Source organism: Edaphobacter sp. HDX4 (genome assembly GCF_036877565.1).
Lineage (GTDB): Bacteria > Acidobacteriota > Terriglobia > Terriglobales > Acidobacteriaceae > Edaphobacter.
In genome coordinates this window covers 1-57,252 of sequence record NZ_JAEDXW010000020.1, presented here as the reverse complement: position 1 = coordinate 57,252, position 57,252 = coordinate 1, and the positions used below count along the sequence as shown (strand labels likewise).

55 protein-coding genes (1 of these 55 only partly in view) are annotated in these 57,252 nt (G+C 60.6%); 17 read left to right on the top strand and 38 right to left on the bottom strand.

Annotated features, from left to right (window positions below; genetic code table 11):
• Positions 1–783 carry the 3' portion of a chromosomal replication initiator protein DnaA gene (dnaA, locus tag JAO29_RS17725; protein WP_334269590.1) on the top strand. The gene continues 654 nt to the left of window position 1, outside the view, so 783 of the gene's 1,437 nt are visible here — the last part of the coding sequence; the start codon falls outside the window, past its left edge; it ends in the stop codon at positions 781–783.
• Between the two features lie 75 nt (positions 784–858).
• Here dnaA and JAO29_RS17720 read toward each other — a convergent pair whose 3' ends face one another.
• Positions 859–2,139 (bottom strand): histidine-type phosphatase, encoded by a 1,281-nt coding sequence (locus JAO29_RS17720; RefSeq protein ID WP_334269589.1) that lies wholly within the window; start codon positions 2,137–2,139, stop codon positions 859–861.
• Positions 2,140–2,221: 82 nt separating this feature from the next.
• On the bottom strand, positions 2,222–4,783 hold the full coding sequence (locus tag JAO29_RS17715) for an endonuclease MutS2 (protein ID WP_334269588.1): 2,562 nt from the start codon (positions 4,781–4,783) through the stop codon (positions 2,222–2,224).
• A gap of 77 nt (positions 4,784–4,860) precedes the next feature.
• On the opposite strand from JAO29_RS17715, the gene JAO29_RS17710 reads away from it, so the two are divergent.
• The 3 genes from JAO29_RS17710 to hemB all read left to right on the top strand — a co-directional run bounded on the left by JAO29_RS17710 (position 4,861) and on the right by hemB (position 7,270).
• Complete coding sequence (locus tag JAO29_RS17710; RefSeq protein WP_334269587.1) at positions 4,861–5,412, top strand: zinc ribbon domain-containing protein; 552 nt, start codon at positions 4,861–4,863, stop codon at positions 5,410–5,412.
• Positions 5,413–5,537: 125 nt separating this feature from the next.
• Positions 5,538–6,167 (top strand): PEP-CTERM sorting domain-containing protein, encoded by a 630-nt coding sequence (locus tag JAO29_RS17705; RefSeq protein ID WP_334269586.1) that lies wholly within the window; start codon positions 5,538–5,540, stop codon positions 6,165–6,167.
• A gap of 113 nt (positions 6,168–6,280) precedes the next feature.
• Positions 6,281–7,270, top strand: coding sequence for a porphobilinogen synthase (gene hemB / locus JAO29_RS17700; RefSeq protein WP_334269585.1), 990 nt, complete (start codon positions 6,281–6,283; stop codon positions 7,268–7,270).
• Here the strand turns inward: hemB and JAO29_RS17695 are convergent.
• Positions 7,224–7,961, bottom strand: coding sequence for an aspartate/glutamate racemase family protein (locus tag JAO29_RS17695; protein ID WP_334269584.1), 738 nt, complete (start codon positions 7,959–7,961; stop codon positions 7,224–7,226). The two genes, hemB and JAO29_RS17695, sit on opposite strands and share 47 nt — an antisense overlap.
• Positions 7,962–7,983: 22 nt before the next feature.
• Between JAO29_RS17695 and JAO29_RS17690 the strand changes: the two genes are divergently transcribed.
• The gene (locus JAO29_RS17690; protein WP_334269583.1) at positions 7,984–8,871 is read left to right on the top strand and encodes a 2-dehydropantoate 2-reductase; all 888 of its coding nucleotides are present in this window, start codon (positions 7,984–7,986) and stop codon (positions 8,869–8,871) included.
• A 3-nt stretch (positions 8,872–8,874) separates the two neighbouring features.
• On the opposite strand, the gene JAO29_RS17685 is transcribed toward JAO29_RS17690, so the two are convergent.
• Positions 8,875–9,849, bottom strand: a complete 975-nt coding sequence (locus JAO29_RS17685; protein ID WP_334269582.1) for a nucleoside hydrolase — start codon at positions 9,847–9,849, stop codon at positions 8,875–8,877.
• Between the two features lie 368 nt (positions 9,850–10,217).
• Between JAO29_RS17685 and lpdA the strand changes: the two genes are divergently transcribed.
• The 3 genes from lpdA (at position 10,218) to sucB (ending at position 14,689) form a co-directional block, all read left to right on the top strand.
• A complete protein-coding gene (lpdA, locus tag JAO29_RS17680) occupies positions 10,218–11,639 on the top strand; it encodes a dihydrolipoyl dehydrogenase (RefSeq protein ID WP_334269581.1) in 1,422 nt (473 codons plus the stop codon).
• Between the two features lie 362 nt (positions 11,640–12,001).
• Positions 12,002–12,766, top strand: coding sequence for a lipoyl(octanoyl) transferase LipB (lipB, locus tag JAO29_RS17675; protein ID WP_334269627.1), 765 nt, complete (start codon positions 12,002–12,004; stop codon positions 12,764–12,766).
• Between the two features lie 267 nt (positions 12,767–13,033).
• Positions 13,034–14,689, top strand: coding sequence for a 2-oxoglutarate dehydrogenase, E2 component, dihydrolipoamide succinyltransferase (gene sucB / locus JAO29_RS17670; protein ID WP_334269580.1), 1,656 nt, complete (start codon positions 13,034–13,036; stop codon positions 14,687–14,689).
• 97 nt (positions 14,690–14,786) lie between these two features.
• Here the strand turns inward: sucB and JAO29_RS17665 are convergent, their stop codons facing one another.
• The gene (locus tag JAO29_RS17665; protein ID WP_334269579.1) at positions 14,787–15,101 is read right to left on the bottom strand and encodes a carboxymuconolactone decarboxylase family protein; all 315 of its coding nucleotides are present in this window, start codon (positions 15,099–15,101) and stop codon (positions 14,787–14,789) included.
• Between the two features lie 358 nt (positions 15,102–15,459).
• Between JAO29_RS17665 and ruvX the strand changes: the two genes are divergently transcribed.
• Positions 15,460–15,912, top strand: a complete 453-nt coding sequence (ruvX, locus tag JAO29_RS17660; protein ID WP_334269578.1) for a Holliday junction resolvase RuvX — start codon at positions 15,460–15,462, stop codon at positions 15,910–15,912.
• A 101-nt stretch (positions 15,913–16,013) separates the two neighbouring features.
• A complete protein-coding gene (locus JAO29_RS17655; RefSeq protein WP_334269577.1) occupies positions 16,014–16,589 on the top strand; it encodes an elongation factor P in 576 nt (191 codons plus the stop codon).
• A 4-nt stretch (positions 16,590–16,593) separates the two neighbouring features.
• Here JAO29_RS17655 and JAO29_RS17650 read toward each other — a convergent pair whose 3' ends face one another.
• From JAO29_RS17650 to JAO29_RS17605, 10 genes are all read right to left on the bottom strand, one after another.
• Positions 16,594–16,872 carry a DUF2164 domain-containing protein gene (locus JAO29_RS17650; RefSeq protein ID WP_334269576.1) on the bottom strand — a complete coding sequence of 93 codons (279 nt, stop codon included), beginning with the start codon at positions 16,870–16,872 and terminating at the stop codon, positions 16,594–16,596.
• A 27-nt stretch (positions 16,873–16,899) separates the two neighbouring features.
• Complete coding sequence (locus JAO29_RS17645) at positions 16,900–17,748, bottom strand: hypothetical protein (protein WP_334269575.1); 849 nt, start codon at positions 17,746–17,748, stop codon at positions 16,900–16,902.
• 9 nt (positions 17,749–17,757) lie between these two features.
• Positions 17,758–17,970 carry a hypothetical protein gene (locus tag JAO29_RS17640; protein ID WP_334269574.1) on the bottom strand — a complete coding sequence of 71 codons (213 nt, stop codon included), beginning with the start codon at positions 17,968–17,970 and terminating at the stop codon, positions 17,758–17,760.
• A gap of 307 nt (positions 17,971–18,277) precedes the next feature.
• Positions 18,278–19,456, bottom strand: a complete 1,179-nt coding sequence (purK, locus tag JAO29_RS17635) for a 5-(carboxyamino)imidazole ribonucleotide synthase (RefSeq protein WP_334269573.1) — start codon at positions 19,454–19,456, stop codon at positions 18,278–18,280.
• Positions 19,453–19,959, bottom strand: coding sequence for a 5-(carboxyamino)imidazole ribonucleotide mutase (gene purE, locus JAO29_RS17630; RefSeq protein WP_334269572.1), 507 nt, complete (start codon positions 19,957–19,959; stop codon positions 19,453–19,455). Before purE ends, purK begins: the two co-directional genes overlap by 4 nt.
• Positions 19,960–20,024: 65 nt before the next feature.
• Positions 20,025–21,416, bottom strand: a complete 1,392-nt coding sequence (locus tag JAO29_RS17625) for a DNA polymerase domain-containing protein (RefSeq protein WP_334269571.1) — start codon at positions 21,414–21,416, stop codon at positions 20,025–20,027.
• Between the two features lie 59 nt (positions 21,417–21,475).
• Complete coding sequence (locus tag JAO29_RS17620) at positions 21,476–22,981, bottom strand: multicopper oxidase family protein (RefSeq protein ID WP_334269570.1); 1,506 nt, start codon at positions 22,979–22,981, stop codon at positions 21,476–21,478.
• 181 nt (positions 22,982–23,162) lie between these two features.
• Positions 23,163–24,782 carry a phospholipase C gene (locus JAO29_RS17615; protein ID WP_334269569.1) on the bottom strand — a complete coding sequence of 540 codons (1,620 nt, stop codon included), beginning with the start codon at positions 24,780–24,782 and terminating at the stop codon, positions 23,163–23,165.
• A 255-nt stretch (positions 24,783–25,037) separates the two neighbouring features.
• On the bottom strand, positions 25,038–27,002 hold the full coding sequence (locus tag JAO29_RS17610; RefSeq protein WP_334269568.1) for a C1 family peptidase: 1,965 nt from the start codon (positions 27,000–27,002) through the stop codon (positions 25,038–25,040).
• Between the two features lie 140 nt (positions 27,003–27,142).
• Positions 27,143–28,900, bottom strand: a complete 1,758-nt coding sequence (locus JAO29_RS17605; RefSeq protein ID WP_334269567.1) for a M20/M25/M40 family metallo-hydrolase — start codon at positions 28,898–28,900, stop codon at positions 27,143–27,145.
• Between the two features lie 142 nt (positions 28,901–29,042).
• On the opposite strand from JAO29_RS17605, the gene JAO29_RS17600 reads away from it, so the two are divergent.
• A complete protein-coding gene (locus JAO29_RS17600; protein WP_334269566.1) occupies positions 29,043–29,243 on the top strand; it encodes a hypothetical protein in 201 nt (66 codons plus the stop codon).
• 139 nt (positions 29,244–29,382) lie between these two features.
• A complete protein-coding gene (locus JAO29_RS17595; protein WP_334269565.1) occupies positions 29,383–29,601 on the top strand; it encodes a lipocalin family protein in 219 nt (72 codons plus the stop codon).
• A 67-nt stretch (positions 29,602–29,668) separates the two neighbouring features.
• Here JAO29_RS17595 and JAO29_RS17590 read toward each other — a convergent pair whose 3' ends face one another.
• Positions 29,669–29,986: a hypothetical protein gene (locus JAO29_RS17590; protein WP_334269564.1), complete on the bottom strand. Its 318-nt coding sequence runs from the start codon at positions 29,984–29,986 to the stop codon at positions 29,669–29,671.
• Positions 29,987–30,005: 19 nt separating this feature from the next.
• Here JAO29_RS17590 and JAO29_RS17585 point away from each other — a divergent pair, with 19 nt between their 5' ends.
• Positions 30,006–30,767 carry a hypothetical protein gene (locus JAO29_RS17585; RefSeq protein WP_334269563.1) on the top strand — a complete coding sequence of 254 codons (762 nt, stop codon included), beginning with the start codon at positions 30,006–30,008 and terminating at the stop codon, positions 30,765–30,767.
• 56 nt (positions 30,768–30,823) lie between these two features.
• Positions 30,824–31,261, top strand: a complete 438-nt coding sequence (locus JAO29_RS17580) for a thioredoxin family protein (protein WP_334269562.1) — start codon at positions 30,824–30,826, stop codon at positions 31,259–31,261.
• A gap of 13 nt (positions 31,262–31,274) precedes the next feature.
• Here the strand turns inward: JAO29_RS17580 and JAO29_RS17575 are convergent, their stop codons facing one another.
• On the bottom strand, positions 31,275–32,801 hold the full coding sequence (locus JAO29_RS17575) for a S1 family peptidase (RefSeq protein ID WP_334269561.1): 1,527 nt from the start codon (positions 32,799–32,801) through the stop codon (positions 31,275–31,277).
• Complete coding sequence (locus JAO29_RS17570) at positions 32,719–33,327, bottom strand: hypothetical protein (protein ID WP_334269560.1); 609 nt, start codon at positions 33,325–33,327, stop codon at positions 32,719–32,721. Before JAO29_RS17570 ends, JAO29_RS17575 begins: the two co-directional genes overlap by 83 nt.
• Before the next feature lie 160 nt (positions 33,328–33,487).
• Here JAO29_RS17570 and JAO29_RS17565 point away from each other — a divergent pair, with 160 nt between their 5' ends.
• The gene (locus JAO29_RS17565) at positions 33,488–34,075 is read left to right on the top strand and encodes a hypothetical protein (protein ID WP_334269559.1); all 588 of its coding nucleotides are present in this window, start codon (positions 33,488–33,490) and stop codon (positions 34,073–34,075) included.
• 56 nt (positions 34,076–34,131) lie between these two features.
• Here the strand turns inward: JAO29_RS17565 and JAO29_RS17560 are convergent, their stop codons facing one another.
• The 19 genes from JAO29_RS17560 to JAO29_RS17470 form a co-directional block, all read right to left on the bottom strand.
• Positions 34,132–34,770 (bottom strand): PEP-CTERM sorting domain-containing protein, encoded by a 639-nt coding sequence (locus tag JAO29_RS17560; protein WP_334269558.1) that lies wholly within the window; start codon positions 34,768–34,770, stop codon positions 34,132–34,134.
• Positions 34,771–35,037: 267 nt separating this feature from the next.
• Positions 35,038–35,808 (bottom strand): endonuclease III domain-containing protein, encoded by a 771-nt coding sequence (locus JAO29_RS17555; RefSeq protein ID WP_334269557.1) that lies wholly within the window; start codon positions 35,806–35,808, stop codon positions 35,038–35,040.
• A 98-nt stretch (positions 35,809–35,906) separates the two neighbouring features.
• Entirely contained in the window at positions 35,907–36,164 is a 258-nt protein-coding gene (locus JAO29_RS17550; RefSeq protein WP_334269556.1) for a hypothetical protein, read from the bottom strand.
• 27 nt (positions 36,165–36,191) lie between these two features.
• Complete coding sequence (locus tag JAO29_RS17545) at positions 36,192–36,410, bottom strand: hypothetical protein (RefSeq protein WP_334269555.1); 219 nt, start codon at positions 36,408–36,410, stop codon at positions 36,192–36,194.
• 21 nt (positions 36,411–36,431) lie between these two features.
• Positions 36,432–38,768, bottom strand: a complete 2,337-nt coding sequence (locus JAO29_RS17540; RefSeq protein ID WP_334269554.1) for a hypothetical protein — start codon at positions 38,766–38,768, stop codon at positions 36,432–36,434.
• Entirely contained in the window at positions 38,765–40,006 is a 1,242-nt protein-coding gene (locus JAO29_RS17535) for a phage portal protein (protein WP_334269553.1), read from the bottom strand. Before JAO29_RS17535 ends, JAO29_RS17540 begins: the two co-directional genes overlap by 4 nt.
• Positions 40,007–40,113: 107 nt before the next feature.
• Positions 40,114–40,974: a DUF3037 domain-containing protein gene (locus tag JAO29_RS17530; RefSeq protein WP_334269552.1), complete on the bottom strand. Its 861-nt coding sequence runs from the start codon at positions 40,972–40,974 to the stop codon at positions 40,114–40,116.
• Positions 40,975–41,004: 30 nt separating this feature from the next.
• Positions 41,005–41,871 (bottom strand): HipA family kinase, encoded by an 867-nt coding sequence (locus tag JAO29_RS17525; RefSeq protein ID WP_334269551.1) that lies wholly within the window; start codon positions 41,869–41,871, stop codon positions 41,005–41,007.
• Positions 41,872–41,949: 78 nt separating this feature from the next.
• Positions 41,950–43,347 carry a terminase gene (locus JAO29_RS17520; protein ID WP_334269550.1) on the bottom strand — a complete coding sequence of 466 codons (1,398 nt, stop codon included), beginning with the start codon at positions 43,345–43,347 and terminating at the stop codon, positions 41,950–41,952.
• 156 nt (positions 43,348–43,503) lie between these two features.
• A complete protein-coding gene (locus JAO29_RS17515) occupies positions 43,504–48,096 on the bottom strand; it encodes an SGNH/GDSL hydrolase family protein (RefSeq protein ID WP_334269549.1) in 4,593 nt (1,530 codons plus the stop codon).
• A gap of 61 nt (positions 48,097–48,157) precedes the next feature.
• A complete protein-coding gene (locus tag JAO29_RS17510; protein WP_334269548.1) occupies positions 48,158–49,120 on the bottom strand; it encodes a hypothetical protein in 963 nt (320 codons plus the stop codon).
• The gene (locus tag JAO29_RS17505) at positions 49,117–49,614 is read right to left on the bottom strand and encodes a hypothetical protein (RefSeq protein WP_334269547.1); all 498 of its coding nucleotides are present in this window, start codon (positions 49,612–49,614) and stop codon (positions 49,117–49,119) included. Before JAO29_RS17505 ends, JAO29_RS17510 begins: the two co-directional genes overlap by 4 nt.
• Positions 49,615–49,658: 44 nt before the next feature.
• A complete protein-coding gene (locus tag JAO29_RS17500) occupies positions 49,659–50,081 on the bottom strand; it encodes a hypothetical protein (protein WP_334269546.1) in 423 nt (140 codons plus the stop codon).
• A gap of 4 nt (positions 50,082–50,085) precedes the next feature.
• Positions 50,086–50,715 carry a hypothetical protein gene (locus tag JAO29_RS17495; RefSeq protein WP_334269545.1) on the bottom strand — a complete coding sequence of 210 codons (630 nt, stop codon included), beginning with the start codon at positions 50,713–50,715 and terminating at the stop codon, positions 50,086–50,088.
• A gap of 100 nt (positions 50,716–50,815) precedes the next feature.
• Positions 50,816–51,790: a hypothetical protein gene (locus tag JAO29_RS17490; RefSeq protein ID WP_334269544.1), complete on the bottom strand. Its 975-nt coding sequence runs from the start codon at positions 51,788–51,790 to the stop codon at positions 50,816–50,818.
• Between the two features lie 79 nt (positions 51,791–51,869).
• Positions 51,870–52,280, bottom strand: coding sequence for a hypothetical protein (locus JAO29_RS17485; RefSeq protein WP_334269543.1), 411 nt, complete (start codon positions 52,278–52,280; stop codon positions 51,870–51,872).
• A gap of 33 nt (positions 52,281–52,313) precedes the next feature.
• Positions 52,314–52,694 (bottom strand): hypothetical protein, encoded by a 381-nt coding sequence (locus JAO29_RS17480; RefSeq protein ID WP_334269542.1) that lies wholly within the window; start codon positions 52,692–52,694, stop codon positions 52,314–52,316.
• A gap of 40 nt (positions 52,695–52,734) precedes the next feature.
• Positions 52,735–53,337, bottom strand: coding sequence for a hypothetical protein (locus JAO29_RS17475; RefSeq protein ID WP_334269541.1), 603 nt, complete (start codon positions 53,335–53,337; stop codon positions 52,735–52,737).
• A gap of 169 nt (positions 53,338–53,506) precedes the next feature.
• Positions 53,507–54,007 (bottom strand): hypothetical protein, encoded by a 501-nt coding sequence (locus JAO29_RS17470; RefSeq protein ID WP_334269540.1) that lies wholly within the window; start codon positions 54,005–54,007, stop codon positions 53,507–53,509.
• 659 nt (positions 54,008–54,666) lie between these two features.
• Between JAO29_RS17470 and JAO29_RS17465 the strand changes: the two genes are divergently transcribed.
• Positions 54,667–55,386: a helix-turn-helix domain-containing protein gene (locus JAO29_RS17465; RefSeq protein ID WP_334269539.1), complete on the top strand. Its 720-nt coding sequence runs from the start codon at positions 54,667–54,669 to the stop codon at positions 55,384–55,386.
• A gap of 36 nt (positions 55,387–55,422) precedes the next feature.
• A complete protein-coding gene (locus JAO29_RS17460; protein WP_334269538.1) occupies positions 55,423–56,652 on the top strand; it encodes an alpha/beta hydrolase family protein in 1,230 nt (409 codons plus the stop codon).
• An 8-nt stretch (positions 56,653–56,660) separates the two neighbouring features.
• Here JAO29_RS17460 and JAO29_RS17455 read toward each other — a convergent pair.
• The coding region (locus JAO29_RS17455) for a Maf family protein (RefSeq protein WP_334269537.1) at positions 56,661–57,252 on the bottom strand (592 nt) is incomplete at its 5' end.

Sequence of the window (57,252 nt, the reverse complement as noted above, 5' to 3'; positions counted from 1 at the left end):
ACCAACGAGATGATCGACTGCGTGCGGTACCAGAAGATGACAAGCTTCCGGGACAAGTTCCGCAATGTCGATGTGCTGCTGATCGATGACATTCAGTTTCTCGCCGGCAAGGAGCGCACCCAGGAGGAGTTCTTTCATACCTTCAATGCGCTGCACGAGTCGATGAAGCAGATCGTTATCGCGAGCGACCGGCCGCCGAAGGAGCTTGCCGACTTTGAAGATCGTCTGCGCTCCCGCTTCGAGTGGGGCCTGATCGCAGATATTCAGCCGCCGGATCTCGAGACGAAGGTCGCGATTTTGCAGAAGAAGGCGGAGAGCGAACAGACGTCGCTGCCTACGGATGTAGCACTTTTTATCGCTTCGAATGTGCGCACAAACGTACGTGAGCTTGAGGGCGCGCTGGTTCGGCTGATTGCGTGGTGCTCCATGCATGGGGTGGAGATCACGCTTGCTGTGGCCCAGACCTGCCTCAAACAGTTCATCGACACGCAGGTTCGCAAGATCACGATTGAGACGATTCAGCGCACGGTGGCTGAGAACTTCGGCATGCGCGTCGCGGAGTTGAAGCAGAAGAACAACTCGCGCCAGATCGTCGTGCCGCGACAGATTGCAATGTATCTCGCCAAGCAACTGACGGAAGCATCACTTCCCGAGATCGGTCGACAGTTCGGAGGCAAGCACCACACTACCGTGATGCACTCCATTGCGAAGATCGATGAGCAGCGGAGAACCGACAAGGATCTGAACCGCACCATCAACAAGATGATGGAGACGTTCAGCTAGAGCCTCTGCAATGCAGCCAGTCAGCAGAAAGGGCCGATTCGTTCGGCCCTTTTCTCATGGTGCTCTGCGAAGCAGTCACCTCTGCGCAGCATCCACCACTCTGGCAAAGCCACCCAAGCTGCACGCATACTCCGGTCCTGGTCCGCTGCATCCCGGCACATAGACAGGCGCGATCGATGGTTTCTCAATTCCGGTCAATGAAGTGAGATGACGGATCTGATCGAGAGTCTGGGCCACGAAGATTGTGCGGACCGTACATGAATCCGGACCGTCGGTTGGTGAACTCCCTGCCGCGCAGTGCAACTCAAACACAAGTGCTGATCCCGGCGGCGTCGCATTGATTGTCTCGTCACTCACTATCCAGTCCATGCGCAGCAGCCCTCCCAGCCACGTCAGGTTCGCATCGTGCGCGGAGAGATAGGTAAAGCTTGCCGGCACCCCAGCGGCGGTTCCGCTGGCGGTCCTTTGAGGATGCGAGGCGGCGTCACTCAAGATCTTGCTGATCTTCTTCGCCAATGGCCCTGCTGCCTGCTGCGCGTAGTAGGGAGTGCGCAGGATGAAATCGTGATAGCGCGTATTCATCTCCATCAGATCGTCGAGCCTGGCGCGATCAACGCGCCCCCAGCCCACCTGATTCATCGGCTTGCCTTCGGTGTATTCGAGAAGGAAGTTCTCCGCGAAGTCCGCCCCCAGCGCGACTGCGTTCTCTTTGCTCACATCGCGCGGAACGAGAGCACCGGTCTCCGAGCCCTTCGCCTGCATCATGCCCTGTGCTTCTCCGCCCGGCTGCAGCATCATCGCGCGGAAGTCAGGCACACCCTTGCAGTCAGCGCAATGCGTAAGCACGTCGTGCATCTCGGCAAGCGGTCTTGCAAACGCATGCGTAAACCACTCCGGCTCAGCGGCCATGCGTCCTTTGATCGCATCCGCAAGTTTTGCCTTGTCGATTGAGGGTGGATCAGCCGACAGATCGGCCCGAACCTGCACGTCACAGCCAGGCACCACAGTGGACATAACGACCTTCGCGGAGGCGATTGTGCGTGGCGTGTTTGTCGATTCGACACGGACGCTCTTGCATCCAGCCAACGCACCGTACCTCTGCTTGTAGAACTCACCCATACGTTTGAGAGCGTCGATCCCATGAGGAGTCAGCATTCCGGGCGGCGTCGGCCAGTCGGGCCAGGGTTGCGCGTTGAAGACGCCAGAGCGGGTCTCACTCTCGATCGGCGTTCTCACGCCGTGTCGCGCAACAATGACAACGGCCCGCAGTTCCTCATTGGAGGAAGAGGCACTTTGTGCGAGCGAGCAGACACTCGCGAGCAGGAGAGGGATCAACAGGTGATATCTGAAGTGCATGTACGAGCTCCTGGCTGGAGTGTCGGGCGATTACCTTTTGTGAGCGGGTACGCGGTCCGTCTTGCGGCGGGGCCAATATACGCTACTGTCTCAACTCGACCTCGGTAGCACCCTGTCCACCGTGGCTCTGGGGCGGCTCTGTGATGTTCGCGACGTGCGGATGATTACGCAGATAGTCACGCAGGGTTCGACGCAGAATCCCCATACCCGTTCCATGAACGATGCGGATTCGTGGAAGTCCGGCGAGGAAGGCGCGGTCCACGAAACGCGCTACCTCGTCCTGTGCCTCGTCAGCAGTGCGACCGATCACGTTGATCTCCGAACTGATGTAATCCTGATCTTCCACCGTCGAGACAGTGATGCCACCGCGCCTGCGCGCGGCCTCGAGCGGAGTCACCGTTCTTCCCTTCTCGATCTCTCCGATATCGTCGAGCGATGCTCGCATCTTCATCGACCCCATGCACACCTCGAAGGTCCTCTCGTCGATAACGCGCTCAACGCGTGCCTCGCGGCCCAGCGACTTCAGTTTGACCGTATCCCCTGCCGCGGGGACTCTCGCAGCCGCGGGTGCCACTGCTGTGCTGCTTGCGCTTGTTGCAGTCGCGGTATGGGCCGCCACAGTGGACTGGAACTCAGAGGAGAACTCGCGCCGCGCACGGGCGAGCGCAAGTGCGGAGTCACGCTGGATCCGTTTCGCCGCGGCCTTGTCGCCAATCGTCTTAACTGATTCCCGAAGCTGGACCGCGAAGTTGTCGAGCAGAGCGCTCAGCTTCGCTTCCAGCTCACGCGTACGTGCACGCTGTTCAGCGCGACCCTCCAGTTCCAACTGCATCCTGGCTCGGGCCAGCTCCTGCTCACGCAGCTGCAGGGTTTCGCGCTCTGCCGCCGCCGCTGTCAACTGATCGTGGAGTTGATCCAGAAACGCTGCGATATCGGCAGTCTGTGTGGTCAGTTGCGCACGTGCTGCCGCGACGATTGCAGGATCAAGGCCAAGCCGTGCCGCGATGTTCAGGCCGGCGGAAGCCCCGGGAACTCCCAGGCGCAACTGATAGGTCGGCGTCAGCGTCTCTTGGTCGAAACCGACTGCGGCGTTCAGCACCCCGGCATGGTTTGCGGCGTAGACCTTGAGCGAGGTGAGGTGCGTGGTGATGCAGCACCAGGCCCCTACGTTCAGAAAGTGCCGGGCGACCGCGACGGCAAGCGCTGCTCCTTCTTCCGGATCTGTGGCCGAGCCAAGCTCGTCCAGCAGCACCAGCGATGAGGACGTGGCTTCGCGCGAGATGCGATCGAGGTTCACGACGTGCGCGGAGAAGCTGGAGAGATTGCGCTCGATCGACTGTGCATCTCCTATATCGGCGTAGATGCCGGTAAATAGAGGAAGCCGCGCCTCGACTGCAGGGACCGGCACGCCTGCCTGTGCCATCAGGGTAAGCAGGCCGATGGTCTTGAGCGAGACGGTCTTGCCGCCGGTGTTGGGTCCGCTGATGATCAACTGGCGTGCATCGCTCTTGAGAGCAACCGTCAGAGGCACCGGGGAGGCTGCCTCGCCTCCACTTGCGCGCGTCTCAGCGATCATGCGCAATTCGAGAAGAGGATGGCGTGCAGAGGTAAGGGAGAGAACCGGTTCGAGCGGCGTGGCCTCTAGAGCTTCGATTGCAACGTTGGTGGTGGCCGACGTAAAGGCAGGTCGTACGCAGTTGAGTTCGGCTGCGAAGCGTGCGCGGGCAGCATGCGCCTCCACTTCTGCGAGGATTGCAGCACCGAGCCCGATGGTTCCCGCATTGGCGGCGATAGAGCGAGTCATCGCTACGAGAATGCGATGGATCTCCGATTGTTCCTCGTCGAGCAGCCGTCCCAGTTCGTTGTTCTGCTCGATGGTTTCGAGTGGCTCCACAAAGACGGTCTGGCCAGAAGAGGAGGACCCGTGCACCACACCAGGAACCCGCCGCTTGAACTCCGACCGAACGGGAATGACAAAACGATCGCCTCGGATGGTGATGAGCTCATCGCGAGTGCTGCCGTCCTCGCTCAGCCGCCGGAGCGATCTACGCAGGCTCTCTTCGATGGCGCGATGTTGCCGCTCGATAGCGCGGCGGATGCGGTGAAGCTCAGGAGAAGCGTCATCGCTGAGCGTACCATCGGGTTCGATCTTGCCCCGCAGCTGCCGCAACAGAGGGGTCAAATCGCTGTCGTTGAGCGGCGCGGACAGCTGTGTAATCGCGGGCGCGACTAACCGGAGGGAACCCTGTGCGTTGTCAGGAAAGATGAGATCGGTCCAGACCGCGATCCGATCGATCAGCGTTACCAGAAACAGGATCTCAAGCGGTTCCAGAGCGGAGCCTTCGATGCGGGCCTTCTCAAGCAGATCGGTCGGCTGGAACAGGCCATGGAAGTCGAAGCTGACGCCGGTCGAAAAGAGACCGCGCATCTCCTCCGTGCGTTGCTGCTGGGTGTCGATCCACGCGAGATCGGCCGACGGCTCGAGCGCCAGGAGCCAGGCCCGGCCAAGAGGAGAAAAGGTGCGCGAGGCGATGTGCTCTCGCAGCCGAGGCCACTCGAGCGCCGTTGCGCTCGATTCGGCCAGAGGCGATGGGATCTGCGGGATGAAAGCGGGTGACGACACACTAGTATCGTAATCGCGCACGGAACCTCCCGCCTCGAAGGTACGTAGTAGAGAAGGAGGAAGCCGGACGCAGGTGGCTTCTTCTCTGGAGGTGCGATGTGGTCTGTCAGGCTTGTGGAACCAACGTTGTAGAGGACGGCCGGTTCTGCCCCAGCTGCGGCGCGCCGATGCCAGTCCCGGGGACCTCCGCTTCCATGGGACAGGTTCCTTATCCCCCCTACCCACCTGTACTTGCTCCACCTCGTGTGCAACGGCACCTCCAGACACTCGGTACGCTGTGGTGCGTCTATGGGGCTTATCGTGTGATCTCCGGCCTGATCGGGTTCTTCTTTGTACGCGCCATCACCTGGCGCCACTTCGGTTCCAACTGGCCCCTGGGAGGATGGGGAATACACCATGGGCCTCCATGGCCATGGATGGCGCTGATGCCGGTCCTGCTTACCACCGCGGTTGTGATGGCCGCGCTGGCACTGTTTGCAGGTCTAAGTCTCTTGAATCGGAAGCCGCATGGCCGTCTGCTGGCGATCGTCCTGGGCATTCTTGCGCTGTTTAAGTTTCCGCTGGGCACCGCGCTTGGGATCTACACGTTGTGGGTTCTGGCTCCGACAAGCTCCGCGGTGGAATACGAGGCCGTCGCCGATCGTAGCTAGAGATCTCAAAGGAGAGGCATCGCGGAACCCTCGTCCTTCGTCTAACCGCAGCAGTAGAGCTGGTTGCGGGTATGGGTCATGTTCGGCGGTCCGTCCCGCTGAATCCCCGAATGCGACGAGGGCCTATGCCGAAGACCTCCCCAAGACTCACCGTGCTTCTATTTTTTGCGGCGGCTACGATGGCGCTGCATGCAGACACCTACAACTACGTCATCAGTGCAGGAGCGGCCAATAGCGATCCTGCTTATAACTTCAGAGCTACCGGAACCTTCTCCGGCCCCGTCGACCCATATGACCCGGCCGGCCTCGATATCAACGAGATCACGGGCAGCGCAAACGGCTATGACTTTCTGGGAGTGGTTGCTCCCGGAACCACCAATTCAGACAAGTCGGCGTCACAGTTTGGCTACACCTTCGACAATGTTGTCTACCCGGCAGCCAATGCGGCTCATGTTGATGAGACCGGGTTGCTGCTCTACCTCAGCAGCCCGATGGGTACCAGTCTTGCTCACGTCTACTACACGGGCATCACGGCGCAGAACCCCGCAGGCTATGTCGTCGATGTGATCGACCCCAATGAGCCAGGAGCATCCACTCCCTTCAGTGTGGCGACCTCCCTTGGGGTCAGAAACTTCACGCTGACGAGAGCGGCGGCCTCGCCGGTACCGGAACCTGCCAGCCTGGCGCTGTTAGCTACAGGGATGACCGCCATGGCAGGGGGGCTTGCAGGGCGCAGACGGTTCGGCAAACGCTAGAGCTGAAATCGGGTGAAGGAAACACAGAGCGAGAGGCAGCGAGAGGCACCTCGTTGCCAGGGGCGTCTCTCGCGTCGCGCGAAGAGTGGGCTCCACGGAATAGACTAGAGAGGATGAACTTTCCTGTTACGCGTATGCGCCGTCTTCGCCGCACCGAGGCGATGCGCTCGCTGGTTCGCGAGACGCATCTCCGCCCGGGCGCGCTGATCTATCCGCTGTTTCTATGTCCCGGTGAAGGTATTCGCAAGCCCATCAGCTCCATGCCCAACGTCTTCAACCTGTCGCTGGACGAGGCGGTGAAAGAGGCTGAGCTGTGCGCCAGCCTGGGTATTGGTGGGCTGCTGCTGTTTGGCCTTCCAGCGGAGAAGGATGAGCAGGCGACAGGCGCATGGGCAGACGACGGCATCGTGCAGAAGGCGCTTTGCGAGTTCAAGAAGAATCGCAGCCTCGATTCGCTGGTGATAATGGCAGACGTCTGTCTGTGCGAGTACACCTCGCACGGGCACTGCGGTGTGGTCGCGCGGGATGGCGATCACTATCACGTTGAGAACGATGCCAGCGTCGCCTTACTGGCGAAGACCGCGGCTTCCCTGGCAGCGGCTGGTGCCGACATGGTCGCTCCGAGCGATATGATGGACGGCCGGGTCGCAGCTATGCGCGAAGCGCTGGATGAGAGAGGCCTTCAGGAGACCCCGATCCTGAGCTACGCCTCCAAGTTTGCGAGCGCCTTCTACGGCCCGTTCCGCGAGGCAGCTGACTCAGCCCCGCAGTTCGGTGATCGCAGGAGCTATCAGATGGACGGTGCCAATCTGCGCGAGGCGATGAGAGAGATCGAGCTGGATATCGCTGAAGGGGCAGACATGCTGCTGATGAAGCCCGCAATGCCTTATCTGGACGTCCTTAGCGAAGCGCGCCAGCGATTCGATCTGCCCATGGGGGCTTATCAGGTGTCCGGTGAATATTCGATGCTGCACGCTGCATTCGAGCGTGGCTGGCTTGAGCCTGAGCGGGCCATGATGGAGTCACTGTTGTCCATCCGCCGCGCCGGAGCCGACTTTATCGTGACCTACTTTGCAAAGGATGCAGCGGAGGTACTGGGTTAGGATCCTTCACTGCAAAACGCAGTGCAGCCCTGGCCAGCAGCCGCGTGGAATCGAGGGTGGGCAATGGCGAGTTCTCGTCATTCATGAGGAGAGGAATCTCCGTGCAGCCAAGCACAACGGCATCACAGCCCTCGGCCTTCATGCGTTCGATAACCTGCTGGAAGTACGCGACCGACTCCGGTGTCAGGATGCCGCTGACGAGTTCGTCCATGATGATGCGATTGATAGACTCGCATTCGTCGCTCTCAGGGCGAAGAAACTCGAGAGAGGCTGCAGCGAGTTTGTCCGGATAGACGCTGCTTTCGACCAGCCACCGTGTCCCTGTCAATGCCACCTTCCGGAAGCCGCGGGCTGCGGCCTCCTGCGTCACAATCTCCGCGATATGGAGCCACGGCAGAGGCGACCGCGACTCGATCAACGGCAGTGCCTGATGGATCGTGTTGTCCGGGCAGATAAGAAAGTCAGCGCCGCACTTTGCCAGCTTTGCGGCAGAAGAGAGCATGATGTCGCCCACCCCTTGCCAATCGTCGCGATCGATGCGCTCCACGTATTCGGCAAGGGAATGAGAATGGAGCGATATCTCGGGATGAGCGTGCGCTCCCATCAGGGCCGCAGCTTCGCTGCACAGGGTCCGGTAGCAGAGAGCAGCTCCTTCGGCGGAGCAGGCGACGATGCCGATGTGTTTTGCCATGCCGTGATTCTAAAATGCCATTATGGCTCGAATTGCAATCATCGGTGCAGGCGCAATAGGCGGTGTGGTGGCTTCACTGCTCCAGGAGACCGGCAGGCACGAGCTTGTGCTCTGTGTTCGGCGTCAACTTAGTCAGCTCGTGGTGAAGTATGACGGAGCCGAGCGTCGGATCGAAGCCGTTGTGCAGACGCATCCTGAAGAGGCTAAAGCCGTGGACTGGGTGATGATCGCCACAAAGGCTTACGACGCGGAGACTGCGGCACGCTGGCTCGACCCCCTCTGCGCGAACGGAGCTCCTGTCGCCGTCTTGCAGAATGGCGTGGAGCATCGCGAAAGATTCGCTCCCTACATTGCGAAAGAGATGATTGTTCCCGTCATCGTGGACTGTCCTGCAGAGCGCACGTGCCTCGAGGACGGCAGAGATCGCATCCTGCAGCGCGGCCCCATGAGCCTGCGGGTTCCCGAGTCTATGCTGGGCAGGGAGTTCGTTCAGCTGTTTGCCGGGAGCCGGGCGGATGCGCTGGCGGTGGATGACTGGACGACGGTAGCGTGGAAGAAGTTATGCCACAACGCGGTGGGAGCTCTGCCTGCGCTCCTGCTGAAACCCGCGGGCGTGCTGCGGAACGAGGCTATCGGTCAGGTCGCCCTCGACATGCTCCATGAATGCGTGGCGGTGGGCCGTGCGGAGGGCGCAAATCTGCCCGACTCGTTTGCCGAGGAGGTATTGACGGCGTGCCGCAGGGGGAACCCCGATTCCATCAACTCCCTGCATGCCGACAGGATCGCCGGCAGGCCCATGGAGACAGCGGCACGTAATGGGGCCATCGTTCGCAAAGGGCGCGTCCACGGAATCGCTACTCCGACCAACGCAATGGCTCTGGCCCTGCTGGACGAGCTTGCCAGGAGCTGATTCCTACTGGGTTGGCGACGCGAGACAGATGTTCTTTCCTGTCATCCTCTGCTGCAGCAGCCGTGGCATCAGCAGACCGAAGAAGTCCTGTTCCTGCGGTTCGAGGCAGGCCTCCGCGTTCGCACTTCCCTGCGTCGCGAGCGTTGTTCCTTTCTGATCGACTTCAATGTGAAGTGGCGTCATCCTGCAGGTGCCCGGCGAGATTGTGTAAGCGGCGGCTACAGCGTCGAAGAGGGTGGGTACAGACGCATGTGATCCCCGGCTCCATTCGTCGATGAGGACCTGGAGCGAGTCCGTCATCGGTGTGCTTACGGAGGCGAGTTCGGAGCGTTTAGAGTTGTCAAACTTAAGCTGCGTAGAATCCAGCGGGAGCATGAAGACAGGCACTCCGGATAGAAACAGCTTTTGCGCCGACCTGGGGTCGCGAGCGATGTTGTACTCCGGTTCGGCGGGCGCAGTTGGAGATCCATAGCCGCGATGAATCGAACCGCCCATTAACACCACGCGCTTCAGTTTGCGGAAGCCCGCAGGGTCCTGATCGATGGCCGCGCCCACATTGGTAAGGGGACCAAGAGCAAGCAGCGTAATCTCGCCGGGATGCGCTTTAGCCTGTTCCAGCAGAAAAGCAACTCCATCGCCGTGATGCCGGTCCTTGCCGGCTCTGGCCCATGGCGCCTGGGAGAAGGTGGTTGTGGAGGCGGTAGATATGCCCGTGTGTACCTCTACCTCCTCGCGTCCGGTCTCGCAGAGCAGCCGGTCGAGCATCCGTGCACGCAGAGCTGTGTCTCCCCAAGCCGACGAGATGCCGAGGATCTTCAGCTCGGGGCTGGCCAGCGCGAGATCGATTGCAAACGCATCGTCCACGTCGTCCCCAACATCGGTATCGATGATGACAGATACCGGCGCACGCCTCTGTGCGAGACCGGAGAAGGAGACGAGGATCAGGAGGCTGGCGAGAAGGATCCGGGGGAGCGGCATCGTAGACATTCTATGGGTGGAAGTTAGCCTCTGGTTTTCAAACCTGAATCCCCGTCTTCTCCTTCAAGCGCTGCCGTTTCGCAGACTACGCTTTGTAAGCAGCAGAAGGTCTCCAGACTCGTAAAGTCAGCCGCGTTCGGACTCCAAGGCACAGAGGGCACCGGGATACCCGAAGGCGTCCCTGCCGTCCAGAGACAACTTGCGAACGGACCCTTCGACAGGCCTTGAAGTAGCGAGAGTTTTCACCTTAGGAGCTTTTCCGATCTTTCCTTCTCAAAAGCGCTATCTCTGGGTGCTTTCACGGCGGCTGAATCGGTTGACGATCTACGTAATCTAAAATGTTTGGGTAACGAACAGAGGAGAGAGCTTTGGCAGATACAGTCTTTGACGTGGTGGTTCTTGGCGGCGGACCGGCAGGGTACACCTGTGGCATCCGCGCGGCGCAGTATGGTCTGAAGGTAGCACTGGTAGATGCAAATGACAGACTAGGCGGCACTTGCCTCCTCTGGGGATGCATCCCCACCAAGGCGATGCTCTTTTCAGCGGAGCTGTGGGATCATCTGAAGCACGCCGAGCGCTATGGTATCGACGGAGTCTCCGCGCCCAAGCTGAACTGGAAGAACCTGCTGGCCCGTAAGGATGCAGTGATCGCGCAGCACGTCAAGGGTCTCGACTTCCTGATGAAGAAGAACAAGATCACCACCTTCAAGGGCTTCGGCAAGCTGACCGGCCCCGCGAAGGACGGCGTCCACACCATCGAGGTCAAACTGGCCGACGGCAAAACCGACACCGTGAAGGCGAAGAAGGTTGTCCTGGCCACCGGCTCCGACGCCCGTGTGCTGCCCGGCTATAAGCCCGACGACACTATCCTGACCAACTACGAGATCCTCAAGATCGCTGACGCACCGAAGTCGCTCATTGTCATCGGCTCAGGCGCGGTGGGGGTCGAGTTCGCATCGATCTTCAAGAGCTTCGGAGCCGAGGTGACCGTCCTGGAGGTTCTGCCGCGCGTCGTGCCGGTTGAGGACGAGGACGTCTCCAAGGAGCTGCTTCGCCAGTTCAAGAAGCGCGGCATCGACGTAAATCTCTCGATCAAGGACACCAAGATCGAGAAGACCAAGAGCGGCGTCACCGTCTCCTGGACCGACTCCAGCGGCAAGCCGCAGACCAAGCAGGCAGAGAAGGTCCTGATGGCTGTCGGCCGGGCTCCCCGCACCGAGGGCATCGGCCTCGAGGCGACCAACATCAAGCCCGAGCGTAACTTCGTAATGACCAATGAGTGGATGGAGACAACGGAGCCTGGTGTCTACGCCATCGGCGACATCGTTGGCGGCATGCCGCAGCTGGCCCACACGGGGATGATGGCCGGCATGGTGGTGGCAGCCCGCATCGCCGGCAAGTATGCCAAGCCCATCCATCGCGGTCGCATTCCGGGCTGCACCTACACGGAGCCGCAGATCGGCTCGGTTGGCCTCACCGAGGCCCAGGCTAAGGAGAAGGGCTACAACGTCAAGGTCGGCAAGTTCCCGTTCGTCGGCAACTCCAAGGCGACCATCCTCGATGCGCACGATGGCTTCGTGAAGGTCGTCTCCGACGCGAAGTATGGCGAGATCCTCGGCGTCCATATCATCGGGCCGTACGCGACGGAGATCATCGCCGAAGCCGTCACCGCCATCCAGCTCGAGGCCACGGTCGAAGAGATGATGTTCACCATTCACGCTCATCCAACGGTTGCCGAATCGCTGAGCGATGCGTTCGCGAGCGTTGAGGGTAAAGCCATCAACGTGTAAGTTGGCGTTTGTTGAGATGAGGCGGCCTCGCAAAGGCCGCCCCATCTTTTTAACGTGGCGAGGCTCTTCAGGAATTCAATACTGGCGGCGCGAGATAGCTGTCATCCCCTTTATTCATGCAGCCCGAGTGTCTGCCGGATTAGAACCTGCTGCGTCCACTGCGGAAAAGAGCAGTCAGCAGATCTCACCTCAACTCACCTTATCGTCGGCGACCTGGAATGGAGGTCTTCCAACGTTAATCTCGATCAGCGGTCTTGCGCATTCCAGCAGCTCATAGCAGTACTGGTGCGGCGTTGACAGTCCATAGCTGGCTTGAAACCATGGAATCTGCGAGGCTCCGGCCACATCCTCGTCTTGTGACGATGTACATCCATCTGCTCCAACTCGGGCGCATCTCCTATGGTGAGGGTCTCGCCGTACAGAAGCGCGTTGTCGATGCCCGCAAACAGGGCCTGATTGGCGATACGCTGCTGCTGCTGGAACATCCGCCGGTTCTCACACTGGGGCGCAACTCGGTGCGCGCCAACGTTCTAGCCTCTGATCAACTGCTGACTGCACGCAATATTGAGCTGCACGAGATCAACCGTGGTGGCGATGTCACTTATCACGGACCCGGGCAGCTGGTCGGCTATCCCATCTTCGACCTTCGCGGCGATCTTCCCGGCAAGAAAGGCCCGCACCTTGGCCCCGTCGACTTCATGCGCATGCTGGAGGAGGCGATCATTCGCGTCTGCGGCGACTACGGCATCCCGGCCCAGCGCATTGCGGGGCGTACCGGCGTCTGGACGATGGCTTCGGGAACTGTGCAGGAGAAGAAGATCGCCGCGCTCGGCATTCACGTCTCCCAGGGCGTGACCTCGCATGGCTTTGCCCTCAATGTCACCACTGACCTTCGCGACTTCGACCTGATCGTTCCCTGCGGTATCAGCGACCGCACCGTTACCTCTCTCGAGCTGGAAGCCCAGGAGACCGACGACCCTTCACGCCAGCCCACAATGGCGAACGCCATCAACTCCACCGCGCGAGCCTTCGGCAGGCTGTTCGAGCGCCAGATAGTGGCGGTCGATTCGCTCGATGATCTGCTGGCAGCCACGGCAGATCCGGTCCTCTCCGCGGGCTCGTCCTAAAAGGACCGCGAGCGAGAGGGAGAAAGCCCTTATCTGCGACTTGGGATGGCGAGCCTGATTGTCGCGATGAGCCCGGTATGCCAAGATCCGGACGCCTGCAGCGCTTCGTACCGCCTAAGCCGCTTCGTGAACCGCCCGTTCGCTAAACGCACCGCACTGCGTCAACCCTGTTGAAATCGCCGTATAATCTGACCTGTATGCCCGGCGACTGCCGGGATGGATAGAGTGTCGCTTAAACCTCGTCCGCAACTGCTTAGGGAGAAACGCATGCCGACAGATGTAGTTATGCCGCAGATGGGTGAGTCCATCACCGAGGGCACGATCACCAAGTGGCTTAAGAAGCCCGGCGACACCGTACAGCGCGATGAGCCGCTGTTTGAGATTTCGACGGATAAGGTTGACGCCGAGATCCCCTCGCCCGAGGCCGGCACACTGAAGGAGATCAAGGTCGGCGAAGGCACAACGGTCACCATCAACACCGTGGTCGCCGTGATCGAGAGCGGCGCGGCCGGCTCTGCCCCGGCTCCTGCGAAGGTCGAGACAGCTTCTGCTGCTGCTGCCGACACCGTCACTCCCGCAGCTGAAGCGACACCCGCAGCGACCCAGGGAAACCCTGCAGCGGCCGACTCCGTTGCAGCTCCGAGCGCTGCAGATGCAGGCGGCGGCACGGACGTCCTGATGCCGCAGATGGGTGAGTCCATCACCGAGGGCACCATCACCAAGTGGCTCAAGAAGGTAGGAGACACCGTTCAGCGCGACGAGCCGATCTTCGAGATCTCGACCGACAAGGTCGACGCCGAGATTCCCTCGCCCGCTGCCGGTACTCTGACCGAGATCAAGGTCAACGAAGGCCAGACCGTCACCGTCAACGCGGTTGTCGCCGTCATCGGCGGCGGCGCGGGTAAGGCTGCCGCCGCTCCGGCCAAGGCTGCACCTGCTGCTGCACCGGCTCCTGCCGCAACACCTGCCGCACCCGCTGCTTCGGCTTCTGCCGGGGAGCGCGGACGGTCCTCGCCGCTCGTCCGGAAGATCGCGCAGGAGAACAACGTCGATCTCGCGCAGGTTCCGGGAACGGGATCCGCAGGTCGGATCACCAAGGAAGACATCCTCGGCCACCTCGAGGGAGGAGCCAAGCCCGCAGCCGCTGCTGCACCGGCTCCTGCTGCCGCTGCACCGCCCGCTCCCAGGGCCGCCGCACCTGCAGCCGCACAACCGCAGCCCGGCGAGCTGGTTCCGATGACCAAGATGCGCAGCATCATCGCGCAGCGCATGGTCGAATCCAAGCGCACCTCTCCGCACGTCCACACGGTCTTCAAGGTCGACATGACCCGCATCGTGAAGCTGCGCGAGAAGGAGAAGAACAAGTACGAGCAGCGGAATGGCGTCAAGCTGACCTACATGCCGTTCATCACCCGCGCCGCCGTAGTTGCCCTGCGCAAGCACCCTGTGGTCAACGCGGCTGTTCAGGGCGATGCCATCCTCTACAACAAGAACATCAATGTCGGCATCGCGGTGGCCCTAGAATGGGGTCTGATCGTTCCCGTCATCAAGCAGTGCGAGGAGAAGAACTTCCTTGGCATCGCCCGCTCCATCGTGGATATTGCCGATCGTGCACGAGGCAAGAAGCTTGCTCCAGATGAGATCTCCGGCGGCACCTTTACGCTGACCAACTCGGGCATCTTCGGCGAGCAGTTCGGCACTCCGATCATCAACCAGCCGCAGGTCGCCATCCTCGGCATAGGCGGTCTGAACAAGGAGCCCGAGGTCCTCACCGACAAGGACGGCAACGAGTCCATCGCGATCCGCTCGATCCAGCGCTTCACGCTGGGCTTCGATCACCGCATCGTCGACGGTGCCGACGCCGGTAAGTTCATGACCGACTTCAAGTCGTACCTCGAGAACTGGGCCGAAGACATCGGCTAAGTGTTACGGGAACATCGAAAGCGCGATTGGCGCGCCTTCGATGCAAACTACAGGCGGCGGTTCCTCATGGAGCCGCCGCTTTTGTTTAGCTCGAGTGCTATTCGCTCTGTTCTTTGAACAGATGCGTTGCATGCGTCACCGCGGCCCCGGCGCGCATGGCTGCGGCAACGAGAGCGGTTTCAGCCAGCATCGGCTCGGTTGCACCGGCCTTCACCGCGCCCCTGCGATGAAGTTCAATGCAATAGGGACACTGAGTCGTCAGTGCGACCGCGAGCGCCATCAGCTGCTTGTGCAGCCCATCGATCGAACCTGCTATGAAGGCGGCTTTATCGAACGCCCAGAATGCCTTCATGGCGTCGGGCGCATTCTCATCGAGCTTCTTCAGCAGGGTTAGATTCTTCATGTCAAACATGGATTTGTTCTCCTTAGCGAGCAAAATAGGACCGCGGAGCGCGCCTCTTGTACGGGCCGTGCGATCCCTGATAGCGACTGGTTAGAGTGGGCCAGTCCTATCGAGGTTACACAGAGAAGAGCCCGTCCCAGGAACCATGGGGAAGAAGATGACGCAGAGATAACCACTGCTGGACAATCCCGTGATTACGCGCGGTAACTAGTGTCGCGCCAGCCAGACGATGCCTGCGATCGCCAGACCTGCACCGAGCATCCACGCTCTGGCTCTATTCAGCCGCTCTAACCATAGGGAGTTCATGGCAGCACCTCGCAATCAATATAGTCCTCAATTCTGCTTCCTCGCTGGATAGACTAATTTCATGGCGAAGGGTCGAGTGATGGCGCTGGATGTCGGAAAGGTGCGGGTGGGCGTGGCTCTCTCCGACCCGCTCGGCTACACCGCGCAGCCGCTGCTGACGCTCTGGCGCAAGGGTCGCGGTGATGATCTGCGCAGCCTTCTGCGGCTGATCCGCAAGCATGAGGTCACGGAGATCGTCGTCGGCAATCCTCTTCACATGTCGGGGGATGTCAGCCCATGGGCGGCCAAGGTACAGCAGTTTGCCGAGGAGCTGAGCCAGCGCTCCGGCCTTCCCCTTCACCTGTGGGACGAGCGCCTGAGTTCTGTTGCCGCGCACGAGCTTCTCGACGAGGCTGGACACGACCGCCGCGACCGAAAATCGATCATCGACCAGGTTGCAGCCGTGGTCATTCTGCGTGACTGGATGCAGGACCGGGAACTGCGCCAGCTGCATCAGGATCGCGCCGGAGAGTGATAGACGCTCAGGTCTTTGTCCGATCCATCTCCCACTCCCTATACTTATGAAAGGAATCATCAGGTTGGCGCCTCAGCGTGCAACCTGACGTTGAGGAGTGCATGGCCGCATTAATTGAAGCAATCGACGTAAAACGCAAGACATTGTTCGAACACGAAGACATCCCGTACTACTGCATGGAGGCCGACGTTAGCTCACCCACAGCCCGCGGTGGCCAGACCCTTGTGCGTCTGAAGATGCGCAACCTGCTGACCAACGCCGTGTTCGAGAAGTCATTCAAAGCCGGTGAAAAGTTCAAGGAACCCGACCTTGAGACCGTTGAAGCGACCTACCTCTACGGCGATGCCGATGGTTATCACTTCCTTGACCAGCAGAGCTTCGAAACCCTTACCCTCACCGAAGGCATGGTTGGCAATGCGTTGGACTTTCTCATCGATGGCCTGTTGATCCAGCTCAATAAGTACAACGGCAACCCGATCGGTCTTGAGCTTCCCATCTTTGTGGACCTCACCGTCACTCAGACGGAACCCGGCCTGAGCGGCTCATCCCAAAGCGGCAGCGTTACGAAGGTGGCGACGCTTGAGACTGGCCTTGAGATCCGCGTCCCGTTGTTTATCAAGGAAGGCGAGAAGGTAAAGGTCTCGACGGAGACCCGCGAGTTTGCCGGACGCGCCTGAGCCTCTACTTCTTGCGGGCCCGACGCTTCGCATCCACCTTGGGCCAGTATTGGAACTCTTCGGCCCACAACTCGCCGCTCAGGTCAGACACCCGCACCGCCAACCGTGCCTGCGCATCTGCAATGGCGCGGTTGTAGATGAGCGGCCCGATCTCTTCTACGAAGAAATCGAACAGCAACCCAGCCGGAAGGTCGCCGATCGCCTCGGGCAGGTTCTCTTCGAAGTAGCGTTGCATGGAGGCGATAGCTTCGTTGCGCACTTGTTGCGGTATCTCGATCTTCATCTCGAAGAGGATTCTACGCTGCGTACCTTACTTCTCCTTCAGGCGATCCAGCAGCCGCGTCAGCACCTCGCGCTCCGCATCGGAGGGCTGGAAGTTGAGCGGCTTGCGGCGGATATAGCGCAGATTCAGATTTGCGATATCCGACGCCATCACGATGAAGAGGTTTCCGGGAATGTTGAACCAGAACTCGTCGGTGACGGTCTCGATGTCCTCCGCTTTGGCCTTCTGAAACTCCGCACGCCCGAACCTTCGAGGATTGGCCAGGGTAATGCTCTGCAGTGAGCCGTCGCTGTTCAGCATGCGGTCCTGCACCATGCCCTGGTAGAGACCGCCGGTCCTGGTCAGCACATCGGCCATGATGCGGAACGTTCCCTCCGGCAGCAGCATATCCGAGAACAGCAGGTCCCACTCCGAGATACGCGGCACAATGGTTGCAAGCGACGTCCGCATCCATCGCCTGTGCAGGCGTCGCCAGATGCGGTTGTAGTTCAGCACCACAAACACACGTCCCGCGCTGGCGAGCATGACAATCAGATAGAGCCGCCAGAGGATCGCGTAGTTCATCCAGAAAAAGGTGTAGAGGCTGGTGAAGAACTGCTGATGGTGCGTCTGGAAGAAGTTGTCGCTCTGGAGCGCGGAGAAGACCGTCTCCACATCGCGCTGCGTGCCTGAGCTCCACAAGGCGCCGGTCCCTCTGGCCCACGCGATCGCAATCAGCAGAGGAAACGCTGCACTAATAATGGAACGGGCGACCTCTTCGGCACGGCTCTCCACCCTCGTCTTGCGAAAGACGACCAGGTCCGCGGCCCAGCGTGCAATGAGGTTGGGGCCAAGCAGGTAGACGGCGATGAGGAAGCTGACGAGAAGCGCCAGCACCAGGGTCTCCTAGGCGACGGCTTCGCGAAGGTCAGCGAGGTTCAGCGTGATCTCGCCGAACGAGGTTGGGATGACGGCCGACTCGTGCGCGCGAAGCTGGGCCAGCACCGCGTCCTCATGCCGCTGAATGAAGTTGATGATCTCGGCGCGCAGCCGCTTCTGGCTGGTGCCGATGTTGTCATCGCGCAGCGAAAGCACGTACTCAAGCTCAGAGCTGCTCATATCAAACGCCCTCGAATCCCACTGCACGAAAATCAGTGCAGCTCAAGACGAAGATACCACGCGCTGTGGAAAATGGATCGTAATTGTTGAGGTTCTGAACCAGACTGTATTAGCCGATCGCTTCGAGGTGTCATTCCGACCGGAGCGCAGCGGAGTGGAGGAATCTGCGGTTCCTTCGGTAAGGAACATCATTCGACCAGAAGTTCAGCCCTCCTCTCAAAGTGGGAAAGCGCTGCCAGCAATCGCATCGCTGAAGGGAACGGCGTCAACCGTGCACAAAGGCCGGATAGTCGATTTTGCGGAAGATCTACAGCAGCTCCTGAGCCCGCAGCACAGCCGCCACCGCCTCATCCGGAGTCGCTCCTACGCCGCTCAGATGGCCCATCTTCCGCCCCTTGCGCGGACGGTGCTTCTCATACAGATGCAGCCTCACTCCCGGTACTGCCAGTGCCGCATCGAACTTCGGCTCCCGGGGTGAGCCATCCTCGTTCAGCCAGACATCGCCCAGAAGATTCGCAATCGCGCATGGCTGCACGGTGCTCACATCTCCCAGCGGAAGATCGCACACGGCTCGCACCAGTTGCTCGAACTGACTCGTAACGGAAGCGCGCTCGCTCGCGTGATAACTGTTGTGCGGCCGGGGAGCGAGCTCGTTGACCAGGAGCTCGCCAGCTTTCGTGACGAACATCTCCACCGCAAGAATGCCCTCAAGCTCGAAGGTGTCCGCAATGGTTTCGGCGAGTTGCCGTGCCTCAGTGGCCATGCTGTCGGTCAGGGGTGCGGGCATCACGCTCCACGCAAGTATCTGATTCTCATGATGGTTCCACGCCGCCGGATATACCTTCACCTCACCCGACGGACTGCGGGCCACCAGCACCGAAATCTCCCGCTCCAGCTCAAGGGCCTTCTCGACCACTCCCGGACCCTCGCCCAGCGCCTCCCAGGCTCCGCGCGCCTCTTCTTCAGGATCGGCACCAGACCGGAACCCTACCTTGCCCTGTCCCCGGCCATCGTAGCCGCCGGTCGCGCTCTTGCAGAAGCACCTTCCGCCCAGCTCGCCGATTGCGTCGCGAAGCTCGTCGAGCGAGTTGACGGCGCGGTAGTCCCCGAGCGGGAAGCCATTCTTTCGCAGCCAGTTCTTCTGCTCAATTCTGTCCTGGATGACCGCGAGTATCGCCCGCCCCGGCCGCACGGGAGCATAGTTGGCCGCGGCATCCATGCTCGCCAGTGAGATCTGCTCGATCTCCAGCGTCACCACGTCACATCCACGTGCCAGGTTCGCGGCCTCTCGAGAGTCGTCCCAGTTGGCCTCGATGCACCCGTCTACCACGAACCGCGCCGGGCACGCCGGGTCCGGATCCAGAACCTGGATACGATATCCCATCGCGCGGGCGGCCATTGCGGTCATGCGCCCAAGCTGGCCGCCTCCAAAGATTCCGATGGTTGCACCGGGAAGGATGGGGTTTGCTGATTGTTTCCTGCTCAAGCCTTTACCTCGACATCATCTATCGACTGGCTAAGCACCTCGTCCCGTCGCGCCGCTCGCCATGCAGTCAGTTTGTCGCGCAGTGTGCTGTCCGTCGTCGCCAGAATCTGGGCAGCCAGCAGGCCGGCGTTTGCCGCGCCGGGCGCTCCAATGGCAAGCGTTCCCACGGGAACCCCCTTCGGCATCTGCACGATGCTCAGCAGCGAGTCCATCCCCTGCAGCGATGTCGCCGGGATCGGCACACCAAGCACGGGAACGACCGTCTTGGCCGCGACCATACCTGGAAGGTGCGCTGCTCCACCCGCACCGGCGATGATGACCCGAAGGCCACGCGAGGCGGCAGTCTGTGCATATTCGAAGAGAAGATCGGGAGTGCGGTGCGCCGAGACGACGCGGACTTCGTGCGGAACGCCGAACTCGGCGAGCATCTCGACGGCGCCACGCATCACCGCGTAATCATTGCGGCTTCCCATGATGACTCCAACCAGCGGTGAGGCGTCCATGGCCCGATTATACGGTCTGGATGCAGGGCAGCGGCCTGCCTGGAAGATTGCCCGAGCTCGGCAAGCTACTCTTTTTTTCTACGCGCACGTTTCGGTTTTTCGCCCTGCTCCGACTCATCGGCAGCGTGCGTCTCTCGCCACTTCCGCGTGGGATCGTCGTCAGGGTCAGGAGTCTCCTGCGGTGGCCGCATCTCCTCAGGGACATGCCGCAGGTTCACGCGAACCCGCGTCCATGTAGAAGAGCTTCCCCGCATTGAATCAACCAGCACATCATCCACTGCCAGCAGCCTGGCAGCTTCCTCGTGGCGCGACTTCCAGCGCTCCAGTCCATCCAGCGCCTCCTGCTTCGAGGTCGAATTGGCCACGACGATCAGCGGCATCTTCGACTGCCTTCTCCCCGTCGCGGGAGAGGCGGCCTCCTTCATCGCGACGGCCTTTTTGGCGGAACTCTTCTTCGCGCGTGATGGAGCCACACGCCTTCCCTCGCCTTCCATCTTGCGAAAGTGCGGCGGCCAGGGAGCATCCCCCAGGCCCTCGGCCTCGTCACGGGCGGCGAGCTCCAGCAGGCCCTCCAGCGAACCAGCCTCGCGGTCCATCTCGGCATGCGGATCGCCTTTGCTGGCGAAGCGCTCTGGAACCGTGAAGACCGTAAAATCACCCGGATCGCACTCCAGCACCTCTTCCCACGCAAGCGGCGTCGAGACCCGGGCATCCGGCAGGGGCCGCACGGAATATGCTGCAGCCGTGGTGCGATCCTTTGCGTTCTGGTTGTAGTCCAGAAAGACGCCGTGCCGCTCTTCCTTCCACCACTTGGAGCTGGCCAGCTGCGGTACCCGCCTTTCGACCGCACGCGAAAGGGCAATGGCCGCCCGGCGAACCTCGGTAAAGGTCCAGCACGGCTCGATCCGAACGTTGACGTGCATCCCGCGCGACCCGCTCGTCTTCGGCCAACCTCGCAGGCCGACCTCTTCGAGCATCGCCTTCACTTCCATGGCGACCCGTCGAACATCGTCCCAGCCGACACCCGGTATGGGATCGAGATCGACCCTCAGCTCGTCCGGATGCTCCAGGTCGCCGGTGCGAACAGGATGCGGGTGAAGCTCCATACAGCCAAGATTGACGATCCATGCCAGGCCTGCCGTGTCATCGATGACGATCTCCTCCGCGGTCCGTCCTGAGGGAAACGAGAGTGTGACCGTACGAATCCACTCAGGTCGGTCACCGGGCGCACGCTTCTGGTAGAAAGGCTCAGCCTCCGCCCCATTGACGAAGCGCTTCAGCACGATCGGGCGATCTCGAATCCCCTGCAGGGATCCCGGTGCGACGCTCAGGAAGTAGCGAACCAGATCCAGCTTGGTGACGCGAACCTGTTTGGAAAAGTACAGCTTCGAAGGATGGGTGACCCGCACCTCACGCCCGTCGAGCGAAAGTATCTCGGCTGCCTCGTCTGCGCTCACCCGCCCAGCCTACAACGAAACCGACCTTCCCGGCTCGTCCGGAGGCCTCAATTTCGTCACTATGTAGGAAGAACCTCATAGGGGCGCATCATCTCGTTATCCTCGTGCTCCAGCAGATGGCAGTGCCAGACGTAACGCCCGGCATAGCCTTCGAACGGAACGATGATCCGCGTGACATAACCCTTTTCGCAGCGAATGGTGTCCTTCCACCCCGCCTCCTCCGCGGCCGGTGGAATCGGTCGGCCCGTATAGCGAAGTTCGCCCGTATCCTGAAAATCAAAGACGTCGAAGCGCCTTCGATCGAGCAGCTGGAATCGCACCATGTGCAGGTGAATGGGGTGGGTGTCTTCGGTCAGGTTCACCAGCTCCCATATCTCCGTCGTGCTCAGTGCGGGCTTCTCGGTCACCGGCGCATGCCAGGGAGTCTTGTTCAGCAGCATTCCCATGGACTCCTGCACGTCGTTCATCGTCTCGTCCAGCGTCAGCCGGCGTGTCTGGATCGCGTTGGCTTCGGGAATCCGTTCGACCCGCCGCAGCATCGCCGGAAGCGCACTCTCATCCGTCACGGGAGTCTTGGCAACACGAAACTGCAGGATGTCGAAGCTGTCGCTCCTGAGGACGATCTTCTGGCCAGCATACTGACTGAAATCGAAGACGATATCCGTGCGCTCGGCCGGAGTCAGCAGGACGCGCTTCGTCTTCACTGGCGCCTGCAGGAGACCCTGATCGCCGCCGATGATCTGCATCTCCAGAAGTTCACCCAGTGACAGGCGGAAGAACCTGCTGTTCGATCCATTCATGACGCGGAACCTGTACTTGCGCGGCTCCACATCCAGATACGGCGCAAGAGCACCGTTTACCAGCATCACGTTGCTGTAGACCTCAGGCACCCACGGCTTCTTCTCGTCACCCGAGACCGGATACTCCAGTTGTCCGTCCGCACGCAGGAAACGGTCACAGAGCATCAGCGGGATCTCGTACCTTTCCTTGGGAAGGTTCAGCGCGTCCTCGGCATCGTCGCGGATGACGAACAGCCCCTGCAATCCTGCATAGATATTGAGGCGGTTAATCCCCATTGTGTGGTCGTGATAGAAGAGCAGCGCCGCGTCCTGCCGGTTTGGATAGTGACAGGTGAACGACTTACCCGGCACCACCCAGTCTTCCGGGTAGCCATCGCTTGCTGCCGGCGTTCTTCCGCCGTGCAGGTGGACCACGCATCGCACCTCCGGCTTCTCCGGTTCGGCACCACATAACGTATGGTCGATCGGCAGAAAATGCTTCGCAGGCAAACGATTTGCCCACTCCACCATCAGTCCCTGGCCGCTGCGCGTCTCAAAGATCGGCCCAGGCGACGTTCCGTTGAAGCCCCACATCCTCGTCGGGGGCAGATCGCGGTGTACCTTCTGGTAGATCTCCTCAATCTCTATCCGATAGAACGGAATCTGCCTCGTCGCGTCTTGAGGATCAGGCCGCATGCCGGTGCCCTTCACTAGAGATGGAAGCGGCAGCGGGTCGACCCAGGGGCTCAGCCGTGCAGGATCCAGCGCCTTCGCTGCTGGGGCCATCCCGCTTGCCGTAACTGCTCTCTGTAGCGAGAGCCCAGAGGCAATTGTGCCGGCCCGCCGCAGAAATCTTCTCCGTGAGATCAATGTTTCCTCGCAGACGCGAACAGGGTGCCGCAGCCCCAAAGGACGCAGCACCCGGTTGGTTTACCACCTATTGTTGTTTAGTTATGTTTCGTTTCCGTCAACGCTGTGTTCCGGTATTCTCATCCAGCAGGAAGACGCCGGGTCGCGGACGCCTGAAGTCGAACATGTTTTCCAGTGAGCCCGCTCGGCTGTCAAACGAGCCTTCAATGCGCTGTCCGCCAACCCAGTTGTCTTCAATGAATCGCAGGATCGAACTCTGGTCGGTAAGTGTGTGATCGACGAAGTTCTGCTTGGCGTAGGGCGAAATCACCATCAGCGGCAGCCTGGGACCATAGCCGCAGCGGCCCTGGGCATGTAGCGCCGTCGGGCTGGAGAGAGCTGTCGATCCGTCGCCGCACGAACCCGGGGCCAGCAGGCCATCGGCCTCCGAAGAGGACTGGTTCACGATCGGAGGCATCTGGTGATCGTACCAGCCGTCGGAGTCGTCGTAGGCAATCACGACCGCCGTATGCTCCCAGTCTCGCGACTGTGTTTGCAGGAAGTTGATGACCTGCACGATGAACGCCTGCTCATCCAACGGATCGGAGTAGCCGGCATGACCATCCTGGTATCCCGGTGCCTTCAGGAAGCTCACCGCCGGATAGTTACCCGCTCGAACCGCTGCGTAGAAGTCGCTCATATCGTACTGATGGTTTGCCGGATCGCCCGAATAGCCGACGGCCCGTGGCGACGATGGCCGGGCATGCGTGGGATTTGCCGTCGAAAGATAGTATTGGAAGGGCTGGTGGTGCGGAATGTAATCAGCTTTCTTCGTTTTGGTCACCACGGAGGTCGTGCTGCGGCTGCAGCCGGTTGACCCGTTCGGGTTCACGGCTGTCAGATCGAACCCGCCCTCGAAGAATCCCCAGCTGACGCCCTTGCTGTTCAGCAGGTCGCCGATATTCTGGCCGCCGAAGCGCACTGTGCTCGAACCGGAACACACGTCGCCAATCGGATCCGAATCGCTGATCAGCGTCAGACCGCCGCTTCCGTCAGGAACGACTGAATCGCCGGCACTCTGGCTGTCGGTCACACCGCCCGTCTGGCCCGAGATCAGGTTGATTGCCCCCGGAGTCGAGGGGCCGAAGGTCGTGTCGAAGGAGTTGTCGCTCATCGCGAACTGCTGGGCGTAGTTCCAGAGTGCGGTGACCGTATTGCCGTCGTAGTATCCCATCACCAGGCTGTTGTTCGTGTGGTTCGCCGGCGGGGGCCCGGGGGTGCCGGTGTACTTCGGGAAGCCATCCATCAGGCCACCGTGCATCGCCTGCTGCTCGGGGGTGTAATCGTGGTCCTGGTCAGCCGTCGCCGCCTCCGAACGATCCAGCCGGAACGGATTCGAGGCAGCAGCGCCGTTCAGTGTCTTATTCAGAAAGTTCGGGTTGTTGTACAGCAGTCCGTCCGTGTATCCGTTCGCCTGAGGAGTATCCGCATTGGCCTTGAACTTTGGCTCGCCTTTGGGATTAAGAGCGTAAGGGTAGGTTCCGAAGTAGTGATCGTAGGAGACGTTCTCCTGGAAGATCACAACCAGGTGCTTGATCGGAGTCGCCGTCTCACTGTTGCCGTGAGAAGGCTGCTTGAAGATGGAACTGGGGAGTTGTGTTGCGGATGCGAAACCGGGCCCGAAGATCTGTCCTGCCACCATCAGACTGGCGACAGTGCTCGCAAAAAACTTATGCATGATTTCTCCTTGTCAACTGGGAAGGCCGGCTCGCCGCCCTCGATCAAGGTGTACTCATGCACGGTGAAAGATCTATGACTGCCCGATTAAAAAAGCTCCGCAGCAACAGAGAAGGCTGAACTCGTCTGTCCGAACTGCCGGCGCCATAAAGTTCACGGTCTCGAAGGCCATCGATGGAGAGTATCTCTGCCACGTCCTCTGCGCTCACGATGCAGCCTACCCATCCCATGTCTTGCGCAGCGCTCGATCGAAAACTCAGCTCTTGATCAGCGAAAGAATCTTCTCCCTGGTCGTCGGGTCGTCGTCGAAGCCTCCGTGGGTCGTGCTTCTGGAATATTGCTGGGGAGCCTTGAAGATGCTCACATTGGCTAGTCCCAGCGGAGCGATTACGCTGTTGAAGTAACGCTCCATTCCCAGGATCGGCGTGACCTCGCCCTTCTCGAACGACTGCGAAACCAGGTACAGGAGCGAGCGGCTGTAGTCCAGAATCGGCTTGCAGGTCGGGTCCTTCTGCTCCATCTCGTCAGTCAGCTGAAACTGGTTGTACTGCTTCACCTTTCCGCTTCGAATGGCGGGTACAACCAGGCTCGCGAACACATCGGCCCGGACTGCGGGGGCCATGAAGTTCACGCTCTGGAAGTTCCACTTGAGCCGGTCGACGATGTAGGTGTGAACGATCGCTCCCGCCGAGTGACCGATCAGGTGCAGCTTCACCTTGGAAGGATCCTTGAAGTACGGCGAACTCCGGCTTGCCTCGTACAGCTTCAGGCCGCCAGCGTCGGGCGCGCTCGAGATGGCGTCGGCATTCTGCTTCATCTGCCCCCATGTGGCCGAGCCCGGAACCGTAAGCAGCTTCTCCAGACGAGCGTCCCACCAGCTCTTCACCCGATCGAGAAGGGCACCGGTAGCGCGTGGTTGCTTGGCGACGATATCGGTGTAGATATCCTTCAGGGTCGAGAGAAAATCCGTCTCCCACATCAGAAAGAGGGGGAAGATCTGCCGGTCATACATTGCGGGTATCCACTGGGCCGCGGTCTTTGCGGCATCGCCCTCAGAGGTCAAGCCGCCGTGAGCGTAGATGGCAACGTCGACCGGTTGGCTGTCGCGCAGCCCCCACGTCTCTCTGGCTTTACCCAGCTGCTGGTTCAGCAGCGCGGCGACATCGCTGTCCTGTGTGCGGAAGTCGCCGGTATTGCTGAGCCGCCCATTGTTCTCCATATCGATGATGAAGGGACCAATCTCGCGGTTCCGCAGCGTCTCGTCGCTCGCAAGCTGAACCCGGCCCTGCTTCACCCGCAGTGTGGTCGAGCTTGCAATCTCCGTGTGGAGATCGGTCGTGACGCCCAGCTGTGCAACCCAGCAGTCCATCGCGTTCTCGATCCAGTCCTGATAGGTCAGAACAGCGCGGCCTCCGGTTCCCCAGTGGGTGTCCCAGGAGTTCTGAAGGATGAAGCCCTCTCGCGTATAACCAACGATGGCGAAGGCGTGCGCTCCATCCGCCGGGGTTCTCGCTTTGCGCGGAATCACCCAGTAGTCTTCACCCGTCTTTTCGCGATGCCTCGCAGCCGCCTTGACGTTCAGCCCCTCCATCCAGCCTTCGTGGCACACCGCGCTCGCGTAGAGCACGCCAATCTCGTTCAGCGCAATCTGCATGTCGGTCACGCTTCGGGTGTCGACGCGATAGTAAGCTCCCAGCGGGCGGCGAACCGCGTCCTGCCACCAGTCATCTTCAGGATTGACCGCGGCGGGCGGCATCGCCTCCGCCTCCCATAGCTTCGCGGAGCAGGCACCGTACTTGTACCAGCCCTTCATGGCTCCGCGCAGACTCGATCCTGTGTCCTTGGTGGGATCTCCCGGAAATTCGTCGTATCGCCGCGCCATCGAGTACAGCATGAAGGGCGAGACCGGCTGCGGACTCTTCTCCCGCTTTGCCTTCCACTGCAGGTGGAAGATAACGCTGGCCAACGCAAAGCCCGTGCATGCACTCGTCGTCTGCTGGTTCAGCACCGGGATATCCACCCCAGGGGCAAGCATCTCCGCAGGAATCATCATGACCGACGGCATGTAGGGACGGTCACGCAGATCGATACTGTCGGGGACGACGTTCCTGCGCGGCCAGGATGCCCGCGGATCCGGCTTCTTCGTTGTCTTCTTCGCTGTTGTCTTCTTGGCAGGGGACTTCTTCGCAGTCGACGTTCGTGCAGCCTTCTTCGTAGCCATAGATCACTCCTCGTACAAAGTGAAACAGCGGGGCCCGGCTTCCAGCGTCGCTTCACAATACCGCAGCGATGCAAACTTCAGGCAAACAAAAACGGCGAGAGCATTGCCCTCGCCGTCTGTTCCGGTCTTCGATCCTGCTTTTATTTCGTCTCAGATGCGTTTGGATAGATCCCCGGGATAGGTGCTGTCTTCTGTTGATCGAGTTCGGGATGCGGAAACGGCTTCCGCGGCATCATGGCCTCACGCTCGCTGGTGTTGTAGAGGAAGATCGCTTCCACCACCGCGGCCTGCTCAAGGTCGTCAGCATGGAGCCGATCAAACGTGTCCATGTCCGAGTGATGCGTGCGCGTCTCGTAGTCCATTGGATCCTGGATGAACTGAAAGCCCGGCAGCCCCACGGCGTCGAACGACAGGTGATCAGTGCCTCCGGTGTCTCTATAGCTCAGAGTGGTGACGCCAAGATCCTTCAGCGGAGCGATCCACTGAGCGAAGATCGGTGCAATCGCATAGTTCTCCTGCGTGTAGACACCGCGAACCTTGCCTGTCCCGTTGTCCAGGTTGTAATAGGCGTCCAGCGTCTCCCACTCTTTGGTGGTCGTCAGCTTGCCACGTCGCCGCATAAAGCTCGGTGTTGATGCTGGGTCGGGATGCTCCGGGTCGGCAAAGGTTCCGAAGTGCTGCTTCACGTAACCCTGCGAACCGAAGAGACCCTGTTCTTCTCCCGACCATAAGGCGATACGGATCGTCCGGCGCGGCTTCAGGTCGAGAGCCTTCAGGATGCGGACGGCCTCCATCGCCACCACCGACCCCGCACCATTGTCTGTCGCGCCGGTTCCGGAGATCCAGCTGTCCAGATGCCCGCCAACCATCACCACCTGGTCCTTCAGCTTCGGATCGTTGCCGGGAATCTCCGCAACCGTGTCGAATCCATGTTCGTGATCCCCCGTAAACTTTGTCTCGATATTTAGCTCGAGCGTCACGGGAACGTTGTGCTCCAGCAGGCGGGCGATGCGGTTGTAGTGCTCAATCATCATCACCGCGTTGGGAATCGTGACGGCGTTCTCCCTGGTCTGCGCGCCGCGGACCAGATTCGCTCCGTTGTCATCGAAGATGATTCCGGTACCACCGCCATTGCGTCCGTCGCGCGACGGAGTAATGATGGCGGCGACTCCCTCGGCGGTCATCATCTTCAACGCCTCGCCACGCAGCTCCGCCTGCCGTCTGCGCTCGGCCAGCAACTGGGTGTTGGGTGCCGTGACCGGGTAGGTCTCCATCTCCTTCAGATCTTCATCGGTATAACGGCGAAACAGCGGTTCGGTCAGATCGGGCGTCGTCCGGATTGCGCCGAAGAGGACGATCTTGCCCTTCAGCTTCCCCTTGAACTTCTCCAGGTCGCCGGCGTCACGGATGTTGACATAGACGGCCTCACCGGTAAGCGGTCCGGTGGTCGCCTTGGACCACGGCGCCGCCTGCAGCCAGATCGGCTCCGGATCGGGCGTTATCATCCTGCCCCACGTATTCACCTGCTGCCAGCCCATCCCGAACTCGCCCCAGTCCTCGAGGCGGGCATTCTCCAGGCCGATCTTCGTCAACGTCTCTTTGGTCCACGCATTGGCCTTCGCCATATTCGGAGAACCCGTCAGCCGCGGCCCAATGCCGTTCGTCAGCGCGTCGGCAAACTCCATCACATGCGAGTGCTTGAAGCCTTCTTCGCGAATGCGAGCATACATCGTCAGGTCCAGCTTCTCGCTGGTGGGCTGAGAGCCGTAGTAAGAGGGTGTCTCCGGAACGGACTGCTTCGTGGGTGCCTTCTTCTCTGCGGCGACGGAGGGAAGAGATAGGGTCGCGACAGCAGCCGTGCAGCAGATCCAAGTCGCAAATGTGCGAACGAATGACATGCCTGATATTCCTCCAGGGGCAGTTATGGTGGGGCGGATAACGAAGAATAGCAGATGGCCTCCGGACGAACGGCTGGTCCCGGAGGTGGAGAGATCGTTCGATGGACAATCAAAACGGGCGCCTGCATGAGAAAATCTCATCATGAGTGATTTCATCCCGAAGCCCAGCGGAGCCAAGATCGGCGGCCTCGGCCCTAAGGCGCAGAAGCTGCAGGCACTGCGCGAGAAGGCTGCGGCGCAGAAGAATGGCAAGAACTTCTCCAGCACATCCAACACCGCAATCAAGGCGAAGGACTCCTTCGCCGGAACCAAGAAGACCTCCTTCCAGCGCAAAGCCACCTAAACAGGGGCATATCTCTGTCCCGGCGTCTGCATCGCAGCAGACAGCAACGATGCAGACGCCAGGACTACGCGCTCTCACCCTGGTACTGCTCCTCCTCTGCTGAGCCTCTGTCTGCCTCGCCCAGGCGAAGGGACAGACCATGCAGACCGTTCCTCACGTCGACCTCCATCCCTACCAGAGCAAGTGGTACGAGATCGTGCGCCTTCCCCTCCGCCGGGAGAACAAGTGCGCCTCGACGTTACCGCCCACCTACACTCTTCGTCCCGACGGCAAGATCGTCGTTCTCAACCAGTGCAAAAAGAGTGGTGGCTCTCTATCGGCGTCGAAAGGCACGGCACGTCCTGTCTCGAAGGCCTGAAGGCACGGAGTCTCAGTTCGATACCGCGAAGCTTATCTGCACCCGGCAGAACCAGCAGTTCTGCGGCTTAGCTCTTGCGGGTAATCCGCCGAACCCACATCGTCCCCAGATATCCCCACGCAGCAATCAGGACGATAATGCCTGCGGTCAGGCCGCCGTACCGGTAGCTCAGGGCGAGGTCCACATTGTGATGGGTTGCGGTGTTATAGAACAGGATTCCGAAGATCCCAAGAAACGTCGCGAAAAAGAAGGCGCAAAACCCTGCGGCGGCTCCCATCAGGAGGCTTGCAAACCACCCCAGGTCTCCCATCGGGACACCGAAAAGTGTACCTTTCCCATCGTGCGAGTTCCTGGTTATTCCTTCTCCCTGCGATCCTGGCGTCATACCAGTAGAATACTGCTTTATGGCTGAAGGCGTTCAAAACGGATTACTGCGGGCCGTACAGGTGGCTCGCGAAACAACGGTTCGTCACGCACCCAATGGAATTGCGTTCGCGGCGTTTGGAGACAACAGTCTCGACGGCACCGAGCTGGAACGCATGGTGCAGGCCGTACCCTCGGCGATCGCCTCCGCTCTGGCGCGCAAGGCCTACTACTTCGTCCCTCTCGCACTCAGCGAAGGCCGCGCCGGCGACTCGACCCTGGTAGCCCCGGCCTACACCAGCGAACTGGGCGACAAGGCCATCTGCCATCGCAACGTCACCCTCGACAACTTCGAGGGAGTCTTCATCTCCACACGCCTTCTCGGCGACCGCTTCGCCCTCGCCTTTGAGTTCTTCATCAACGTTGGCCATGCCTTCGTGGATGTCGCCGGAGTCCCTGAAAGCTTCCAGCAGCTTATCTGGGATCAGGCTGTGGCCGACGTTCGCGGCGAGACCTCGCAGGACGCCTGGGAGAGCCGCAATCTCTCTCTTCCCGGTCGAGCCGAGGGCAAGCCGACCGTCGATGAGCGCGCCAAGACCAGCTTCCTCGAGAGCGCCTTCTCCGACGCCATCGCCATCTACCTTCTCTCGCTCTCCATCGACTTCGATTACGCCGAGCTCCGTGAGCGCGAGTATCCGCTGCTGGCTCCTCACGCTCTGGCGGAGCGCCTGCGTCTGGTCGCGAAGCTCTTCCCGCCCAATACCGGGTATGAGTTTGCTATCCGCTATCGCCGCCGCACCTGATCGGCCTGTATCCGGGCCGCTTCTTTGCGCATCCAACGGAATGGAGCCAGAATGCCATGCCCGTTATCCGCACCTGCCCCAACTGCGGCCAGAAGAACCGCATTCCCGCAACGCATCTCGCCAATACCGGCCGTTGCGGGGCCTGCAAAAATGAGCTCGCCCCTGTCAGCGAGCCGCTCGCCGTCGACACCCAGCTCTTCGACGAGATCGTGCAGAACGCACGCGTTCCCATCCTGGTCGACTTCTGGGCCGACTGGTGCGGCCCCTGCCGCATGGCCGCTCCCGAGGTCGCGCGCACTGCTGCGGACTCCGCAGGCCGCGCGCTTGTCCTGAAGGTCGATACCGAAAAGAACCCGCAGCTCTCCGCGCGTTACAACGTGCGCGGCATTCCTAACTTCGCAGTCTTCAACGGGGGGAAGCTTGTCTCGCAACAGGCAGGACTCGTCGGACACCAGCAGATGGAAGGCTGGCTCGAGCAGGCGCGTACGCGCTGATATGGTGTGCGGCTCATCCTACCGGGAAGGTCGTTAGTTGCACCGACAGCACTGACTTAACCCAGTTCGCGAAAAATCGCACTGCCTCGCTGCAGGCCGGTGCGGTCGGCATCATCCTGCAGGCGGTCAGCTGTTGCGAAAGCTCCGGCGTCCAGCTGTATCGGCTCGAAAGGCCGATGAACACATTTCTCCGGATCGCCACCGTCTCAAAGCCGTACTGATCCATAAAGCTTGGGTAGATATCGCTGACGTGCGTATAAGCACGACGCTGCACGACGAGGCCATCGAAGCGAGAGTACGGCACCCAGTTCGACCACTGAGGGTCGGCGATCCATCCCCGGGCGTTCCCTCCCGCCCATGCCAGCTCAAACGCCTGTGACTTCGCCTGCGCCTCCGCGACCGATCCAAATACGCCGACCTGCAGGTGAAGCTCGATATGCCCGGTCGAGGCAGAAGCGACACAATCGCCTCGCCCGTCCTGACTCAGCTGCGCTCCTTCAGGCACGACGAAGGTCGCCCCAGAGGGCAGGTGCTGGTAGACGTCAAAGTTGAAGTTCGACGGGTTGACCTGGAAGAACTGCACCAGCTGATAGAGTCCCAACGGACTGTCCACCGACTTGGCAAGTTGCGAAAAGCTCGTCGTCCGCAGCTTCGTCAGCGTCAGGCCGGAGCAGGTGATCTCTCCCCGGTTCTTTACCTCCGACTCCGCGGCAAACAACACGTGCATCTGCCTTGCTCCCGCGCCCACACCCTGCTGCGTGTTGGTGCTTTCGTGGGAAGCGGCGAGCTGCGCGAGAAACTTCGCCGGAATTCCCCAGCTCACTGCCGCCGCGCCGTTCTCCAGACCACCATCCGCAATGGCGACGATCTTTCGCTGTTGATTGAAGATCGGTGCGCCGGAGTTTCCCGGAAGCAGGTGTCCTTCTATGAAGTCGATCTCGAGATCAAGGCTGGGCGAACCTCCGGACAGCGCCTGCGCAACCGACTCAGGCACAATATTCCGCAGCGTCTTGCCGCCATAGCGAAGCTGCAGTGGTGTGTTCGTCATGCTCGGAACCTGCAGCGGATATCCCAGGACGGATAACGGCTCGGTCAGCGATGGCGCCACTGTCTCCGCCACCAGGACCCGGCCAGCCGGTGGATCCGTGATCTTCAGCAACGCCAGGTCTGCATGACGAAGCACCCTGGCCACGGTGGCCGACCGCGAAACCCGCTGAGCTTCGAAGTAGACGGTTACATTTCCGCAACCCGCAACCACGTGCCACGCGGTTACGGCAGTGTCTGTGCCGGACCATAGAAATCCTGTCGCAGATCGATCACTGCACGACACCCGCACGATGGCCGGTTTGACCTCGTCGTAGACGTTCGCGTTGAACTGGTATCCGGCCGCCAGGACATGCGGCCCCGTTAGAAGAAGCGCAAACCCGGCCGCGATCAGCAGCAGCCCGACCGCCGTTCTACAGCGGACAGAAGAGCAGGCGAAGACCTTCGAGCGCCGTCTTCTGCTGGTTCGCATCCATCGAAGCGATCTTGTCAGCATATGCTGCATATCTTCCACCTGAGAGCCGCAAAGCGTTGATGTGTTCTGCCGTGTCCTTGTATTGCGTCGGATCGAAGTGCCTGCACTCGCCGCGGTCGGTCCCGCTGAAGAGCACGCTGCTCGCCGCAGGAGTAACGCTGGCCGTCTCATGAGGCTTCTCGCCTGCCGATGCAGAATCCAGATTCGCTCCCAGGTTCCGGTACGCCACCCACCGGCGCGCCTCTTCCGGGCTGTAACCCGCCTTCCGTATCTCCTCCACCTGCAGCGAGATCGAGGGGGAAGCAATGTTGTACGTACGAATAAAGAGCCCAAGGACGACCGCAATCGCGCATGCGACGCCAAAGCTGCCGAGCCGCACCACGGAGCCCTCATAGGCCGACTCGCCCTTGCTGACAAAACCGAGCAGCGTCACCAGCCCGGCTGCAATCGATCCCAGGATGACCGAGACGACCGGCGAGGCCGACAGCCCTACCAGTATCCCTACCAGCAGACCCAGCCCTGCGCCCGCAAACACCTGACCCACCATACCCATCGCGCTCCGCTCTTTCGGAATCGACTGCAGGGCCCTGTGTGCGGCAGGCTCGGGTATATCACCGAGCTCGCGTGGACAACAGTGTAGTCTCACCGCGAGCGACGTCAACCTTCGTGTGATACCGAGCCGCCTGCTCTGCCAGTATGCTTATCCTATGCACCGCGCGCTTTCGCTCTGCATCCTGCTGTTGGCCGCTCTGGTTCCCGCACACGCCACTGACGTCAGCATCTCCGCCCAGGCGCTGGAACGAACCCTCAAGACGCAGCTCTTCAATGCTCCTGACGGACGCTACTACCTTCGTGGCGACGCCAGGTCTGCCTGTTACGTCTATGCGGAAAAACCGCGAATCACCTTCGAGCAGGATCGGCTCATCGTCCACCTGCACACTCGCGCCAAGCTGGGAACTGGCGTCTACGGCAGTTGTGTCGGGGTCTCGCTCACCCGCGATGTCGACGTCTCCGTGCTTCCGGACGCACAGGGCGAGACGATCGGCTTTCGCGACGCCCGCATCGACCATCTCAGCGACTCACGCGAATTGAACTTCCTGCTCGTTCCCTTCCTCAGCCATCAGCTTCCGCAGCAGATGAAGGTCAACGCCGCGGATCTCATGCGGCAGCTGCTCAGCCATTCCGCCGAGACGACCGGCTACGTATTCTCTCTCTCCACCCTCAAAATTCATTCCATGCTGGTCCAGGGATCTCTCCTGGTCCTCGATGTCGATGCCGGAATGAAGGTCAACTGAGTGCAAAGAAAATAACCTCCGCACCAATCGTGCGGAGGTTATTTCTAATGCTCTGTCTAAGCAACGAACTTGCGGCGAAGAGCTCCGGCAAGTCCGATCGCACCGGTCCCCAGCAGCATCAGCGACGACGGCTCTGGAACAGGGCTGGTACCTTTGGACAAAGTGATGTCCTCCGACGTGATGCCGTTCTGCCTGCCTTGGGACGTTACATACAGCGCCTTTACGGATGCGTCATCTATTCCGGTGAACAAGGCTCCCGGTGATGTCAGCGTGAGCTGCCATTCAAAGGTGTAGACGTCAGCCGGATCACCCACCGCGAGGCCAAGACCGCTGCTCTCGGAGCAGAAGAAGCCGCCGCCGCCGCCGGCGCAACCATTGGCGTTGAGACCGGTGGATACAGTTGTGCTGAATCCCGCCGGGATGGGCGAAACGAGCGATACCGAAGCGATGTTTGAAGACTGAGATGTCAGCTTCAACGCGACAGAATTCAGCCGGTCTGTAGAAGCGTTTGTAAAGCCGCTCGTGTCGATAGTCAGGTAGACGTCAAACACGTTCGGATTCGCAGTGGTGTTGTAGCTCAATGTGTAGGTGGACCCCAGGCAGGAGCCGCACGATGGTCCGATGGTGTCGGCCTTTGCGGCGGAGACGATCGTAAGCAAACAGACGGGAAGTGCAAGCAATAGTTTCTTGATCATTTTCGGTCCTATGAGATAGATCCCCGCAGGACATCGTGCTACTCCTCTCCTCTGCAAAAGGAAAAGCACGATAACCCGCAGATACTAACCTCATTAGCACTCGAAGGGCCGAATGCTGAGGACCAAAGTTCGATGAGTATCGGCAATTATTTCAGTAGTTTACGTCGACAGTGGAGGAAGTTCAGAAGGAGATTCCGTCAAAAGAGAAAAAAATTCGCCACGCAAGGCAACCCTTTGCTCATTTTCGGCAACAACTTTGCGCTGCTGCTAAAAGTTTGTCTGCCTGATCTGCTGTCGTGCGGACGCTGAGCGATCGAGCGACGCTTCTTGCTCCTCAACGGAGACTGTCTTCTGCCCATAGGGACACAGCTTCAACAGCGGACATTCCGCGCACTTCGGGTCCGAGAACGTGCAGATCTTCTGGCCCAGCTGCTTGATCAGCTGGTGGTGCTCGTCCAGCATCTCCGCCGTCCAGGTCTCAGGAACCATCCGCATCAGACGTTCTTCCGTCGTCGCCGCGTCGGCTCGCGGAGTCAGGCCCAGCCGCTGCGTCACGCGCAGGTGATGCGAATCAACACACAGCGCCCTCCGCCGCAGCGTGGAAAAGTTCACCACGGCGGCGCTGGTCTTGGGCCCTACCCCTGGGAACTGTTCCAGCCATGCCCGGATCTTGTCCGTGCGATAGCGGGCCAGAAAGTCCAGCGTAAGGCTGCCATACCGCAACGTAATTCCTTCGAGCGAGGCCTTCAGCTGCACGGCCTTCTGTTCCGGGAACGAGACGTCACGAATAGCCTCCTCTATCTCCGCCAGCGGCGCGTCACGCAGATTCTCCCACGTCCCAAACCTTGCCCGCAGCTGCCGGACTACCTCGTAGGTCGTCTCCGTCCTGGTGCGCGAAGACAGCAGCGAGTAGATGAACTGCGAGAGCGGGTCCCACGGCTCACGAGGCTTCTGTTCGCCAAAGTATCCCAGCAGCAGACGGTGAATGTGTGCGAGCCGGTCATCCGGCTCAGCGTTTTGTTTGAAGAGTAAATCCATGATGAAGCAGGTCTGTCTTAAGCTTACGCGCCTCCGCCGAACCGGCAAAACCGCTCGATGGTAAAGGCCGCCGGGTGGCAGAGACGCGTAAGCTCTCTTCAGCCCTTCGCCCACACGCTGGCATTCAGGCACTCGACGACGCCGTCGACGATGGCGCTCAGGCCCGCGGTAAAGCGGTCCGCATCTACGATCTGTTTCGACGTGACCGCGTCGGTGATGTTGATGGCTGCCCCGACAATCTCAAGCGCAGCCTTCTTCTTGTGCTCGCCTCCGCCCTGTCCAAGCATGGCCTCTGTGCCGTGCAGCGCGGCTGGCAGAAACGCCAGGGCACGCAGGAATATCTTCAGAAAATCCATCGTCTGTTCTCCTTTAGTCTGGTTGTGCTATCGCCGGAAGTAGTCGATCGCCAGGTGGGTCAGTGTCACAAGTGCGCCGATAGCCGTCGTGAAGCCCTTCACGCGTTGCACGCTGCGTTCATGCCGCTCCACGCGCTCTTCCAGTTGGGTCAGCCTTCCCGGCTGGCCGATCCCCATCAGCTGGTCCATCTGGCTCTTCAAGACACGCAGGTCCCCCAGAACCTGTCCTTCAAATTCAGTCATCATGTCGCTCCCCACCCAGGCCGTCTAGGACACGGGTAAATCGGTAAACACCGCACTCGAAAATCGCGAATACACTGGCGGATTCGATCCGTCGTACATGCGCACGTAGTAGCGCTCGACCTGTGCCTCCCGCGGAATCGAAAAGCTGCGCACCGGACTTCGCAGGACCAGATCCTGATCCACGTAAGGACCGAAGTCCCAGTCGCGCCGGCGCACCTCAAAGCCGCCGCCCGCGGGAGGATTCATTCCCGCATCGATCTGCAGCTGCGTCCCGGTCGCGCTGACCAGCTGCAGATTCTGCAGGTTCGGCAGCACGGATCCCGGCGCGCTCGCCGCCGTCTCCGGCAATAGCGCATCCACCGCGACCGACTCCGACAGCTTTAGCCCCAGCCCCTCCGCCCAGTCGTTCGCGAAGGCGATTCGGTACTCCATCACCTCGGGAACGGCATGGGCATCGTCGATGGTGATGCTGCGTACGATCACCTTCAACGAGTCATCCGCAGACCTTATATCCAGCACGTCTCCGGGCCAGATGTCGTCGGGCGGATTCACCATGGTGTAGTTTCCCGCTACCGCAGCGGAGCGGCTGGAGGCAAAACGCAACACCGCCTCCGCCGCCGTCTCGCAGTCCTGCGAGCTGCGCGCCGGCGGATGCATCACCTTACCCATCCACTGGGCCGCTCCGGGGATTCCGCCCTGCTGCTCGGCGGCGATGCTGGCGGCATCGCTCAGCCGCGCCACGGAACGTCTGCGGCCGCGATACCAGACTGTGATCCGCTCGCCCACAACAGGAATCCTTCCGGAGAAGAACGTAATTCTGCCCGCTGGCGAGACCATGCAGTCCACACCTTCGCCCGCGGCGCCCGTCATCCTCGTCTGCTGCGAACCATCCGCAAAGGTGCTCACCATCCAGATGGAGCCTGCCTGCGTGACCCGGCAGTATCCCAGCGAGCCGACGAGTTCCACACTATCCACCGCGGCGAAGCTGCATCGCGAAGGCGACGTCGAGACCTGCCCTGAATAGAGCACCGTCGCGGGTGTGCTCGACGATACGCCCTGGTCCACCAGCTCGAACAGCAGCGACATGGGCGCTTCGACCGAGCCGCCGCCGAAAGACTCCATCACACCATCGACCATCGTGTACCACGTCTGCAGCACACGCTCCGTCTCCGGGCAGTGCAGCCGGATGCGCAGCGTGTACCTATGCCCGTTGAGCATCGTGAACGGCGTGCCCACCTCGGCGCCGTTCACGAACGGCACCAGCATTGTCGTGCCCGCGCTCTGTCGCACGTTGTAACCGGCAAAGCAGTTGGCGCTGAGCACCGGCCCGTTGTACAGGCCGCATACGATTCCCGTGCTTGGACTGCTCAGCACGACGCTGCCTGCCTCGACAATCAGCGTTCCTCCCATCTCAATCAGGTCGAGCGCCGTCAGCGTGGTCTGCCCATCGAGCCCGTTGCCTCCCGTCACCGACAGCCCCGACGAGGTAATCGAAAGAAACGATCCCGGATCATTCCTCTGCCAGATTCGCGGATTGATCTCCCCCTGGTTGAAGCTGTCGAGAAAGATCTGCGAGGCCGTCATGCTGGCAGCCGACGGCGTAATGCGCCCGGGACGATACGGCGCCTGGGCAAGATCGAAGACGCTCGTCGTGCTGTCCCCCTGGAAGGTCTCCAAGATATACGCCGCCGGCTCCATATCGCCGCTCAGCGTCACATCGTCGGCAAGCTCGCGTATCGACGCTGTCCTCAGTGCCGCAACGTTCAGCGTGCCGTCGCCATCGTTCAGCACGTGCGTGGTTGCACCCGCCGTCCGCAGCGTCACGGCACCATCCAGCACGCGGTAGGATGCGTAGGCCGCGTTTGCGATATCACCGGCATTGCCGGACCATGTGGAGCTCTGCGAAGGCGCGAAGACCCCGACGATACTGCCGTCCTGAACGGTATCAGTGACGAAGAGCCCGGAATCGACGCGGCTGGTCAGGGTCCGCAGCAGCTCGCCGCTGGGTTGCGCCAGTCCCGTGCTCCCTGCGGCGATGGTCTGCTTGTCGAGCAACCACTCGTCGCTGACGGCGCTGAACGAGAGCCGGTGCACCGCGCCCGTCGTCGCCACACCTGCGTAGACGCTCGCGGGTTCCGTCGCGAGGTAGCCGGTAAACAACACCGTCCCCTCGTCGGAGGTCACCACAACGCGCCCGCGCCGGGTAGGAGCAGGCAAGGTCGTCGCACTTACATCCAGCACCCCCGTGCAGCGTGAAGGCGCATTCAGCGTGCGCTCGATCTTCAGCGGTCCATCTGCTGCGACTGCTGCGCTGTAATCCCGCGCTCCTGCACCATCGAGATTGTCGATCGTAATCCTCACTGCTGCACCCCCGTGGCTGCGAGCGGTGGCAGGCCGCGCATCGAACGAACCTCATCGACCGTCAGGACACCGGCTTCAATCAGCGTCTTCTGGATGGCAGCCTCGCTGGCCTCGTCGCGACCCTCCAGCTCGTTGAAGCAGAATTCGAACTCCCGCCAGCCAAGCTTCTTGGCGAAGAGGTCGCGGGTGATGTGCTCCGCAATCAGCTTGGCCACAGGAACGATCGCGCCCTGGAAGGCCTCGTCCGCCAGCTCCGCTGCGGTCGAGCGATTGACGTCGCTGGCAACGCCCAGCAGCATCGGCGGAAGCTCGAACGCGTTGGCGATCATGCGGATCAGCATCTCCTGCCACTGCAGCCGCAGGTCGGCATCCGTACCGCCGGCGAAGCGTAGCACCTCGGGCTTCTTCTCGCTGCTCAGCACCGGAACGCGTCCCGTGCCTTCAATCTCATCCTGCCACCAGCGAATCAGGCGGTCGTGCTGCTCGGGCGTAGCCTCGTTGAGCCAAAGTGCATACTGCACGACGGAGTTCGAAGCCAGACGGCCCGCATATCGGTGCGCGCTGAGAAACTGGTTCACGGTCTCGAACGCGACCTCCAGCCTGCCCAGGCCGAACGGTGTATGCGTCCGCGGATTCAGCCGGATGTACATCAGCTCGTCATCGCGCAGAGCAATCTGAGAGTCGGCCCCGATCCCGCCCGTGGCCTGTGCGTATCGCGGCTTCGACAGATCTCCCTGCCAGCGGCTGTCTACCTGGATGGTGGCCCCATCGACTGCCCACAGGTGAAATGGCTGGGCCGGATCCCCCGTCGCCTCCATCTCCACCGCGCCGAAGCCGCCGACCAGCAGGTCTTCGATCACCTGCTCCCACAGCACGCGAAAGCTGTCGGCTCCGTTAGGCTCCTCAAGGCAGCGACGCAGGATAGCGAGCCTCTCCTGAGCGTTCTCCACCTCGGCAGTGCTGTATCCTCGCCGCACACGAACCTGCCAGTCCATGCTGGCGACCTTGTCCTTCACCACGTTGATGGCGCGCCGCACCACAGGTGTCTCGGCGAACCGGCGCAGATTGACCGGCGTCGGCTTGGGCAGATCGTCCTGACCGGAACGCCCTGCACGATAGGGCGTCAGGACGGCAGGCAGCATCCTCGTCTTCCTGTCTCCCGCGCCTGTTGCCGCGGCTGCCGCATCGACACCCGCCACCCTCTGCCAGACATCCATGACTGCCTCACGAACTCCCATTCGCTCACCTCATCCTTCGCTGTGATCTGCCTTAAAAACCGAAAGGGCACAGCCTGTTGGCCATGCCCTGCATCTCTCTTCCGCTGCCGTTTTCTATGCGGGTCCCGCTACACTCTCAACTCCAGCCGCGCCGTCTCGGCCACTCGCGCCAGATCACTCAGCGTGACCACGCGAATCGCCTCGCGCTCCATCGCCTCCACGCCGAAGCGATACCGCTCCAGCGCTTCGTCTTCTTCGCTGTTCCCTCTCTTCACCGGCTCGACCACCGCCGTCAGCTCCAGCCTCGCGCTCTCAAGCCGTTCTACGCCTTCGCGCAACTGTGGCGCAGAGTACGCGAACCCCTTGGCCGCTTCGACGTCTCCTTCCAGCGAAACCGCCTGGAACATCCGGACCACGCTGCCTGCGCTGGTGGCCGTCGCATCGGTCCGGTAACCGCAGTCAATCTTCATCGGATCGCCCGGCCGCGTGTAGAGCGAGGCAGCGATGCGCTTCCGCATCAGCCCCCACACCCCCGCGCGTTCGAACTCGTTCCGCATCGCTCCCGCAATTGCGGCCCTGCCGGTGGTCCTGCGCTCGCGCTTCACCTTCAGCGGCTCGACATACATCCGCATCAGCTGCTCAAGCTCCGCCGTCATGTTCTCCGCAAGCGATGCCCGTGCCTCGGTCATCTGCACCGAGTTCGAGAGCGTGTCTTCGAGCAGCGTCAGGACCGGCTTCGTATCCGCGGCCCCCAGCCGCAGCCGCTCGGCGATCTCACCCTCGAGCGCCTCCAGCAGTGCGAGGTCGGCGTCCGCGTCCATGCAGCGCACACGGCTCCAGTCGCGCGTAAATCGGACCACGGCGTTCGCTTTGCCACCCTGATCCTCTGCAGCCTCGCGCAACACCACGCCGATGTTCGTGAACTCGCCCTTCACGACATCCGGAACATACCGGATGAGGAAGAACTCGCATGGGACCCGATCCGCCAATCAACCTCCATCGTGCATCACTCAACTTCTCTACATTACAAATCTTCCCGCACCGCCCGCCTCAGCGAACTGTCGGGGCACCACAACCTTCGTCACCTTGTTCCACATCGGGAACGGCTCCCGGTTCGAGTCGCGGAACGACGCAATCAGCTCGCGAACCCGCTCCCGCCGGCCAAGCATCTGCTCCATCAGCCTTTCAAGCACCGTCATATCGCCGCCATACCACTCCGGCGGAACCTGCTCGGCGATCCTCCAGAGCGTATCGGCCTCCATCGCCTCAACCTTGCTCAGCCAGGGCTCGAAGCTCTCCCACCCGGTCACCGATGCATAAACACGGTTGCGCTGGTAGACACCCCGCAGCGGCGAATCAGGAAAGGTCCACTCACCGGCGTTGAAGCAGAAGCCCTGGTCGATAAAGGTCGCGCGATACTTACGCTCCCGCGGCCTCCGCTCGAAGACCGCCTGCCGCCCGTTGCAGTTACCGGCCCACTTGTCGATCACCAGCATCCCCGCAAACTCCCGCAGGTTGCGCACCTCGTCCAGATGCGCATCGGGCAGATAGTCCACCACCTGGCCGGGCATCAGGCCGCCGACAAACTGCGACCCGAACTGCAGCCCCGGACTATAGCGCTCGCGTTGCCCGCGTGGAAGCTCCACCACCAGGTCGAGAGTGTTCTTCACCAGCCAGTCGGTCACCTCCACGACATCACATACCGGCACCGTAAGCCCGGCGGCCTCGGCCAGCCGCGTCGCAATGAACTCGTTGGCCAGCACGCGGCGATGCTGCGGATTATTCTGGAACTTCACGACCCACAGCTTGCCGTCTGCGCCCAGCATCAGCTGGCTCTGCGCTCCGCCCCGCATTCTTCGAATCGCCTGTACGGCCAGAACTGCCAAAGCTTCTCTTCCTCTCGCAACAGCAGAATACAGGGTGCGGGCGACCGAGCCCACTCGTCCCGATCGCCCGCACTCCCGTCATAAGCGCGTCAACAGCTCCGTGCGCACCGACTGCGCAATAGCCATCGCCATCAGGCAGTCGTCATGTGACCCCGGCGCAGCCCCCGTACGCCCGTTGGGCCAATTGATAAACGTTCTGCACTCCTCCAGCAGACGAGCGCTGGCGAAGATCTCCGGAGACTGCACCAGCAGCGCCCCCAGGTGGCCGATCATGCGTGGCTTGTTTCCTGCCGTCGTAAGCCAGCCCGCAAGACCGTCCATCGCGTAGACGTTGGCGTAGCGATGCACGCTGTCGAGATAGGCCAGCACACCGGAGCCATGATTGTTGCGCTCCACCGCGATCACCGCACCTCCATACTCGTGTGCCAGTTGCACAGCAGCCGCCGCCAGCTCCAAAGGATTCAGGCGCTGACGCAGCTCCGCACACTGCAGTCCGGTTCTGATCTCGATCACCTGAACGGCGGCGAAGTCTCCGGCCGATCCGCCACCGGCTGTATCGACAGAAACCAGGTAACGGTTTTCAGACAACGGGGGCAGCCACAGCTGCAGATTTCCCCCTCGCCGCGTCTCCAGCGGCTCAGGCAACTGCGCAAGCCGGCCTTCGATCGCGTCCACGTCGAAGCAGCAGTCGCCCGTCGCACGAAAGCAGCTGACCGCATCCTCGGCAAACTCCTGACATCGCAAACCCTGGTAGCTGGCCTCGAGCGTTCGCCGGTAGCCGATCTGCTTCGCCGTCAAACCATGCGCCAGGACCAGCGTCTTTTCCTCCGCCGTCAGGTCTGTAACTGCATCGGATACATATGCGGGTTCCATCCACCAGGGGAAAAAGTGCTGCACCGTGCCGTTCTCCCTCGCCTGGTTCCACTCGCTGTAGAAGCAGCCATAAGCACCGTTCGGAGTCGACTCGATCACCAGTTCTCCCGACGGCGAGAGCGCGGCACGCAGGCCAGCCAGCGTCTCCTGCGCATCTCCCGGCCACCGGCTGACCTCGCTCAGGTGCAGGTTCTGGATCGACAGGCCCCTCCCCGCTCCGGAGTCACCTGCGCTGAGAATCCGAAATTCGCTGTCGAGCTCCGGGAAGCACATCTGCCCCGAGTTCGCCCGGCTGCGCCGCAGCGGACCCTCTTGCGCCTCCTTCGGCAGCTGCTCCCAGAAGCGCTGCACCATGCGGAAGATCCCCTCCGCTGCCTCGCGAGTCTGCGCTACCTGAACCGTCAACACCCCCTTTGCCGTGATCGTCTTGATGAACATGCGTGCTGCAACCCAGGTCGTCACCCCCATCTGCCTGGCCTTCAGCACGATGTTTGATTGTCCTCGCCGTTGTTCGAAGGACAGCTGCAAAGGGTTTGCAATCAGAGGCCCCACGCTGCCATTGCGATCGCGCACCTTAAGCAGCTCTTTCGCGGCCGAGATCATTCTTCCTGGTTTACGGTCAATCTCTTGTCCTAACTGCGTTAGCCCTTCTACATCCCATATCATCGCCACCCACCATTTCTCGTGTCTCTACTTCACAGAAGAAAGGGCGGACAGAATCCGCATTCCGTCCGTCCCGCCCCCGCCTCTTCGCTGCCGTTACATCTCCCAGTGACAACCGCTCACGGTCTTCGGATTAGGAACATCCCGCAGCGTCAGCGATCCGTTGGCAGGCACCGTCACCGGGCTGCCGATCGCCAGACCGTTGATCAACTGGCTGGAGTTCAAAGGAGAGACCGTGATCGCATACGCCGACTGCGGATTGTTGATGCGATACACCGCTCCGCTCTGCCCCGTGCAGTCCGGCAACGTAAGCTTGCCAGCGCCTGTCACGCCGGACAGCGAGATGACACCATCACCGGCAGTCATGCTGTAAGGCAGTGACGTCACCGTATGCGGATTCACCTCGTTGTAGCCGAAGTAGTAGTTCAGTGCGTTGCTGGCTGCCGCCGCCATCAACTGTTGTCCTGCCGCGCTGGGGTGCGTATGGTCGGCAAGGAAGTTCGAGCTGGTGTTGGCACCGTCGGCTCCCAGCAGCGGATTCGCTGCGAAGTCGAGGATGCCGTCTGCTCCCACGCCCTTTGCCTGCTGCAGGATCAGGGCATCGTACGCGTTCTTCTGCGCATCCATCGTCGGAGATCCAGCCGTCGAGCTATTGCCACCGTCGGAGAGCATGGTCCCGACGAATACCTTGCATCCCGCCCTCTTGAGCGTCTGAACTTCACTGGTCAGATACTGGAAGGTCTGTGAAGGGGAAGCATTCACCAGGTCATTGATTCCTGCATCGACCAGTGCGATCGCCTGCCCCGCACTGCTGTTGCAGCGTCTTGCGACGCGGTTCGCTTCGGAGCCGGAGATCCCCTGGATCGTCGCTCCATAGATGCCCCAGTTGCTTCTCGTATAGCTCGGCTGGTTCGTCAGCGCAAGCTGCGAAGACCAGGAGTAAGCATCGCTGCACAGCGACCCGTTCCACGCGCAGGCGATGGAATCGCCGATGATGTGCAGCAGCGGTGTGCTGCTGAGCATCTGCTGAGGAACCACCGCGACACCGCGATTCGCTGCCTCGTTCGCCAGCACCAGCGAATCCGACAGTACCTGTGCGGGCGTCAGTTGTGTTGAGAAGAAGCGGGCACGGTACATCGTTCCCAGCAGACCGCTCCCCGTGTAGGGTGAGACACCTCCACTGCTGAGGAAGTAGTTCCCGCCGGACTGCAGACCGAACGAAGAGGACTGCGCTGTGTAGGGATACTCCACCCCGTCGATGTAGACATGATCAAGATTTCCGCTGCCCGTTCCCATGACATAGGTCAGGACATGGAATCCGCTGAACATCTGAGTCGTACTCACCTTCGAGGCATTCCCCGCAAAGATTCCTGCCGCGTAGGCTCCTGGAACTCCCCCGGCGTATAGGAGGTTGATGCCGCTGGTTCCCAGGCTGCTCGTCAGCAATGCGGGATACTGATTGGCCTGTGCCAGTCCGCCGTTTGCAGGAAAGGGATTGAAGTAGACCGCGAACTCAACCGTCTTTGCATCGTTGAGCGTCGCAGGGAGAGCAACTCCCTGGTAGGGACTCGCGGAGGTAAAGCTCAGACCGTTCTGCACCCATACCGGCGCATGCGAGCCCGACAGAAGCGTTCCGGCGTTGCCGTTGCCGGTTGCATCCGCGATCGTGGCTCCCGTGCCCTCCATGAAGTTGTAGTCCGCCATTGCAGCCGCTGTGAGGTTTGAGCCAACTCCACCCGAGCCTGAGACGCTGCCCGCGGGAACCGACCATGTTCCGTCTTCCCGCAGATATCGCGTGGTTCCGGCGGTTGCGCCAGGATCCGGAACTGTGCCCGGGGCATGAGAAGCTCCCGAGGCCTTGAAGACCGGAACCTGCGAAGCAGCGACCGCTCCCTTCAGGGTCGTCGCGTTTACTGTTGTCGCGTTGATCACACCTGCTGTGAAGCCCTGGGGCGCGAAGGTATACGACTGGCCGCGCAGGGTCATGTTGAGGGCACTTGTGGTGGGCGTGAAACTCACAGTGTCGATACCGACCGAGGAGTCCAGCTCAAAGAGGTTGTAGATGGAATTCCACCTGCCGCATCCGTGAAGATTGCAATGGATCGTAAAGACGCTCTGTTCTCCGGCGTCTGCGACCATCGTGCGCTTCCATGCGCCCTGGGTCAGCAGCGCAGCATCCGGCACAAGATGGGTTCCGCCATTCCCGTAGTAGTTCGAAAGCGGCGAAGCATTTTTGATCATCCAGCCTCGCAGACCCGCACTGTTATTCCCTTCGTACTGAATCCCGGGGTTCTGATAGAGGCCCGGACGGGGAACCGTCTGGGAGACATACTCCAGATCCGCGCCCACCTTCGCCTGGTAGTAATGCGGCTGTTCCACGCGATCGTTCGTCTCCCATGAGACCGTATTGGCCGCGAGTGACATCTGGCCGTCGACCAGCCTGGTTGAAGGATTCATAACACTGAGCACTTCCGCCATCGGATAGAGGACGAAGCCACCGGTCAGCAGAGACAAGGTCCCCCCGCTGCTGCTGCTGTCGCTACCACTCTGTGTATAGGTCAACTGGTTCGGAGCCGTCGCCGTCACCACGAAGCTCCCGTTGTAACTGCTGTCCGTCACCCCGGTGACATCCATGGTCAGCCCGCTGAGATCGCCGGGAAAATTCCCCGACGTGGTCAGTGTGACTGTATTCCCACTGCGCACCACGGAGGTGATCGGCCGCGAGACGTTTAGATATGCAGACGTCTGCCCGGATACCCCCACGAAGGCTGAAGCACCACCTGCATAGTAGAGGCCGGTCGGCGAGTAAGACCCGATTACAGGAAACACCTGCCGGATTCCACCGGAGGTATCGACTGTCTGCTCCAGGCCGTACCCGCACAGACCCCCAATGGCAACGGTAGCGCCTGATATGTGGGCTCGCTTGAGTGTCAACTGAATGTGCGTTCCATCTAGGATGGTGTAGTTCGCGGTTTCGAAGTCCTCGATTCCATTGACCTGAAGCGTAGGATCGGCCACGCAGGCCACTCCGCTGGAAGCAGAGGCCGCAGCAGTATTTGCCGAAAAGCCGCTTGGCAATCCGGTGGTCACAATCGCGACAGCGACGGTTCCAGGAGCGACATCGTCTGCCTGGCTCGGCATCGCCGCCGCGGTCTGAAAGAAGGTGCTTACCGGGAAGTTGGTGCCGCTGAAGGCCGCCGATGCATTTGGCCCCGTCACTCCGGTTCCGATGATGGATCCCGTCGACAGATCCTTCGCGGGATTCGTGTTGATGAGATAACGCCCATCACCCTGCGTTCCTCCGTTCGCGACCGGCGTAATCTGCAGCGAGGTTGAGCCCGCAGCGCAGCCACTCGCGCAGACGCCGGTAAACACCCGTGAATCTTCCCGAATCTGCAGGTCGTAGGGGTGCGCTCCCTCATCCGCGTTGTCGCGAAAACCCCCGAAGGCATGGATAAACTGAGAGCCGATCAGGCAGTCGCCCACGCCATAGCAGCTGGTGTCCTGCGGGACCAGAACGTGTTGCCCCTGCGTGTTGTACACACCCTTTACAACGAGGGCGCTGTAGTCGGTCTTGAAGTAAGGAACAAGACCGGTGACATTCTGCGGAAAGTGGTTCGATCCTCCCGCCAGCGCCTGGTGATCGATCTCGAGTCCGGTCGACTTTGGAGTCTGCGTGCGAGTGGTCTGGTGAAGCTCTGCCGTGTCACGCGTCGAGGTGACGTCGATCACCTGTCCTGCCTCCGAGCCGGGCAAGATGGAGTTATCTGGATTGATATAGGTGTCGCGGCGTTCCCCTCCCCGCAGATCCTCCACATGCGTTCCGTTGCTCCACTGCGACGGAGTGTACTTTTCAGTCGAGGTATAGTTCTGCTCAGCTTTTATCTCGCAGCCCAGGATGCAGTCCGCATTGGTCAGCGCATTGGTGATGCCGTTCCCGCCCCGGCTGTCCTGATACTGGCTGGCATACATCGTACCGTTCATGTGGTTGACAGAGACCTGCGTACCGGCAGGTTGCGCTATCGTCTGGGTACCCGCCGGAAAGGTCGACACCTTTTGAGAAAGACCGCTGGTGACTGCGGCGACGTTGGTATCGACGTAGCTCTTGGTGGCAGCCTGCGAAGGCGTCACTGGATCGCCGGCAAGCGTTAGCGGTCCGCTCATGACATCGCCGCTCTTGAGCAGATACGGATTCGATGAGTCGAGAGGAGCCCCGGCGACGGCAGCTGCTATTGCGGTGTCGACGTAGCTTTTGCTGACCGTCTGCATCGCCACGGAAGTCGGCAACACCGTGCTGCGGATCGCGCTGATGTGCACCGGCGATTGGCTTCCCGGTACCACCCAGTACTCCCGGCTGACGCTGCCGTCATCGAGGTGATACACCGCCGTGTAGTAGGTCCCCATCGGAGTTGCGCCTGCGTTGGGTGTCAGCCGCACATCGAGAAGGCCTCCTGTGGCAAGCTTCGCGGACGTGCTTCCACTCGCGACAGCCTGGCCGCTCGCGGTGGTAAATGCCTGCCAGTTCACCAGCACGGTTCCACCGGCAGGCTTTCCGTCGGCGCGGTAGATCGTATCTGTAACTTCTGTGGTTACAACCTGGGCCAAAGCGGCCGTGGAAAGCAAAACCAGCATCGCTGGAATTGCCAGCAGGACCGCTGTCAGGGTCCATCCTCCCTGCCTTAAACTCATCGCTCGCTCTCTTTCTTATGTTCCACGGTTGTGGATCTATGACACGTCTATGCGTGCTCTCTCAAGCCGGCAGATAACTACGGAAACACAGCACTCTTTCGCCGTCGTTCGCATCCGGGATCGGTAGGGCGCGGAAACCGGCCGCCAGGTGGATACGTTCCAGCGGGGCCGTCAAAACCTCTTTGCTTTCCGCAGCGCCTTTCATGGTCTGCAGCCTCGGATAGTGGTAGATTACCCGGTCCCCCTGTTCGCCCGGAAACACAAACAATCCGGACCACTCCTGGAAGAAGGACCCGCCCTCCCGATCGACAAAGCCCAGCAGACGGCAGATCCTCATGCCATCCTGCGGAGCACCGGCCAGCAGGGGTGAGCTCAATCGAAGAGCGCCATCCTGAACCTGTTCGACCCGGGCAACGTTCAGGGAGACGCGACGGATGTAGTTGACATCCCCATGCACGTCGGCTGAGGAGCGAACATAGGCTCCGCTCACCCCCGTGCCGACAAATCCGGTCTGGCCGGTGTAGTCCACATCGACTACGATCAGGTCGCCTGACGAAAACTCCGAAGCTGCTGTCCCGACCTGCAGTACTGTCGCCGTCGATCCCGCCAGCAGCGGGCTTGCACCAATTGCTGCGCCTCCGCTTCCGTTCGCCGTGGCATCGGCGGCAGTCTGCAGCAGATTCATCTGTTGCGATCCGCTCGCAAGTGCCATCTGCAACTTCCCCCAGCATGCGAACTCCAACTCGACCATGGCCTCGATCTCGGTGCGAACCTGCGCCGTAGCCAGCGCCGGAGTGCCGGTTAACAGCGCACTAATTCCGGTGGCTCCACCGGTTGTATTGCTTCGGCGAAAGTTCGCACACCACCCCAGATCGATCCACGGAGCTTGAGGTGTATCAAGCGGAAACCCACCGTTCTGTGCCGGATCGAAGATTGTCGGCGTGCCAGTCGCTCGCTCCACCGGTGCGAAATACGCCCGCACGCGCCGTGCGACAGGCGCGACACCGTTTCCAGATAGACTCACAGTTCACCTGCTTCCTGGTAGCTGTAGACGTTGACCCCTGCCAACCGTTCCAGTTGCTCTCCCTCTGTTACAAGAGGACCAAACTCTACGTCGGTCCAGAAGACTTTGGAGCCTGCGACCTGTGGCCCGGCTGGAGCTGCGTAGTCGGTTTTGACGATAGACTGCGGCACACTGTTGAGCGCCGCTGCCAGCTCTGCATCCATTGCCGCCAGCATCCGCCCCCGGTCCATGCCTCCGTTGCCAGCATTGCCCGATGTCGCGTAACGGATCTCGCACCGCATCCTGACCAGGGGCATCGCTCCCTCAGCGCTCACCGACAGCTCAGTCCATCTCAGGCGGAAGGCGTTAGCGGGCGGATATGAGACAGCAAGCTCGTTTTCCTCTGCAAGGACCCCGGGTCGAACGACTCCACGGACCAGCACCGTACGCGCCGGATTGACCGCAGCAATACGATCCCGGAGCGCAATATAGAAGGAATCCTTTGCACCCTGCATATTAGTAACCCTTTCTGTAACAAATTGCGTCCCTGTTATCGCTGCTACGGCGCATTCGCGATCGGCTGCCGCAACGCCAGACGGTAGGCGTAGACCGTACCTGCTGCCTCGAGCTCCGTCGCAGACACGATCGTCAGCAGAACGTCATCGACCAGCACGCCGAAGGACGACGCGAAGAGAGCGTCTGCCGAGCCGAATGTGTTCGAACTGGTAAGAGCCTCGATGGCACTTGCAGCGACGATCAGGTCGCGCGTGGCCGCCTGGTTTGAATTCGACTTGGCCGCAGCATTACGGAACGCCGCAGGTGACAGTTCAAGGTCCTGAAACAGAGGTGCCGCGAGGCCAAGCTGTTCCGCAGGATCGTCCCCAACGGCCGATGCAGGGATCCGCAGCTTCACCGATCGCCCGCCGGAGCTGTAGAGAAGAGCGTCGGCCAGGCGGCGAACTGAAATTGTAGTCTGCGCCATGGGGTCAACCCAGCCTCTCTGCCACATAGGGCCGCAATAGCAGTTGCACCTGCCCGTCGATCAACGAGCTGCTGAAGTACTCCAGCTGCATCGTGTCGATGCGACTGCTCTTCACGTTGACCGCTGGCATGGCCTGCACATTCTTGACCAGCTGTGCACAAGCCACCTTCAGTGCATCCGGAACTACGGCGACGCCTGAGGTGTAGGTCACTTCAGCTTCGTTGTAGCTCAATCCCAGAAGGTTCGCCGGGAAGTTCAGCTCTGCTGAAGCAAGATCGATATCGACGCTGGCCGGATCAAGTTCACTCCAGCTTCCCGGCATCGCAAAGGCGTATGCGACCTGCTCCCGGAACATGTCGATCATCTCGCCGCGGCGTGGCCTTCCGTATCGCACACGTACCTGCGAAAGCGGTGAAGTCGCCCCCTCGGCGTTCGCCAGAGGGCGATAGCTCAACCGAACAGTCGCCGCGCCGGCAGTCAGACGCAATCGCTCGACATACTGCGTTACCAGCAAGCTCGGACGCCTGCAGTAGGCATCCATCAGCGCAGAGGCCGTCGTAATCAGATTGTCGGCGGTCTCCGCGCCAAGCCCATACTCCACGTATTCGACAGGTGACAGATACCCCACAGCCATAACCTCCTAAAAGAACAGGAACCGGCGCAGAAGCACCGGTCCCTGATAGTTTTCCGTCCTTCCGGTGCGATCAGCAGCAGAAGCGGCCGCTCCTCGCTGTTTAGCGATCAACGAGTACCTGGCAGTGTGCGTAGCCAGCGCCCTTCACAACCAGACCGCCAAACTTCACGACAACGTACTGCGATGCCAGCGAGCCGGGTACGCCGAGCTGGAAGACTCGCGGATTGGAATCGCCCAGCCAGTGATACTCGATCAGATCTTCCGTCACGATGTAGGCGGGCAGCACAGCCGTTCCATTTCCGGGAGTTCCCGTATAGCCGAGGGTCCACTCGGGAATGAGCGGGAGCTCACCGGCCTGCGTGGACAACGTCTTGACGCTGACGCCCGCTGCAATCTCCTTGGTGCTTAATACGATGTTGAACTCCTGCTTCATCTCGCGGTCGATGAGGTCCAGAAGCACGGGATTGGCATAGATCGCCGTCGGACGGACACCATAAGAGGTGTTCGCCAGCATCTTGGCGATTGCAGATTTGAAGCTGTCGACGATGCTCTCCGACGAGGACACCGTTACGCTGTTGCCGCCTGCCGCGATCTGACTGGCAGCGCCAAAGTATTGCGCCGTAGTGGGAACATTGAGGCTGGTGTCGTTGCCGTTCCAAAGAGCGATGTCGTGGGTGCGCAGAACGCCGTCCACCGTGTCGGCAAGATCCTTCGCCTGCAGATAAGCAAACTGGCTCTGCTGCTGACCCAGTTCAAGATCGAAGAGGTTGTAATTGATCTGGGCCACTAGCGCCTTCAGCGGAACGCTCCGCTCCACGCGGGTCGGGGTGACCAGCGGGGCCACGATATTGCGTGGATCCACAAAGCCGGAGTTTGCATCAGGGGCAGGAATCGCAGTCTCCTCGAAGAAGCGCGAGGGGTGACCCGTCGCTGGAACCTGCTTGATGCGTCTGCCGAAGACACCACGGCGCTGCACCAGGTCTGTGATCTCGGACTGGTAAGCAGGGACTTCCACGGCGCCCGGTCCCATAAAGTCGGCTGCTGCGTAGATCTCGGTAAACTTCGCGTTCATCATTCTCCCTTTCGAAAAAGAGAGGAGCAGCTTCAAGGCTGCTCCTCTGGGTTCTTGCTGCAAACTGAAAACGTGTGATCGGTTAGGCCAGCATCCCTGCCCGCAGCAGCTGCGACTTCACCGCGATGCGCTGCTCAAGGCTCAAGCCGGTAAGCGCAGCATCCAGCGCGCCCGCTTCGAGAGACTCGACCGTAACCCCCTGCTTCGCCAGCATGCTCACCATTCCCGCAGGCAGCGTCTTGCGACGACTCTGGCCGTCAATCGGGATCGTCTCCGCGATGCCGGCCTCAAGCTGCGCAATCTTTGCCTCTGCCGCCTGCAGGCGCTCTTCCATCGCGGCCTCCACCGTAGCCGAGATGCGGCCGATGGTCAGTTCGGATTCCTGCTGACGTTCCGACAGCCGTTGCATGGCCTGCTCCAGCAGACTGGCTGCAGCTGCAATCCTTTCAACCGTTGTCTCCAGGCTGGAGTTTGTCTCCATCGTTATCTCCATTTGCTCTCCTCGCTTTCCTCTCCATCCACCCACTTAATTCGCGGCAGCTTGCGCCTGCTGCACATTGAGAATGGCCACCACCGCCGAGATGATGCTGGTGATATACCCGGTATCCGACGCCACTCCCGCCTTGGATAACAGGCCGGTCACCGCCTGCTCGGTCAGCAGCATGACCTCGGCCAGCTTGTCTGCTCCCGTGCCGCTCTGGGCGCCGCTGGCCGCATACTTCTGCTCGACCAGAAGCACTGCCTTCTGAATCAGCATCGTCGCATCCACGACCTCTGCCGCGACAGGCGCTGCTGAAGGAAACAGCAGGACCACCAGCTTCTCGACCGGGATGGCAAATGCCAGCGCCCACTTCAGTCCCTTCTCAAAGCCCTTGCCGACTGCTTCGAGTACACCGATAAAACTCATTGTGTCTTCTCCTTTACCAAGCCCACATCTCTCGGCTGTACTAAACCGCCACGGAGGCGTGTCGTGCACGACTGACAGAGCGCTTTAGCCGGAAGCTCGTGCTGCGATAGGCTGCCTTGTCCTTCAGCAGAATCGCTGCACCGGTGAACGTCGCACGCGTCAACGTCCAGACTGAAGCACGCATATCGGCGACATGGGCATCGGCGAGCTCGTAACTCATGCCCATCGGTCCCGCCGTGTGGATCTTGTCCTCCATCTCAGGAAAATCCCTTGCAAACAGATAGCCCGCAACCCGCAGCCGATTGCCATCCACCTCCGCGGCCGTGATGATGCCGCATTTCTGCCGAGCATCATGCCCGTCCCATCCCGCCTTGTAATCCACTGCCATACCCAGCAGGCTGGGCAGTGCAGCCTCTGCAGCGGCGCGCGTAAGCACGACCCTGTGGCCGCGCGCGCCGTTCGGAGCCTTGTCGCTGGCAACATCGACTAGCGTCAGAACTCCCTCGAAGGGCAGCCGGTTTGGATGTCCATGGACAACGGGAAATTCGACTGCCATCGCCCTCAGCTCCATCGGTGCTGCGTTGCGCGTCGCGCTGGTTGATCGCCGGTGCTCCCTGACCGCCCTTGTCGTGCGCTCTGCCATTCCATCTCCTCTCGGCCCTTTTGAATGTCACCAAACACAAACGGGAGAGCACCCATCAGGGGCTCTCCCGTCTCTTGTCTTGATTACCTTTCCAGAATAGCAAGTTGCTCGGAACTCATCGGCAACTTTCAAGGCAGTGATAACAGCAAGTGCCACAAGGGCTTAGCAGCTACGGTTGAATTTTCACCTCTTGACAGGCCACGAGAGGCTCCAGAAGCTTGCGCTCCAGAAACAAGCGGGTCAAGCGATCGAGGGCAGATTCATACCGTCGCATCAGCGTCCGAACGGGCATTCTAAGCATCGTCGCGGTCTCGTTCTGCGTGTACTCCTGCAACGCGATGCGCGTGATGAGCAGATGATGATTCTTGTCCAGCTGCTCCAGACAGCGCTCGACATCGTGCACGAAGATGACTACGTCATCGAAACTTCGCACGCGGTACTGGGTCACCTTTCCGCGAAACATCTCGCGACCGAGCAGCGAGGGAGCACGGCCAGCCTCCATCGACAGCTTGATGTACCTCCGCAACAATCCTTCGGTGTACTTCCGGTAGAAGGCCACTTCGGGAACAACTTCAGGAGCAGGCTTCCGGTGCGGCTCTGGGGAGATAGATTCCGGCCGGGCGGTCGCCCACACCACCGGCAAAATAACGACTGCTGCTACTGCACTCATCGAACACCTCCAGTTGTTTCCACTGAACCATTGCAACGCGAAGAACGACTTTTGCGGCCGCCAGGACGCTTTCCCCGTGGAGCTGGAAAATCGGCGAGGCGGGTCGCACACGTCCGGCAGTAGATGCCGTTCGCATTCGTTCCGCGAAGCCACAGGGCTCCGCACCCTTCACATACCTTCAGGTCCAATCGCAAGTACTTCATTTAGTCCCTTTCAAAGCGCAGGTCTCCCCTGGCGGGCCGTGGTGGTCTTCAGCGGTCGAATTGGCCCGGACAGGATGCTATGGAGTGCCAACGTCATTGCGGGAACCTCCGGGGCTCCAACGCGTCGTTCACTCATTTGTGTCGGTTGTCTTTTTCTGCAGCAACGACCTTAGGGATAAATTCAACGCCATTGACTCTCGCTGCATCGGAGAAGAAGACTGCGTCCGCCGAAGGGAGATTCGGGGTCCGTAATCGGCTCTAATCCATCGAGAGAAAGTCTCAAGGTTATAGCTTTCGACAAAGTTCATGTCAACCACAAACTTTTCCAGAGTGCCGAGGGAACAAAAGTGCGTTCCCCACAGTGGTTTAGCGCATAAAGTCGTTGCACAAAGTTAATGTTTCGCCTAATCTTCGTCTTGCGGAATGATATTTGTCGCTAAAGAAAGTACGAACCACATGAATTTTCAGGATCTTCACGAGCTTGTCCGCCTTGAACTTGTTCGCCGTATCGAGCGCGGCGCTTTAACTGGTACCCGGCTCGCCCAGCAGGCAGGATTTCAGCAGGCTCACATCTCAAATTTTCTTAATCGCAAGCGAGCTCTGTCGCTCGAAGGTCTGGATCGCGTCCTTTCCGCACAGGATCTGCGCGTCGAAGAGATTCTTCCGCTGGAGATCACGGCAGGAGCTAGTAAAGCTGCCTGCGAGCAGGAGACGGATCCCGTCGAGATGATTCCGATTGTTTCGCCTTCGTCGGCTATGGAGGACGTTTCGATCACACCGTCGGCGATCATCGATTCCATTCCAATCGCCTCTTCAAGGCTGTCCGAAAACCGTGCCCGTCCGGCCGCTCGACGGACGCACTGGCAACGTTTTCTGGCGCTGCGCACGGACGCGCAGCAGGCGACGGCGATGGCCCCGCTGCTTCCTGCCGGCTCCATTACTGTGATCGATCGACACTACAACTCGCTGGTTCCTTATCGGGCCAATCATGCCAGCATCTTTGCGGTGCGTTCCGGTCCCATGCTCTTGTTGCGACATGTGGATTTCGACGAACGGCACCTCATCCTGAAACCTTATGTTCGAGAGTTTCCGGTGCAGTTGCTTCCGCTTCTCCCGGATGAGTCGCCCGGAGACTATATCGTCGGCAGGGTGTGCCTGGTGCTTGCAGAGCTTTGAATGCCTTCCTTCGCCGGGAGTTGGTAAACTAGATGGATGCTCGGAAAGCTTTATGCGAAGTGGATGTACGCCTGGGAGACGGCTTTAACCACGCGAGACACCAATCGCATCGTGCGGCCGCTGGAGTGGGGCGAAGACTGGCTGAGCGATTTCATTCCGCCCGGATCTCTCCCTGAAGCCTCAGCGCTGGACCGTATGGTTCGCCTGAACCAGAACCTTGCGGAACAGGCTCATAGCTTTTTCGGATACGAGACGCCATCGGACTTCCGCCTGGAGCACCGCCACCCGCAACTCTTTCCGACCAATGTGCGGCCTGAGACTCTCGAGCAGGACGCGGAGTGGAAACGTCAGGCGGAGTCAGGCGAGCTCTCGGCTGTGGAGTTCCTGCGCTTCACCTCGCCGGTCCGGACCCGCTATCCCGAGAACGATATCGTCAATGCTCGGTGGTATCCTGCGCCGGAGCCCTCAGTACACAAGAAAGCCAGGCAGGGCGGCAGGCCGAAGCAGGCCATGATCGTCATGCCGCAGTGGAACGCGGATGCGTTCAGCCACAACGCTCTGTGTACCCTCTTCAATCGCTTTGGAATCTCCGCGCTTCGTCTCTCGAAGCCTTACCACGATGTTCGCCGTCCCGCGGAGCTGGAACGCTCTGACTACGCGGTGAGCTCAAACATCGGTCGCACCATTGCTGCGTGTCGACAGGCGGTAGTCGATATCCGCAGCTGCATCGACTGGCTGGAGCAGCAAGGCTATGAGCAGTTCGGTGTACTGGGAACAAGCTTGGGCAGCTGCTACGCCTTTATCGCAGCCGCACACGATCCGCGTCTGCGGGTCTGCGCCTTCAATCATGCCTCCACCTGGTTTGGCGATGTGGTCTGGACGGGGCAGAGCACGCGTCACATCCGTGCTTCGTTCGAGCAGGAGGGTGTGACGCAGGATGATGTGCGTCGAATCTTCACATCCGTCAGCCCCATGTCGTACATGGATCTCTTCGCAGCGCAGCGCAGGCAGGTGCTGGTCGTGCACGCCACCTATGACCTCACCTTTCTTCAGGAGTTCTCGCTTGATGTGCTCAAGAACTTCGATCGGCTGGGAATCGACTACGTCTCCAAGGTGCTGCCGTGTGGTCATTACACGACGGGAGAGACGCCCTATAAGTACATGGATGGCTGGTACCTGGGATCGTTCGTGTATAACGCCTTCAAGAAGCTCGCCCATAACCCGGCTCTGGCGAGCAGTTCGCTCCAGAGTCAAGCTTCCCGCTGAGACCGAGGTTAAAGAGCAGCCAGTCTGGACACCGGCTGCGTCTCACTCTCGCCCTCTTGTGCCTTTGCCAGCAGGGCTATGCTGCGTGATAGAGGAAGCCCCATCACATTGAAGAAGCAGCCCTCGATGCGGGGAATCCAGCGGGCGGCGTAGCCCTGGATTCCATAAGCTCCTGCCTTGTCCATCGGTTCACCGCTCGCGAGATACCGGACCATCTCCTGCTCGCTGATCAGATCGAAGAAGACCTGGGTAATCTCGACGTCGCTGAACATGCCCCGCGATGATACAGTCGCAATTCCGGTCAGAACCTGATGGGTGCGTCCGGCCAGCATCTCAAGCATGCGTCGGGCATCCGACTGATTGATCGGCTTCCCAAGAAGCTCACCCTCGCAGACCACCGTCGTATCGGCTCCCAGCACGACCAACTCGTCGCGGTCCTCGGCTTTGTGACGATCCCATATCGCCTGTGCCTTCTCCATCGCGAGCCGCTGGACGTAAGTAGCAGCAACCTCGCCTTCCTGGATCCGCTCGTCGATGTCGGCGGCCTCCACGTTGAAGTCGAGGCCTGCCACTCTCAGCAGTTCGCTGCGGCGAGGCGAT

Bases quoted from the DNA above. Each gene is read 5' to 3' on its own strand.
- JAO29_RS17720 (WP_334269589.1), bottom strand. From the start codon at position 2,139: ATGCACTTCAGATATCACCTGTTGATCCCTCTCCTGCTCGCGAGTGTC.
- JAO29_RS17705 (WP_334269586.1), top strand. From the start codon at position 5,538: ATGCCGAAGACCTCCCCAAGACTCACCGTGCTTCTATTTTTTGCGGCG.
- hemB (WP_334269585.1), top strand. From the start codon at position 6,281: ATGAACTTTCCTGTTACGCGTATGCGCCGTCTTCGCCGCACCGAGGCG.
- JAO29_RS17695 (WP_334269584.1), bottom strand. From the start codon at position 7,961: ATGGCAAAACACATCGGCATCGTCGCCTGCTCCGCCGAAGGAGCTGCT.
- JAO29_RS17690 (WP_334269583.1), top strand. From the start codon at position 7,984: ATGGCTCGAATTGCAATCATCGGTGCAGGCGCAATAGGCGGTGTGGTG.
- JAO29_RS17685 (WP_334269582.1), bottom strand. From the start codon at position 9,849: ATGCCGCTCCCCCGGATCCTTCTCGCCAGCCTCCTGATCCTCGTCTCC.
- lipB (WP_334269627.1), top strand. From the start codon at position 12,002: ATGTACATCCATCTGCTCCAACTCGGGCGCATCTCCTATGGTGAGGGT.
- sucB (WP_334269580.1), top strand. From the start codon at position 13,034: ATGCCGACAGATGTAGTTATGCCGCAGATGGGTGAGTCCATCACCGAG.
- JAO29_RS17665 (WP_334269579.1), bottom strand. From the start codon at position 15,101: ATGTTTGACATGAAGAATCTAACCCTGCTGAAGAAGCTCGATGAGAAT.
- ruvX (WP_334269578.1), top strand. From the start codon at position 15,460: ATGGCGAAGGGTCGAGTGATGGCGCTGGATGTCGGAAAGGTGCGGGTG.
- JAO29_RS17655 (WP_334269577.1), top strand. From the start codon at position 16,014: ATGGCCGCATTAATTGAAGCAATCGACGTAAAACGCAAGACATTGTTC.
- JAO29_RS17650 (WP_334269576.1), bottom strand. From the start codon at position 16,872: ATGAAGATCGAGATACCGCAACAAGTGCGCAACGAAGCTATCGCCTCC.
- JAO29_RS17640 (WP_334269574.1), bottom strand. From the start codon at position 17,970: ATGAGCAGCTCTGAGCTTGAGTACGTGCTTTCGCTGCGCGATGACAAC.
- purE (WP_334269572.1), bottom strand. From the start codon at position 19,959: ATGGACGCCTCACCGCTGGTTGGAGTCATCATGGGAAGCCGCAATGAT.
- JAO29_RS17620 (WP_334269570.1), bottom strand. From the start codon at position 22,981: ATGGCCCCAGCAGCGAAGGCGCTGGATCCTGCACGGCTGAGCCCCTGG.
- JAO29_RS17615 (WP_334269569.1), bottom strand. From the start codon at position 24,782: ATGCATAAGTTTTTTGCGAGCACTGTCGCCAGTCTGATGGTGGCAGGA.
- JAO29_RS17610 (WP_334269568.1), bottom strand. From the start codon at position 27,002: ATGGCTACGAAGAAGGCTGCACGAACGTCGACTGCGAAGAAGTCCCCT.
- JAO29_RS17605 (WP_334269567.1), bottom strand. From the start codon at position 28,900: ATGTCATTCGTTCGCACATTTGCGACTTGGATCTGCTGCACGGCTGCT.
- JAO29_RS17600 (WP_334269566.1), top strand. From the start codon at position 29,043: ATGAGTGATTTCATCCCGAAGCCCAGCGGAGCCAAGATCGGCGGCCTC.
- JAO29_RS17595 (WP_334269565.1), top strand. From the start codon at position 29,383: ATGCAGACCGTTCCTCACGTCGACCTCCATCCCTACCAGAGCAAGTGG.
- JAO29_RS17590 (WP_334269564.1), bottom strand. From the start codon at position 29,986: ATGACGCCAGGATCGCAGGGAGAAGGAATAACCAGGAACTCGCACGAT.
- JAO29_RS17585 (WP_334269563.1), top strand. From the start codon at position 30,006: ATGGCTGAAGGCGTTCAAAACGGATTACTGCGGGCCGTACAGGTGGCT.
- JAO29_RS17580 (WP_334269562.1), top strand. From the start codon at position 30,824: ATGCCCGTTATCCGCACCTGCCCCAACTGCGGCCAGAAGAACCGCATT.
- JAO29_RS17575 (WP_334269561.1), bottom strand. From the start codon at position 32,801: ATGCTGACAAGATCGCTTCGATGGATGCGAACCAGCAGAAGACGGCGC.
- JAO29_RS17570 (WP_334269560.1), bottom strand. From the start codon at position 33,327: ATGGTGGGTCAGGTGTTTGCGGGCGCAGGGCTGGGTCTGCTGGTAGGG.
- JAO29_RS17565 (WP_334269559.1), top strand. From the start codon at position 33,488: ATGCACCGCGCGCTTTCGCTCTGCATCCTGCTGTTGGCCGCTCTGGTT.
- JAO29_RS17560 (WP_334269558.1), bottom strand. From the start codon at position 34,770: ATGATCAAGAAACTATTGCTTGCACTTCCCGTCTGTTTGCTTACGATC.
- JAO29_RS17555 (WP_334269557.1), bottom strand. From the start codon at position 35,808: ATGGATTTACTCTTCAAACAAAACGCTGAGCCGGATGACCGGCTCGCA.
- JAO29_RS17550 (WP_334269556.1), bottom strand. From the start codon at position 36,164: ATGGATTTTCTGAAGATATTCCTGCGTGCCCTGGCGTTTCTGCCAGCC.
- JAO29_RS17545 (WP_334269555.1), bottom strand. From the start codon at position 36,410: ATGATGACTGAATTTGAAGGACAGGTTCTGGGGGACCTGCGTGTCTTG.
- JAO29_RS17535 (WP_334269553.1), bottom strand. From the start codon at position 40,006: ATGGGAGTTCGTGAGGCAGTCATGGATGTCTGGCAGAGGGTGGCGGGT.
- JAO29_RS17520 (WP_334269550.1), bottom strand. From the start codon at position 43,347: ATGATCTCGGCCGCGAAAGAGCTGCTTAAGGTGCGCGATCGCAATGGC.
- JAO29_RS17515 (WP_334269549.1), bottom strand. From the start codon at position 48,096: ATGAGTTTAAGGCAGGGAGGATGGACCCTGACAGCGGTCCTGCTGGCA.
- JAO29_RS17505 (WP_334269547.1), bottom strand. From the start codon at position 49,614: ATGCAGGGTGCAAAGGATTCCTTCTATATTGCGCTCCGGGATCGTATT.
- JAO29_RS17500 (WP_334269546.1), bottom strand. From the start codon at position 50,081: ATGGCGCAGACTACAATTTCAGTTCGCCGCCTGGCCGACGCTCTTCTC.
- JAO29_RS17495 (WP_334269545.1), bottom strand. From the start codon at position 50,715: ATGGCTGTGGGGTATCTGTCACCTGTCGAATACGTGGAGTATGGGCTT.
- JAO29_RS17490 (WP_334269544.1), bottom strand. From the start codon at position 51,790: ATGATGAACGCGAAGTTTACCGAGATCTACGCAGCAGCCGACTTTATG.
- JAO29_RS17485 (WP_334269543.1), bottom strand. From the start codon at position 52,280: ATGGAGATAACGATGGAGACAAACTCCAGCCTGGAGACAACGGTTGAA.
- JAO29_RS17480 (WP_334269542.1), bottom strand. From the start codon at position 52,694: ATGAGTTTTATCGGTGTACTCGAAGCAGTCGGCAAGGGCTTTGAGAAG.
- JAO29_RS17475 (WP_334269541.1), bottom strand. From the start codon at position 53,337: ATGGCAGAGCGCACGACAAGGGCGGTCAGGGAGCACCGGCGATCAACC.
- JAO29_RS17470 (WP_334269540.1), bottom strand. From the start codon at position 54,007: ATGAGTGCAGTAGCAGCAGTCGTTATTTTGCCGGTGGTGTGGGCGACC.
- JAO29_RS17465 (WP_334269539.1), top strand. From the start codon at position 54,667: ATGAATTTTCAGGATCTTCACGAGCTTGTCCGCCTTGAACTTGTTCGC.
- JAO29_RS17460 (WP_334269538.1), top strand. From the start codon at position 55,423: ATGCTCGGAAAGCTTTATGCGAAGTGGATGTACGCCTGGGAGACGGCT.